This is a genomic window from Fibrisoma montanum, from assembly GCF_003583365.1.
In the GTDB taxonomy this organism is placed as follows: Bacteria; Bacteroidota; Bacteroidia; order Cytophagales; family Spirosomataceae; genus Fibrisoma; species Fibrisoma montanum.
Map to the genome: position 1 here is coordinate 115344 of NZ_QXED01000005.1, position 57671 is coordinate 173014.

Here is a 57671-nt window from a genome sequence, read left to right on the forward strand (position 1 = left end):
GCGGTCCGGTGTGCAGCGTTGCCGACAGCGTCATGCCTGGTACGGCTGCCCACGGATTGCCTGCAAAAAAGCGGGATGCGATGCGCTGCTCATCGTGGTTTTCGAGGAAACGGAGCATGTGGTCGGCAAAATCGCCTGATTCCTGCTGCCAGACCCGGGTGATGTCGTAGCAGGAACCCTGGCCTTCCATCAGCCGGCGAACCGAGTCGTACAGACCAACTTTGTCGTACAGATAATCGAATCCACCTTTGAAAATGAAGGGGCGATACAACCCCGGATCGTAAATCTCGGCAATGAAACTAAGCCGGGGGTGTCGCTTCTTGACGAGACTAATTGCCCACTGCCAGAACTCAAGCGGAATCAGATGGGCCATGTCGCACCGAAACCCGTCGACGCCTTTTTCGGCCCAGAACAGCAGTATGTCGAGCATCTGCTGCCACGTGGCCGGAATCGGATTGAAGTGGGGCCGTCCGCCGTTGAAAATATCGATGCCGTAATTGAGCTTGATGGTTTCGTACCAGTCGTCGATGGAAGGTGCCTCCGTGATTGACCCACTGCCGGTAACCTTGGCGGGGGATTCTGTCCAGGCCGGGCGGCTGCTGACTGAGCCAGTAGCCCCGGATTCGTGTCCGGTCCGAACCCCCTGGGCCTCCGGCGATACGAAGGTTTTGCCGGGGAGGTAGTAAAAATTATTGGACGGAGCGAAGGCTACGGACGTATCGTCCCGTTCGCCCAGGTCGACAACACCCGCCGGTCTGGCGTCGGACCCGTACTGGCGGGCGACGTGGTTGGGCACGAAATCGATAATCACTTTGAGCCCGTGGGCGTGCGTTCGCTGGATGAGGGACTCGAACTCTGCCATACGGTTGCCGACATTGTGGGCCAGGTCGGGGTTGACGTCGTAGTAATCTTTGATGGCGTAGGGCGAACCCGCGCGGCCTTTCACTACGGCCGGATCGTCGGGGCGAATCCCGTAGGCGGAGTAATCGGTTTGTATGGCGTGTTCAATTACGCCGGTAAACCAGACGTGCGACACACCGAACAAACGGAGCTCGCGAAGAGCCGCATCGTTGATGTCGTCAAACTTGCCAACTCCGTTTTCGTCGCGGCTGCCCCAGTGGCGGTTGGTGGTTGTCTGGTTGCCAAATAAACGGGTAAAAATTTGATAGATAACCAGTTTGTCCATGATAGGAACTGCAGCCGCTGTATTCATGTCGTTGACTCGGTACGTGTACGGGGGTGAGTAGTCAATAAACAGCAAAATTATGGTCTTTTTCAGTGATAATCTTGCTCTATTTTTGTCTTTTTGCGAATCGGCAAGAAACCAAACGAACCGCCACATGAAGAAACGCCATTTGCTATGCCTGTTTTTCGGACTGCTTTCCCTCTCACCTTCGCTCGCGCAGAACGCGCAGGTGAAGCGGGTTGACCCCACAAACTGGTGGGTTGGTATGAAGAATCCGAACCTTCAATTGTTACTGTATGGCCCCAACGCCGGTACGTTAACTTACACCATCAATTACCCGGGTGTTAAACTAGTTAAAGCCAATACCGTTGACAACCCGAACTACGTTTTCCTGGACGTAACGATTGCGCCGACAACGAAACCCGGTACGTTGCAGATCGTTGGCAAGAAGGGAGCGCAGACCGTTACGCAGCCCTACGAACTGAAAGCCCGCACCAGTACGCCAAAAGGGCAGGGACTGACGGCCGCCGATTTTATCTACCTGATCATGCCCGACCGCTTCGCAAACGGCGATCCGGCCAACGACAAATTTCCGGATATGCTCGACCCGCAGGCCGATACCAAAAATCCGTACCTGCGGCACGGGGGCGACTTTAAGGGGATAATCGACCACCTCGATTACCTGAGCGATATGGGGGCGACGGCCTTGTGGCTGACGCCGGTAATCGCGAACGACGAAACCCTCAAAAAGGAAGGGCCGGACCGCAACCAGGCCGGATACCACGGCTACCACTTCACGGATCACTACCAGGTTGACAAGCGGTTTGGCGGCAATGCGGGCTACATCGGACTGGCCGATGCCCTGCACAAGCGGGGGATGAAACTGGTGCAGGATGCCGTCTACAACCACGTCAGCGACGATCACTGGTTTTTCAAGGACAAGCCGACGCCCGACTGGTTCAACAACTGGCCGACCTATACGGGGTCGACTCACAAGGAGCAGCCGCTCTACGATCCCTACGGAGCCGAAGCCGACCGCAAAACGCTGCTCGACGGCTGGTTTACGTCTTTCCTGCCCGACCTGAACCAGCGTAATCCGTACGTGGCTAACTACCTGATTCAGCACGCAGTCTGGTCGACGGAGATGTTCAACCTCGACGGCTGGCGGATCGATACGTACAAATACAACGACCCTGCGTTCCTGAATCGCTGCAACCAGGCGCTGATGAATGAATACCCCAACATCCTGCTTTTCGGGGAGTCGGTGGTAAATAACCCGGTTGGGCAGGCTTTTTTTGTGAAGAACACAGTTAGTGGGTTTGATTTCAGGAGCAATCAGCCCAGTACCCTGGATTTTGCCCTGTACAACGCCACCAACGACGCCCTGAATCAGAACTACGACTGGGATACGGGGGTGAACCGGCTGCATCAGGTGCTGGCGCAGGACGTAGTGTATGCCAATCCGATGAAGCTGGTCACGTTTCTGGAAAACCACGACTCCGACCGCTACTTCTCGGTTATCGGCGAGGATGTTAACAAATACAAATTGGGGGTGGCCTTCCTGCTGACCACGCGCGGCATTCCGCAATGGTACTACGGCACCGAAGTGCTGATGAAGGGTACAAAAAACCCGACCGATGCCGAGGTGCGGAAGGACTTTCCGGGTGGTTTTCCCGGTGATAAAGAAAATAAATTTGAAGCCGCCGGCCGGAATGAGCGTGAAAACGACGCGTTTCAGTTCGTTCGGAAACTAGCTACGTATCGGCGGAGCAACCCGGTGCTGCAAACGGGTAAGCTGATGCAGTTCGTGCCCCAGAACGGCGTTTACACGTACTTCCGTTACAATGCCGACAAGACCGTAATGGTTGTCATGAACAGCGATAAGAAAGAAGTCACCCTCGACGGGGCGCGTTTTGCCGAACGCACCAAAGGCTTTTCGTCGGCCCGCAACGTCGTCACCGACGAGACGGTCAGTGATCTGAAAACCCTGAAGGTACCGGGTCAAACGGTCTGGGTACTGGAGTTGGGCAAGTAATTTGACTACTTCGGAATACCCTCTAGTATCATAACCCCAAACCCCTAATGGGGTTTGGGGTGTTTTCGGACGAAGACCTATCGCTCAATAATCAGCTTAAACGTTCGTCTGGTGGCGTCCTGCCGGGCGTTCAGCAGGTACAGCCCGGCGGGTAGGTTCTGAAAATCCAGTTCAAGGGTATTGGCCCCGGCCTGCACCGCTTTGGTTTGCTCGCTGACGGTCCGACCGTTCAGGCCGACGAGGGTAAGCGCCAGTTGCCCCGCCTGGGGCGTATCCCACTGCAATCGGCACAGTCCCGCGCTGGGGTTCGGCGACAGACTCGCGGCCAGTGGTCGCTCCGGAGCGGCCTGCCGGGCTCCCGTCGACGTGCGCAGCGTGAGCTGATCGACGTAGAAGGTGTAGGACTGACCGTTGCGCACACCACGGTCCTGAAAATTAATCCGCTTCACCGTTCCGGGATTACCCAGTTCGTTCCAGCCAACGGTGTACTGCTGCCAGGTGTTGGCCGGGACGTCGAGGGCTTTGGTCGCCGACAGGTTGGTGTTATCGTCGGTATGGACGTAGAGCTGCAGTTTAGCGCCAGTCGGGCCGCCATGAATCCAGAACCGCAGCCCCCCGGGGTACTGTGCCGGGTTGACGGCATTCGCGGACCGCAGCGACAGGGCCGACCAGTCGGTGTTGACCGAAACGGCCAGGGATTGGTTGCCTACCTGAACCGGCGACGTACTGGCGAAGTTAGGCGAACCGCCGGGCAGGCTCCACGACCAGTTTTCCCAACCACTGGCCAGCGCATCGCCGTAGATAACCGCGTCCGGCTGGCTGGTCGGCAGCGTCGTTACGTTGAGCGCATTACTGGCCGACGAGGTGTTACCGGCTGCATCGCGGGCCTTAACCGTCATGGTGTACGTAGTTCCGGCGTTCAGCCCGGTCAGGTTGTAGCTTGTGCCGCTGGTTTCGCCCACCTTTGTGCCGTTGCGGTAAATCTCATAGGCCGTTACGCCCACGTTGTCGGTCGAAGCCGTCCAGCCCAGCGTAAAACTGGTTTGGGTGATCGACGAAGCCACCAGAGTAGCCGGGATTGTTGGGGCCTGGGTGTCGGCCGGTGGTGCGCCGGCGGTCGACAGGCGCAAGTCGTCGATAAACAGGCTGTGTCCTGATCCCACCGCATCCTGAAGATTGATCCGCCTGATCTGCGTCGGGTTGCCCAGATCGGCCCATGATACGGTAAATTGCTTCCAGCTGCTGGCCGGTACGTTGATGGCCACGTGGCGGCTTTCGGCCCCGCTGTCGTCCCGCTGCGTGTAAAGCTGTAATTGATTGCCGGTGCTACCGCCGTAGGCCCAGAACTGAATGCCACCCGGATAATCGGCAGTACGAATGAGGTTATCGCTCCGCAGACTCAGCCCGCCCCACGCGTTGTACATCCGAACCCCCATCGAATAGCTCCCGACTTTCACGACCGCCGTGCCCGAATAGTCGGTTCCGGTGCTCCACGACCAGTTCTGCCAGCTCGCGTTGAGTGCATCGCCATACACCGTCAGGTCACTGGACGTAGCGGCCGGAGTGGTAACCGTCAGGCCATTACTGGCTGTTGAGAGATTCCCGGCGTTGTCGCGGGCACGTACGGTCATGGTGTAGGTTGTACTGGGCGACAATCCCGATACCACGAAAGACGTCGTGCTGCTTTGGCCGATCACGGTGCCGTTCCGCAGGATGTCGTAGCTCGAAACGCCCACGTTATCCGTCGATGCCGACCAGGTAAGCGTAAACTCCTGTTGGGTTACGTTGGAAGCCGCCAGGTTGGTGGGCGCGCTGGGTGCCTGGGTGTCGGGCGTTGATGATGGATTGGTGGTCGGGTCCCAGAAATTACCCGTCATGGCCAGCATATACAGCACCCGCAGCGAATGGCCGAAATACCGTTCGTAGGTCAGGTCCTGATTTTTGACAAACGAGGCAAAGGCATCGACACGGTTCTGGCTTTTGGCCATAGCACCCACGGCAAACGCACCCGTGAAGCAGACACTCGGGAACGTACCGATTACGGAGCCATCCCGGCGATAACCGTCTTTGACGTTTGCAATACCCCCAACCGGCCCGGCGACCCAGTCCGTAACGCGGTCGAGCCAGGTTTTTGCACTGGTGTTGCCGCTCCAGAGGTAATCAATAGCAAAACGCCACGGGGTGCGGCAGGCATCGTAGAGATAATCGACCCCGCCATTCCGAAAACCGTACTGCGTGCAGCCCCCACCCGGCGTGCCGTTGCTGTGCTGCCAGTCCGACACCAGGCCCGTTGAGGGGTGCGCATTGGCGTTGAGCATGACGTAGGCATCGCGGGCCATGTTGGTCCAGTAGGCGGCATCGGCCGGAACGTGCTGCGCAAACGCCCGGTAGTAAGCCGGTGATGCATACGACTGGTTCATGCAGTCTTCACCCCCGAATGTATCGCCGGGTTTCAGAACGTGCAGACCGCTGCCGGTTACGACCGTCTCGTGCTGCTTCATTTTGTTGATCAGGTACGTAGCGTCGGCCTGGTAGTTATGGGGAGCGGTGGTGCCGGGCCATTGCTGATTGGCAATGATAAGCGCCATCGCTACGTCGAGTTCGCCGTCGGTAGCCGAATTCTGGCCGAGGATGCCGCCCGCGCAGCCGCCAATCTTCCAGTGCATGAGCCCGTTGGCATCCCGAAAGTTCTTGTGGTACTGCCACAGCCCGTCGAATAGGGTCTTGTCACCGAAATAGGCCGTCAGGAGCATGCCGTAGCCAATGCCTTCGGAGACGGTTTCGTTGGGGGTATCGTATTTCACCCGGTAGACACCGTTCCCGCAGTTGTCTACGTAGTTCGCTTTCCAGTACGCATAAGCCGCCTGCACATCGGCGCTGGATACGGTCGTTGGCTTAAAGCCCTGAGCATACGTAACCTGCTGTGGAAACGGTCGTTGTGGCGTCTGCGCCCAGCCATTGAGGGATAGCATGAGGATGAAAAACAAGGCACACGTAGAGAGTTGTTTCATAGCTGGACGGGGGTTTTCAGAATGCTATGAAAGGTAAATGAAATTTTAAATTTTTGTACTCTGTTGCGTATTTTTTTAACTTGATAGAGACTTGCTGGTCTGTTATAAATGAGCATATCTTGCCTCCGCCCGCTACGGATATGGCCCAGCCCTGGTGTTTTTAAAGCCTGCTCTGACCCCGAACCGGGTAGTTATCTGAAATTGAAAAACAGTTTATGCTACTTGTAGTGCTCAGACGACGGTTAGAAAAAAGGTCAGCCTTATATAAAGCTGACCTTTTTTGATTTGATTTCAACGCTCTGATAAGTCTGAGAACCATGGCATATTCCCTGTACTCATGAAAACCAGTACCAGCTTATTCGTCTTGATGACGGCCTTGTCATCGCGTGAGCACGATTCAATCTCCGACGACGGCTCGCCCGTGGGCCGGTTTTGCGTACCGATCGAACCTGTTTGGTAAACTTCCTTACATGAGCATACGTACTAACCGGGTTCAGGCCAGTAGCCGTTCAATGGCGGCCTGGGCTCGGTCGGCCCCAAAACCTGCGAGTGCATCGGTCATGGCCTGCTGAATCAGGTCATTGCCCAGGTTGCCGATACTGCCTTCGTGCGTATGGTGCAACTCGCGGGGCGCTTGCGGGCCGTCGGTGTGGTCCGTCTGTTCCGCAATTTCCTTGCCAATCTGCCGGTACGCTTCCCGGAACGGTACGCCCTGCAGCACCAGTTCATTCACCCGTTCAACGCTGAACAAGAGGTCGTACTTTGGATCATCGAGCAGATTAGACTTCACCTGGAGCCGTTCGAGCATGAAGTCCGTGATACTGAGGCAATCAAGCAGCTCATCAAAAGCAGGCATAAGCACCTCCTTCAGAATCTGCATATCCCGGTGATAGCCGGACGGCAGGTTACTGAGAACCAGCGTTACCTCCATCGGCAGGGCCTTCAGGCGATTGGTTTTGGCCCGCAGCAATTCCGCTACGTCGGGGTTTTTCTTATGCGGCATGATGCTGCTGCCCGTCGTCAGGGCATCGGGCAGAGTCAGGAAGCCGAAGTTCTGGCTGTTGTACAGGCAGATGTCCATCGCCATCCGCGACAGGGTGGCGGCTACAGCCGCCAGGGCGTTGAGCGCCGTCTGTTCGGTTTTGCCACGGGTCATCTGCGCGTACACGACATTGACGTTCATGCCCTCAAAGCCGAGTAGTTCGGTCGTCAGCGTACGGTTCAGCGGAAAGGAGGAGCCGTAGCCCGCGCCCGAGCCGAGCGGGTTCCGGTTGGCCAGCCGGTAAGCCGTTTGCAGCGTCAGCATATCGTCGGCGAGGGCTTCGGCGTACGCACCGAACCACAGGCCAAACGAAGACGGCATGGCTATCTGGAGGTGCGTGTAGCCCGGTAGCAGGTCGGCTTTGTGCTGCTCTGAGCGGTCAATCAACCGGGTGAACACACGCTGTACTGCCCCGGCGACCTGCCAGAGCCGGTCGCGGGTGAATAGTTTGAGATCCACCAGCACCTGGTCATTGCGCGAACGGCCCGAGTGAATTTTCTTGCCCGTATCGCCCAGTTGCCGGGTCAGCATCAGTTCAACCTGCGAGTGTACATCTTCAACACCGTCTTCAATCACAAACTGACCGGCCTGGATCTGCTGGAAAATAGCCTTCAGTTCGGTTTTCAGGGCCGAAAGTTCATCGGAGGTAAGCAGTCCGATGGTTTCGAGCATGTGGGCGTGGGCGAGGTTGCCCAGTACGTCGAAGGGCGCGAGGTACTGGTCCATCTCGCGGTCGCGGCCGACGGTAAAGCGTTCAATCTGGGCGTCGGTGACGGTCGATTCTTTTTGCCAGAGTTTCAAGGGGCAGATGAATTGAATGAATACAGCAAGGACAAGGCCGCTGGACAAATTACCAGCCGATTGGTCTTGTTGATGGCGGCAAAGTTCGGAAACTAACGCCAGTTACCTCACCCACCTCCCTGTTTTATTCAGGCGTCGAGGGTAAAAAAAACGGCTTTGGAATCCAAAGCCGCATCGTAAACGAACTAGGTCGCTCAGCCGAACCGTAAGGCCCGGACCGATGGGAATTCCGGCATAATCATTTCCCGGGTAACTTCCCTTGGTCGGGACTCGGTCTCGCGGGGTTTGACGGCCAACACGGGCACGGTGGCCCGGTTAATGATCTGCTTGAAAAACGGTCCGCTGAGCAGGTTCCGGAGGCCGGTGGTGGTATCGGCCGTAACGACAATCAGATCGGCATGGCGCTCGTCGGCTTGCTGGAGCACGGTTCTGGCGGCCGAGTTTGTTTCCGACACGAACACATCCGCGTCGAGGGCATCGGCCGACAAACGCTCATTGAGCGACGCCATGGCCGTAGTCAGCGAGTCGTTCGAGGCCGATTCTTCCTGACTCAGCAGGGCCAGTACCGTCAGGTGAGCGCTGTTTTTTCGGGCAATGCTGCGCGTGAGGTCATATTTGTTCAGTGTTCCCGGCACCGGCCGGAGCGGGAACAGAATTTGCCGGAAATCGCTCACGGCTGCGCCTTCGGGAACGGTCAGCACCGGGCAGGGGGCCTGTTTGATAACATGGTATGCTTCCGCACCCAGTACGTAATTCAGCAAACCCTCCGGCCGCTGCGAACCCATTACGATCAGGTCGGCTCCGATTTCATGAGCTGCCTCAACGAGTCGGTCAGTACGGGTGCCGGTCCGGCACTCTACTGAATACGGCATCGGATGGTCGTTCAGTACGTCGTTGGCCCATTGGTGCAGTTGCTGTACATCGGCTTCGATAACCTCGGCACGGGGTACAGATACCAGCAGGTTGTCGGCTGCCGTCAACGGGTACTCCTCCGGTGTAATGACGTGCAGCAGCCGCAGTTCGGCCTGGTGACGTCGACTCATGGCTTTGGCTACGTTCAGCACAGCTTTGGAAGCATCGCTCAGGTCGACGGAAACGAGTATACGGTTAATCGGTGATTGTCTCATGGCTCAAAAAGCGTTTATGTGTTGGTTGACGATCGGTCTGACTGACCGAACAAACTTCCCACTCAAGCAACGTAGCGTACTCCCGCGATTCCAGATCGCCCCGCAGGTAACGGGGTAAAATCTGTTTTACGCAAAAACCATTAGCCAACTGAAAACTGAGCGTTGGATCGTAGATCTCTTTCAGTTTCACCCGGTCAATGTATTCCTGGGGCGTCAGGTTGCTATGCAGATGATAGGCGGGAATGCGTCCACCCGCCAGGATTCCGCGCAGGTTCAGTTGTCGGCAGCAGGTTTTACGGGCTTCGTAGAGCCGCCGTCCGAGCTGCAAACCCCGGTAGCCCGGTTGCACGAATACCTCAACACCATAGAGGACATCACCGGCAGGATCGTGCGTGTCGAACGTGTACTGCCCTGTCACCTGTTCGTAGGTATGCTGCCGACCAAAGTCGGCCGAATGGACGATGATCGACAGGGCGCAGGCAACGAGCTGCCCATCCGCCACAACGCAGAACTGGCCTTTCGGAAACAGGTGAAGCAGGGTTTCAATACGTTCCTTACGCCAGTAGGGCCCGCCCAGACCGCTGTACGACGCAATCATGGCTGCTTTTAGCTGCTCGTAATCATCTATCCGTAAATTTCTGGTAATCAAATGCATGTGTAGGTTGTTGATGGTGTTGTAAGATACAGACGCGGTCTTAAGGACCCCTTAGGATTAGCTTAGAATTCCATAAGAAGCGGTCGGCAGGAGACACTACGTATACGCCGGGTCGTGTTGATCAACCGGAATTGGTAGCCAAAACTGGTAGTGGAAGCACGTTGATGAGACCGATAACCGTCCACGGTGGTCGGTCCGAAAATCAGGGTTTGCCAACGTAGTTAAGCCAGGGTACGCTGACGGTCGGTCTTTTGATCCGCAGGTACACCGACCAGGGTTCATAGGCAACCAGGAGTGGGGTAGGCAGGCCTTTTACGTACGTCGAGGTTTGAGTTGAGGGAGGTAGGTTAAACATACCTGTAGAAGAAGGTTTCTACAAGGTACGTACATAATTCGGGCTTCTGGCGACGTATAGTCTCAATAAATTTTCATAAACGCCCTTTTTTTATCCTAACGCTCCACAAAAGCTCCCCTGGAGACAGGAACCTGGCCTCACTCTGTCGAACTGGACAGCAACAGGCAAAGGCAACCGGCCATTCCGCTGCCGCTGAAAGGCGTAAGGAAACTGGATGCCATTAGCACCACGAATCAGATCGAATTAGTACTGTAACCCGTGTAGGTCAGGTCCTCGTAGTAGAACATGCACTTAAGGAACTGTTCAGTTTTGCGGCCGAGCCGACCGCTGGATATGATGAGGCTACAGTATGAGCCAACCCGGCCCGAAAGGCCTTCAACCTCAATGCGCTGCGACCCTTCGTACAACAGTACATGCTCACCGTTGTCATGAACAAGCCCCCCGGTTATCCGGGTAGAAGGTAGCCGCATGTCAACCGTTTCGAGGTATTCGCCGTTCAGATCGTAGAAGTTGAACCGCAGCGTCAGCGGATTCAGATCGCGACGCTCAGTCCAGAAGAAATCGTAGAGGTGTATGAACTGACCTTGCTGGTTCAGTAATCGTTTGGTGCTGATGTGCTGGATCGTAAGGAGGTCATTCATAGTTTGCTGACTGGTTGGATAAACGGAAACTTACTTTTTTGTATCAGTACGCCGGCAAAACAGCGCTGCATTCATAAAGGAGGACAAACGGCGGGCTAATGTTAACAAAATAGCCACTTGTTAAAGACAAATGGCTATTAGATAAAGCACCGGGTAGCGGGCTTGTCCAACCTTAAACACACTAAAACAATTATCTCTACTATACGCAGGTAGGGTCAAACGTCACAGTATGTTGTGCAAAGGTCGCTGTTCAATCCTTAGAGTAGCCACAAAATAGCATTAGAAAAATATTAGATTTTATTTATTAACTACCAGACCCTGAAGCAGGAACAAGATTTTGATAAGTTGTGATGGACGGTAGCTGAACAGGCGATGGAGAAAATCCTACGAATCAACTACGTTGGAAAAGCCAATGGTGAAGTTTTGCAGTTGCAACGGGATGTTGCAGAACGTAGTAGGGATACGTATGGGGGGAGCAAGTACCTGAAAATTCGCGTGAATGAGCCGGACAGGAGGGCTCGCTACACCGTAAGGGGCTTAATGGGATCCATGAAGCTTCACGTATGTGTAGCGAGGCCGTTAGCATCAAACGAAGAAATTCAGCCAGGATTGAGCCTGGGCTAATGCTTCGTCGTAAGGCAGGTCCGGAAACAGCAGCATTAACTGAACAGCTACCTGCACCAGACGGTTGGTTGGTTCGTGTTCCTGCGTTTTTTTGGGTTCAGATGGTTCCATGGCTCCTAATGATTTGCAACGATGACGGCATCGAACAGGTAAAACGATAGGGGATGAACGACAATGCTCCAACACGGGGTGTCAGAGCATTGCTGAAATGATCCTAAATTGTCTTGAAGCAAAAGCTTGATATAAATGTAGCCTCAGGCACCAACACGCACATTAAGTCGAAATTAATCCTTCATTAAAATGCGGGGCGTCCAACGCAGAACAGCCTGCCAATCGGTCATTGACTGGCAGGCTGTTGAACCGGTCCTGAATCAACAGATCAACTCATTGAACTTTGGCCAACCACAGCGATGCGTTGAGGTGCAGGGCCGGATGCGAGGTGTAGCCCGAGGGTGCATCGCCCGACCAGCCATTAAACAATTGATCGCCCGTGTCGCCGGTGCCGTCGTCGGCCGGTGAGCTGTCGCCGATGAAGACGATCCGACCGCTGCCATAGGTCGACAGCAGAGCCATGACACCGATGCTGCTGCCAACGGTGCTGCTCATACGCCAGAACAGTCCCTGCACAGTAGCGTTGTTTGATGGATAAAGCGTTGCGGATGCGCCTGCGTAAAAAGCCAGCTTAGATGCCGTTCCGGCCATTCCATTCAGTACCTTCTGTGCATTTGAATTGGTACCAGTGTACACTTTTGTCGTCGGCTTTTCGTCGATGTCAATGTAGTCGACCAAAAATCCAAAAGGTTTATTGTTATTGATGCCGTTGTTGGTCATCAGGTCATTCCACACCCGGGGCGAATCGTAACCATCGCCGTCGCGGTCAGACGGCAGGTAGCCGTTCGGGTCGGTGCCGGTAAGTGACGGAGCCGTATGGTCGGCAATCATCATCAACCCCCCGCCGTTGTTGACAAAATTCATGATGGCCGTCTTTTCCGAGGTCGTAAAGGGCCGGTTTGGCTCAACTACCACAAATACGTCGTAGTTACTTAAATCCTGAGCATTCGTGGAGTTGCCATACGTAATGGCGGTACCGTTGGGTAGTGATTCGACCTGATTGCCGCGCTTGACCAGTTCGACCGCCCAGGCCGACATGCCCCCTTTCCAGTAGGTTTCGGGTGTGGTAGACGTGATGCCGGTATACGACGGGGTAGGATACCGCTGGGCTTTGGTTTCGGTGGTCGTACCGCCCGTGTACGTTGGAACGCTTTCGGTGCCGTCGGCGTCGATCTGCCAGTCAGCATTACCGGCGTTTTCGCGTTTACTGGCATCGAACAGGAATTTCTTACCGGTTGGGGTGGGGGTGCCACCACCGCCCGCATTATCGTTGATGACAATGTCGTCAATGTTAATACGGTTCGTTGAGCCGGATACCTTCCGAATCTCAATCCGCACTGATCCCGACTGATTCAGCGTGAATGTCTGGGTCTGTAACGAATTGGTCGTCGTTACGTTCGAACCGGCCTGAGTCCAGCTGCTACCACCGTTGGTTGAATACCAGAGTCCCCACTGGCTTGCAGCATCAGAGCCATAAGTGCCGTGCTTAACCGTAACGGTGCTGATTCCGGTCGTTACGTCGAACAGCATAGTAATCTTACCCGTGTTGCGGATACGGGCCGACCAGGACCCGGCTTTCAGATCGCCACTGAGATTGCCGATCAGTGCGTCGTACAGATTCCAGGATTTGCCCTGCAAGGTTAGGTTGTCACCACTGGCCGAGCCGGTAGGCGAAACGTCGTAGGCTGTTTTGGGACTGGCCGATCCCACTTCGAAGCCTTCGGACAGAGACACGGCCAGCGTCCGGGCGGAGCGTAGCACAGGCGCGTCAAAAGAGGCAGGGAGTACAGGATCAACGGGCTGGCAACCGACTGCGAATGCCAGCAGGACAGCACTAACGTAGAGCGCTTTCAAGCGGATTGACTGAAACATGAGAGATGGTTTTGACAGGCGCAAAAAATGCCCACAAAGATCTTAAAAGGAGATGAAACGGGTAGGTTTGGTGTATTATAAGTATATTATTTTAGGATAATGTGAAGTAAAGAGGCATTACTAACCGGCTTCCGAACCATCGTACAATATTTTACCCGGTTCTCCGACTACCCTGTTACCAACTGATACCAGGAAAACCATTCGCAAACAGCGCCCTACAGTTGGAATAGTCACGTTTAACAAACAAGTGTATGTATCATTCACAATTTGGCCACGGACAGTTGCGTACTGTCGGCCACAGGAAAGGGGAGGGGCGGTACTACGGTGGCCATCCCCGACAGATTGGCGGGCCATTCGGGCAGCGGGCTGGACACGGTCCGTTTCGGGTACCGATCAACATTGAGGAAACCGCCACAACGTTTGAGGTCTACGTAGCCGCACCGGGGCGGTCGAAAAACGACTTTTCGGTGCAGGTCAAAGACGACGTATTGACCATCGCCTACCAGCAACCCCAGGTGGAAGGGGAGGTAAAAACACCAAACTGGCGGCATCAGGAGTTTGCCCGTGGGGAGTTCAGCCGGAGCTTTCAGTTAAACGGTAAGGTCGAAACTGCCGGCATCAGCGCGGGATATCATGACGGTATTCTGCAGGTCACACTGCCGAAATCGCCCAAAGCCAACGAACCGGCGCAGGACGTAGTGATTGCCTGATCATTGATGTAAACCAAACAGCCTGCCGGGAAAGCAGGCTGTTTGGTTTTATTTTTTATTAAGCACTTCCTGTAGCAACCGCTCCAGTTGGGCCTGTTTCTGTTTCATAGCCCGGAGATCGTCTGCCTGTTGCTGCTTAACCTTCTTCAATTCGTTTTCCAACTGAATTGAATACAGGGTCAACTCTTCGATCTTCTCCAGCAGCTTGGCGTCCATCTGGCCTACATCTACGCCCTGCTTGACCACTTCCTCGGCCGAGGGGACGCCCGGCAGGTGCTGATGGGTTTGGATGAACTGCTCGACCTCCGCCAGCGGACGAAGCTTGTAGCTGGGGGCAAAGACTTTGTCACTCCAATCCGCCGTGTTCTTGATAGCTACTTTTACTTTTTCAGTCAGGATGCCATCCTGCACGTAGAGTCGATAGCCTACTGGCGTCTTGCTTACGTTGGAGCCAATGATTACCGCGTTGTCATCTTTGCTGGTCAGATAGCGGCCATTGCGCTGCCACAGGCTCTCGACAGCCGCTTCGCGTCCTCCGCTGGTGGTGCTGGCCAGAATGACGTTCCCTGAGCCATCCACCGAGAGGAACTTGGTTTGGTTGGTGGCGCTGGCCGGTGAGTTGCTCGTCAGGTTGCCAAAGCGCAGCCCGGCTGAGTTTTCTACGCCTGATACCAGGTGAAGTTTAGCGGCTGGGGATGAGGTGCCGATGCCCACGTTGGCGGCTTCACCCAGCACAACCGCGTTGCTGACACTGACCCTGGCGTTGTTGCCGATGGCCGTGGCGTTCTGTAAGCCGTTGGCTCCCGCATCCGCCCGGAAGCCCAGAAAGGTGTTGTTGATGCCCGCTACGTTGGCTCGTCCGGCTTCAAAGCCGATGGCCAGGTTGTTACTACCATTCACACCCGCACCGTTGCCGGCGTTAGCGCCCAGGTAGACGTTGAAGCTGCCGCCGGTGTTGCCCCCTCCGGCGTTATCACCCAGAAAAAAGTTAGCTGTGCCGGTGGTGTTGGCCGAACCGGCGTTCGTACCCATCATGAAGTTAGAGTTTCCGGTGGTGTTGCTTTGACCGGCTTGTACCCCAACAAACGTATTAAACTGACCGGACGAGTTGTTGTATCCGGCTGAATAGCCTATAAACGTATTAGAGTTACTTATAGTGGAAAACCCTGCATTATAACCAACAAACGTATTCTCAATTCCTTCGACATTTCTTGTGCCTGCATTTCCGCCTATGAACGTATTGTAATTGCTGTCTCTGTTACCAAAACCCGCTCTGAACCCAATAAAAACATTGTAATCACCATTGTAATTACTAAAGCCCGCTTGACGACCTAAAAAAACATTAGCCTCACCTTGGTTAATTCTATAGCCGGTTTCGAAGCCCACAAAAACATTGTCACCGCCTCCGTTGTTACTGTATCCTGCTTGGTAGCCTATATATGTATTAGCGAAATTAAACGCACTTTTAGAACCAACTTGGTAGCCAACAAAGGTATTTCCATTTCCGGTTTGATGTAAAGCACCTGCCTGAGCGCCAATGAATGTGTTAGATTCTCCTCCGGAACCTGCTGCGTTACCGACACTGGTGTTATCATTGCTAAAACCACTAAATCTGCCCGCAAAAGCACCGAGGTAAGTATTTCGACTGCCTTCGGTGTTTCCAGTACCGGCTCGGTAGCCAAAAAAGGCATTGGAAACGCCGGTTGTAATGCTGGTTCCGGAGATAGGACCAACTACTACATTATTCTCACCGGGCGTAGTAGAGTTAGGCGTATTAACTACATAGTTTGTTTGCGCCCATGACGGAATCACGCTTACCAGCACCAAGCAAATCGAGCAGAGGAAAAGGTAGTTTTTAAACATGATAGTATAATTAAAGTGTAGTTTCAATATTACAATGGCCTGCAAAAGGTAGCATCTATGTTAAGTACGAAGGTCAAGTTCAACAGATTGAATACTCTTATTTCCGTCTGAGAACCTCCTGCAGGAGCTGTTTCATTTCAGCTTGCTCTTTCTTCAAAGCCTTTAATTCTTCGGCTTGCTGGTGGTTTATCTGCTGTTGCTGCTGGTTTTCTTTTTGGAGCTGAATCGAATACAGCGTCAGTTCTTCAACCTTCTCCAGCAGCTTGGCGTCCATCTGGCCTACATCTACGCCCTGCTTGACCACTTCCTCGGCCGAGGGGACGCCCGGCAGGTGCTGATGGGTTTGGATGAACTGCTCGACCTCCGCCAGCGGACGAAGCTTGTAGCTGGGGGCAAAGACTTTGTCACTCCAATCCGCCGTGTTCTTGATAGCTACTTTTACTTTTTCAGTCAGGATGCCATCCTGCACGTAGAGTCGATAGCCCACTGGCGTCTTGCTTACGTTGGAGCCAATGATTACCGCGTTGTCATCTTTGCTGGTCAGATAGCGGCCATTGCGCTGCCACAGGCTCTCACTGGCGGCTTCACGGCCTCCGCTGGTGGTGCTGGCCAGAATGACGTTCCCTGAGCCATCCACCGAGAGGAACTTGGTCTGGTTAGTCGCGCTGGCGGGTGAGCCACTCGTCAGGTTACCAAAGCGCAGCCCGGCTGAGTTTTCTACGCCTGATACCAGGTGAAGTTTAGCAGCCGGGGCCGAGGTACCGATGCCCACGTTGGCGGCTTCACCCAGCACAACCGCGTTGCTGACACTGACCCTGGCGTTGTTGCCGATGGCCGTGGCGTTCTGTAAGCCGTTGGCTCCCGCATCCGCCCGGAAACCCAGAAAGGTGTTGTTGATGCCCGCTACGTTGGCCCGACCAGCCTCAAAGCCGATGGCCAGGTTGTTACTACCATTCACACCCGCACCGTTGCCGGCGTTAGCGCCCAGGTAGACGTTGAAGCCACCAGTGATGTTGCTTCCTCCAGCGTTATCACCCAGGAAAAAGTTAGCTGTGCCGGTGGTGTTGGCCGAACCGGCGTTCGTACCCATCATGAAGTTAGAGTTTCCGGTGGTGTTGCTTTGACCGGCTTGTACCCCAACAAACGTATTGAACTGACCAGTGTCGTTAGCCCGGCCCGCTGAAAAGCCTATAAACGTATTAGAGTTACTTATAGTGGAAAATCCTGCATTATAACCAATAAACGTATTCTCAATCCCTTCAATATTTCTTGTGCCTGCATTAGCACCTATAAACGTATTGTAATTGCTATTTCTGTTAGCGTTGCCAGCTCTATGACCAATAAATACGTTGTAGCTACCGTCGTAATTAGAATATCCAGCCGTCCATCCTAAAAAGACATTAGCTTCCCCTTTATTAATTGAATAACCAGCCGAATTACCCACGAAAACATTGTCAAAGCCGCCATTGTTACTGTACCCGGCTTTGTAGCCAATGTATGTGTTGTACTTGTTCATTACATTTTTATAGCCAGCTTGATAACCGACAAAGGTGTTTTGATCTCCGGATACATTTGAAGCGCCTGCCTGAGCGCCAATGAATGTGTTAGATTCTCCTCCGGAACCTGCTGCGTTACCGACACTGGTGTTATCATTGCCAAAAAAACTTTTGGTGCCCGCAAAAGCCCCGAGGTAAGTATTTCGACTGCCTTCGGTGTTTCCAGTACCGGCTCGGTAGCCAAAAAAGGCATTGGAAACGCCGGTTGTAATGCTGGTTCCGGAGATAGGACCAACTACTACATTATTCTCACCGGGCGTAGTAGAGTTAGGTGTATTGACTACATAGTTTGTTTGCGCCAGTACTGGAATCACGCTTACCAGCACCAAGCAAATCGAGCAGAGGAAAAGGTAGTTTTTAAACATGATAGTGTTGTAGTGTTGTATTTTCTACACTATAGTGACTTACAAAAACGGCATCTATTAGTCATTAACATACGAAGATTAAGAGGTCGAGTTCAACAGATTGAATACTCTTATTTCCGTCTGAGAACCTCCTGCAGGAGCTGTTTCATTTCAGCTTGCTCTTTCTTCAAAGTCTTTAATTCTTCGGCTTGCTGCTGGTTTTCTTTTTGGAGCTGAATTGAATACAGGGTCAACTCTTCGATCTTCTCTAGCAGCTTGGCGTCCATCTGGCCTACATCTACGCCCTGCTTGACCACTTCCTCGGCCGAGGGGACACCCGGCAAATGCTGATGGGTTTGGATGAACTGCTCGACCTCCGCCAGCGACTGCAAGCGGTAGGTAGGGGCAAAGACCTTGTCACTCCAATCCGCCGTGTTCTTAATCGCTACTTTGACCTTCTCCGTCAGGATGCCATCGGCCACAAAGAGCTTATAACCAGTTGGCATCTTACTGACGTTCTGGCCGATCACAATAGCTTCATCTTTCATGCTTTGAAGATAGCTGCCCTTCCGCTGCCAGAATACATCCGTGTTATCTGTTGCACCCTGGCGACCGCCACCAGCGTAGTTAGCCAGCACTACGTTCCCCGATGCGTCGACCGTCAGGAATTTGCTGGAGTTAATCGGAGCGGGTGAAGCGGCAGTCAGGTTCTGGAGCCGTATACCAGATTGGTTCGTAATGCCACTGGCTACGTGCAGCCGCGCGGTAGGAGCCGAAACGCCGATGCCTACGTTGGCTTCGTTACCTAGTACGACAGCATTGGAAGCCAGTACCCGGGCGTTGTTGCCAATGGCCGTGGCGTTCTGCAGGCCGGGCGCTCCAGCATCGGCCCGGAAGCCCACAAAGGTGTTGTTGATTCCACCGCTGTTGGCCCGGCCGCTCTCGAACCCGATTGATACGTTATTCGATCCGTTTACATCGGTACCATTCCCGGCGTTGGCACCCAGATAGACATTGAACCCACCAGTGATATTACTCCCCCCTGCATTGTCGCCCAGGAAAAAATTGGCAGTCCCAGAAATGTTATTTAGCCCGGCATTTGTTCCCATAATGAAGTTGGAATTACCGGTTGTGTTGTTCAGACCGGCCTGTACGCCGACGAACGTATTGAACTGGCCGGAAGTGTTGGCGCGGCCGGCCGAGAAGCCAATAAAGGTATTGGCTTCTGCATTGGAATTAAGCCCCGCGGCTGTTCCCAAGAACGTGTTATTGCGTGCGCCGGTCGTAACACGTCCTGCCTGCAAACCAAGAAACAGGTTGCCCTGCGTGGCTGAGGTGGTTTTCAGAACGATTGTGTCGGCCACTCGCAACGACTTGTTTGCATTCAGGCTGACATCCTCCGTAATCGTCAACGACTGACCGGGAATTGGCTCAATGACCTGCGCCTGGACGGTGTTGATAGCCAAAACGGCAAGTAAAACACCGCCCCAAAGTTGAGTTGTAGATAGTTTCATGACTTTATTGTTGATATGATACGTTAATAGGTTGATTACAAAATCATTGCGTACTACTGATTGAGCTTAAGTCGGCTGTTGGCTCCGTACTGCAACCGCTGACCCGGATCATAGCTCACCTGCCGGGCCTGCCCCTGGTAGCCCGCCGGCAGACTCACGACGTGCTTAAGCCGTACTCTATCACCGGCTGTGGGCACGCGGTTCTCCGACCACACACCAGGGTCGTTCCAGGCCCCCGCCTTGACCGAGTACATGCCCGTGTTGACCAGCACCAGCGCGTTGGTTGAGCGCACGCTGTTGCAACTGCCCATCACCACCACGTAGTAGGTGCCCGCATCTGAAGGGCTCAGCGGACTGATTGTCAGCGTAGAGGTGGTGGCCGAGGGCTGGTTGGTCAGGGCCGTGTTGTCCTTGTACCACTGGTAGGCGGTGACCGAGCCGGTGGTGGAAACGGAAGTGGTGAGCGTACCGCCCTGGGGGATGCTGAAGACGGGGTTGGGGGGCTGGGTGATGGCCGCCAGCGCGAGGGGAGTGCCCTGGAACTCGTAGGCCCCCAGGTCGATGCTGCGTACCAGGCGGAGGGTACCCACCACATCAGTGGTGGTGGTGTTAGCCTGGTTGTCGCCTTTGTCGATGGCGGGCGAGCAGGCTCTCAGCCGCAGGTTATCACCGGGGACATCGACAAACAGGGGGTCCAGCGAGAAGTTGCCCGTGCCGGGGGTGTTGTCCTGCGTATCGGTGTAGGTCAGCGTGGTAGATGCACCGGTGTTGTTGGTGATGCCGTTAGGCGTATTGCCCCAGATGATGCAGTTGATCAGGACGGGTGAACCGCCCTGCACATACATTGCTCCGCCGGGATCACAGGTATTGTTGGCAAAACTGCAGTTAATGAACTGAGGATTGCCCCTTTGATTATAAATTGCTCCACCACCTGCTCTCACTCGTCCGCCGGCGAAATTGTTGCTGAAGCTGCAGTTGGTAAATGTTGTGCTTTGACTTTCACTATAAATGGCTCCACCAAAACCTTGCGAGTTTCCGGCTCCGCCAAACCCAGTCGCCTGGTTTCCTCGAAAAGTACAATTGGTTAAAGTTGAATTGCCGGTAATGTATAATGCACCGCCAAACCCAGCAACTCCATTACCACTGAACACACAATTGGTTATGATAGATCCTTCACCAATTCGTGCTACGCCACCAGCTCCCCCACTATTTGACGGTGAAGTTGTATTATTACTGAGTATGCAGTTGTTCATAGTCACTGCACCACCCGTAATAGATGGCCCAAATCCAGAACCACGGTTGGTTGTAAAGGTACAGTGAATCAAGGTTAAACTAGTTTCACTTGAGATAGCGGCACTAGAAGCCGAGTTGCCATCAAACGTACAATTGGTTAAAGCCACCTTACTATTGGCGTCGTTGTACATTCCGCCACCAGTTGTACCAAATTCGCCATAGTTATTTGTAAAGAAACAGTTACGAACGGTAGGAGTGCTGTTCAAATTACGCATGCCTCCTCCGTTTCGATCCAGGTCATTAGGAACACTAACAAGATTAGCTGCAGTAATAACAAAGCCATCAAGTATAGCTGTGTTATCCAAGTTGGTGTTGGAGATAATATGTCGACTGTTGTCAGCACGATCACTGGGTATACCCAGATCACCACTGAGGATGCTGGTCGATGGCTGGGCCTGGGTGACCGACGCTGGGCGTTCGCTTAGAGCAGTTTCGGTACCCTCGAAGCCGCCGTAGAGCGCTACGCCGTTCTTCATCGAGAAGCTGATGGTACGGTCAGTGTTGGCGTTGCCTCCCGGCTTGTAGGTGCCGGCCGCGACCCAGACCTGATCGCCCGCGTTGGATGCATTGATGATAGCCTGCAGGTCGGCCGAAGCGTTGCTCCAGCTGCTGCCATCGCCGGTGCCGCTGGCTACAGGCTTGACAAAACGGATGCTCTGGGCTTTACTCGGCGTTAAGGAAGCTATGGAAAGTGTTAATACGAAGCCATATAGCGCACTAAACAGGATATAGCGCCCGTATCGACCCACGCAGGAGGGATAGTACATGATGTGATAAAGGGTAGGAGGTGAACAGGCGTAATGTAAACAGTTTCTCGTGAATAGTTAGTTAACTTTTTGTGAATATGATTTACTGGACATACTTTGTTAAGGAATTGATGTTCCAGCCGGAATAATTTGTAGCAAAAAGCCCGGACAATACATTGTCCGGGCTGCTCAGATTGTAACGTTCACGTAAAGCCAGTAGTGTAGAGTAACTAAAAGAGTCGCCTGCAATAGGGTATATAGTCACTACCTGTAACAAGCCAACAGATTGGCGATTGCCTTACTTTGACAACGCAGCCATTAACTGTCGGCGGACACGCTCGGCGGTTTGTAAGTCTTTCAGGCTAATCTTGGTCCGGTCCCGTAGGGCCGGGCTGTTCTGTAGTTGTTCAATGCCCATTTTCAGCAAAAAAGCCATCGTTTCAAGGCCCGGCTCGGTTGCTTCAATTGGGACGATCAGCTTCTTCATGGTATGTAAATGTCTACATATCAGTAACAAAATCTTGGTCATTTTCTATCCATATTTACTGTATTTTATTAGCGTACTACGGTGACCATCAGCGTCTTTCAGTGTTACTAAGAATTTAGCTGACCTCAAAAAAAAGCCCTCCTACAGAGGGCTTCCGGTAATAAGATTCAACGCCAATCTTACAGATAATCGATAATCCGGCGACCACCAATTACGGTCTGGAACTCCCGGCGCATGACGGCCATCCGACGGCGGGGATGCGTGCTGATGTAAACGACGCGCATCTTCAAAAGGAAGCTCGATAACATATACAGCATGAACAGCCCGCCCAGAATCATCAGCGATTCGGTATTGGAAATGTTGCGGTGCAGCGCAAAAAACAGGATTGTATTCAACAGCGACGTACCACAAAGCACCGCCGTAGCCGCTATGTGCGACAGACCGTTGTCCAGCAGAATATGATGCATATGGTTCCGATCGGCGGAGAAAGGCGAACGTCCCGCCAGAATCCTGACAAGGAAAACCCGCAGCGTATCAAAAATCGGCACGATCAGAATCACGATCGCGATGATGGGGGCATTGAAGAACGACGTCGGATCGAATCGATACGATGCATTCAGCGCCACGAACCGCACGGCGAAAAACGACAGCATGAAACCGATGATCAGCGAGCCGGTATTGCCCATGAAAATCTTGCTCGTCTTGGAAAAATTAAACCGCAAAAAACCGACCAGCGCACCCGCCATCGTGAAGGCCAGACAGGCCATGGCGAAGTGATTGGTCAGCAGGAACCACGCGCCGAACGTTCCACTGGCAATGGTAGCAATGCCCCCAGCCAGCCCATCGATCCCGTCGATCAGGTTCATGGCGTTGGTCAGCGCAATGAAAATAAAGCAGGTGAGTAGTACGCTGATCAAGTCTTCAACGTGGTGAAAACCCATAATGCCGTACAGGTAATCAACTTTCAGATCGCCGAAGAAAATCAGGATCAGGGCGGGCAGCACCTGAAACAGGATTTTTTTGTTAGGGTCAATACCCACCAGATCGTCTTTGATACCGATGAAGAACAGGATGGTCATACCGACAATCGACAGGTTGGTGCGGTACACATCGGTCTGGTCAATGCTTGGCCGCAGGAAATAGGCAATCAGGACGGCCGCGAAAATGGCAATACCGCCGAAGGTGGGTGTGGGTACCTTGTGGGCTCGCCGGTCGCCTGGCTTTTCCATCAGTGATTTCAACTCCGAAATCTTGATAACGACCGGTATGGATATGACGGCAACAAAACAGGCGACCAGAAAAGACAATATGCATTGGTACAAGCCCAGCATGAAGAGGTCGTCTTCCAGTTTATGTTGCAAAAAGGCAATCAGTAAATTGAAGTTCATAAAATTTGCTGTCTTGACTACTTAAGTGTTCCGGTAGGGTCAAGTGTGGGTATAAAAGCTTGTAAAAATCCAATTTTTCCTCAAAGATACAAGCGAAATCTGATTGACCGGTTTGTTGAACTTAAGTACATTGACTATGTAGATATAGGTGGTTTACGTAGGTACTGGCTGATTTTGCGCAACGGTTTCAGCCAGAGGGTAAAGAAATAAGGCTGTATTCCGTTTACTTTCCAGGCCAGCCGATCTTCCCGATTGGCCCGGAGCCGGTTGCCGAGGCTGCTGTTACTAATGCCGCCGGCACGCATGACAATCGTTACTTCGTCCATATACGCCAGCCTAAGCTTATGCTTATGAATGAACCGCAGCATAAGCTCATAATCGGCCGCGCTTTTCATATCCAGCCGGAACAAACCATACTGTTCATACGCCCAGCGCTTTGCGAAAAAAGACAGATGCCCCGGCATCCATCCCCACAGAAAATCGCCTTCCCGGTACCAGCCCGACCGCCAGTAGCGTTTCAGCTGCTTAGGGTCGTTGCGGTCAACGTAGAGCATATCGCCATAGACGCCATCGCTTCCGGTCCGCTTGAATGTCGCGACCATGTTTTCGATAACGCGGTTATGGCGGTAAAAATCGTCGGCGTTCAGCATGCCCACTACCTCGCCGGTAGCCAGCCCAACGCCTTTGTTCATCGCGTCGTATAAACCTTTGTCGGATTCCGAAACGAATCTGGCAACGCGGGATCCATACGACCGCACAATATCGACAGTACCGTCGGTCGACTGCCCGTCAACAATGATGTATTCAATGTCGGGATACGTTTGGCCCAGCACCGATTCGATGCAGTCCCGGATGTGTTCAGCGCCGTTGAAGACGACCGTAATGATGGATACTTTCACGTACGTTGATAAAACAGCCGTGGCTTGTTATTCGAATGAGCTTTGCTGATCTCATCGCGCCACAACAAAAAAATTGGCTGATACCTGATTCAGTTCATGTTGTTCTAATCTCGCGCTTACGGACCCATACCGCCGGATTTCCCTGGTAAATGCCATAGGCTTCCAGCGGGCGGGTTGCGACCGATCCCACGGCCAGCACCGCGTGCGAATGGCACCGGATGCCCGGGCATACCACCGACTGAGCACCGATCCAGACACCCTCGTCGAGCGTGATGGGCCGGGTTGTCAGGTCGAACGTTGGCAGCCGGTAGTCGTGGTTGCCGGTGAGCAGCATAGCCCCCTGCGACAGACAGACGTTGTCGCCGATGGTCACTTCGCTGAGGTTGTCGATCCAGACCTTCTCACCAATCCAGACGTAGTTTCCCACCACAAGTAACCAGGGGTATTTGATGTTCACGGCCGGCTTGATCATCACGCCCTTGCCGATTTTAGCCCCGAATACCCGCAGGATGAACGCCTTGACGGCCACCGGAATCGGCAGATAGTTATTCAGAAACACCGTGTTGGCCAAAAACCAGAGCAGCACTTTCCAGCGTGGTCCGGGATTGTACCAGCTGTTGTTAAAGCGCGACAGGTCGGTCCGGCCGGCCGGTGTTCCTGCCATCGACGGGTCCTGGGGCAGCGGCTCGTTCCCGGCCGGGACGAAGGTCTTTGCCATATTCTGTTCGAAAAAAATCAATGATCGCCTGCTTGTCGCGCCCGGCGTGGAAGTACACTTCCATCAGCTTGGCGTCGACCAGGAAACGGTACCACAAGCCCTGCAAAAAGTGCCAGACCAGCCCTTTTTGCCCATCCAGAAACCCCAGCCGTATGATGTACCGATACAAAAAATACAAAAAAGGCCGGGTGAACAACGGCAGCGACGCGTATTGTATTTTGAAGAAACGGGTCCGTTGTTCCTGCGAGCCGAACAGCCGGGGCTCAACGCGTTCCGTGTTATCAAAATTATACTTGATATTCAACAGATCAATCACTTCGCGGATAGCATAATTATTATGTTTTTGTGTCCACCACGTTAAGTTATTGAGGTTGTGATCTACCAGATCGTGCTGAAAGTTAATGGGTTGGCCCTTCACGAGTTTGATGTGCTCGTCCATCCAGGTTTCTTCGCAGATGCCCTGATCCCGGCGCCAGAGCCGCATCAGCCAGATAGGGTAGTAGGTGCCGTGTTTGATCCAGCGGTTAAAGAAAAGCACCCGGCGCTTTACGTACACACCCGATACGTGCTCGGGCAGCGCCGGCAGCCGCTGGTTGATTTCCTGGGCCAGTTCCGGCAGCACGTATTCGTCGGCGTCCATCCGCATCAGCCAGCTGGTCTTAAACGGCGTGTGCGTAATGCCAAAATTGAACTGGGTAGCATAATTGACCCAGGGATTCTGCACCACCACAGCCCCTAACGAACGGGCAATCTCAACGGTGCGGTCCGTAGAAAACGAGTCAACAATGAAAATCTTGTCCGTAAAAGGGTGCAGGCTCTGCACACACCGGGCAATGTGTTTTTCTTCGTTGTAGGTCAGAATAATGACTGATACGTCGGCCATGCCCTGTTAACTACGTTTCCCGAATTACTTTATATTTGCTTAGTTGTAACCAAAGCGCGGTCCGGCAACGGGAAACACTGCACGTCTTGATATTTACTGCAATACTATTACTTTTTTTATACGAACGAAAGCCAATGAAGCTACTTTACGCAAGTGTCTTATTGTTTTTATTCAATTTTCCAGCGAAAGGCCAGGTTACGTTCGAGAACTTGCCCCGGGACCTGCAACTCTATCCACGCGATGCTTCCAATCAGGCCGCAGTGATTGTAAACGGAAAAGTAACCGCTGCCGGCTTCCAGAAGATTGGGATGCAGGTGTTCCGGGAAGGGGTGCTGTCGGGCGTGATGAGCCAGACGCTGTCGCCCACGGCCGTCAACGCTGACTTCCGGCTGACGACCACCATCAAGGCCGAGCGCGCGCAGTATGGGTTCAAGGTATTTTTATACAAAGGTGCCGATTCAACGCTGGTGGCCGAGCGCAACCGGGTTGTATGCGGGGATGTGATTTTGCTGCATGGCCAGTCGAATGCGCTGGCGCTGGCGGGGCTGGATGAGGCTTACAGTTTTAACTTCGATGATACGTACCTGCGGAACTGCACGTATCCCTACGGCTCACTGAATATTCCGGGGGAGATGATGTGGTACTCCGCCAAAAACCCGTATGCCAGTGTCGGTGGCTTTGGCCTGACGCTGCAAAAGCTGATTCTGGATACGTATGGCATCCCGACCTGCATTATCAGCGAAGCCATTGGCGGCACGGGCATCGACGTACTGACGTTCCGCAACCCGGCCAACCATGCTGACCTTCAGACGGCCTACGGTCGATTGCTGTACCGGGCGCGCTGGGCCAACGCCGAGAAACAGATCAAGGCGATTATCTGGAAGCAGGGCGAAAACGAAGCCGGTAATAGGCCGGATAACTACCCGACCCTGTTCAAAACGTTCTACGATCAGCTTCGCGAGGATTACAACGACGCCAAAATCTACGTCGGCCAGATCAATATCCTGGCCGACCGGGTCGATGCCGCGGCCGGGCTCCGGGATTTTCAGCGCCGGACGGGCCAGTTATTCAAAAACGTTGAAGCCGTTGCGACGGTCGGCACCATGAACATGGGCAACGACGGCATCCACTTCGGCGTGCAGGGCCATCAGCAGCTGGCGTTTGAGCAGTTCCGGTTGCTGGCGCGGGATGTGTATGGGTCGAAAGACACGGCGCAGGTTAGCTCGCCGGATATCAGAAAGGTGTTCTACAACGCCCGGAAAGATTCGATTACGCTGGTTTTCAATGAAGGTATGCAGATGGTCTGGCCGCAGGATACGGCGTTTTATAACTTCGCCACGCAAACGAAGGTCTATAGCCGCAGCCTGAAGGATTATATATATCTGGACGGCAAGGCAGGCGACGTAACGGGCGGTGTTGCGGCCGGAAACCGCGTGACGCTCAGTCTGAAGCAGCCTGCATCGGCCAAAGCCATTCGGTACCTGCCGGCTTACTTCTCGGACCAGTACTCAAACTTTTACGACGGCCCAACGCTGCGAAACGCGCGGGGCATGCGGGCGCTGACGTTCGACAACGTAGCCATCGCAGATCTGATTTCGGCTGTGTCGACCCTGGCGGCCAAACCCGTTTCTGAGAAGCAGATTCAGCTGAACTGGACGGCTCCGGCCGGTGCGCAGCGAATCGTACTGGAGCGCTCCAACGGATCGCCGAACTCATTTACGACCATTGCCACCCTGAGCGGGACAACGGCCACCTACGCCGATGCGAACCTGCCCGATCCGCTGGGGACGTACTATTACCGGCTGCGGGCCTTCAGCGACGTATCGGAGTCGCCGTACAGCAACGTAATCAGTGCGCGGCCCCTGGTGCTTGGCGTGGAACCGATGGCGCCGGTGGTTCGGCTGTATCCAAACCCGCTGGTTGCCGATCGTACGCTCCGCATCGAGGCCGACCAGACAATGTTCACCAGTCTGACCATCCGCGACGAACTGGGCCGGGCCGTCAAAGTCTGGAATGGCCGGGCCGCCAACTCGCTGACGGTCACACTCGATGAGCTGGAAGCCGGGTTCTACATTGCCGATTTGCAGACCAGCGATCAGCGGACGCTTCGTCGGAAGGTGGTGGTTCGATAAGAAACACGGCTTGGCTTTGCGCCGGACTTTGTAATTTTACGGCGCAACCAGTCTCATCTACCCTGTTTATGCGTTTGGTCATCTTAACTCAGGACGATCCGTTTTACCTCGCCCGCAACATTGATTATTTCCTGAAAAAACTACCGCCCTACGCCGAAGTCGTCGCTACGGTCGTGTTCGACGTATCGCCTTTCGGTAAGCGCGAACGGTTTACGGATAAAATGAAGAAGACCTACGAAATCTTCGGATTGCCCTTTTTCGTTCGGTATGGGTTTAAATTCCTGAGCTCAAAACTGGACAGCCGCAACAACGTGCGCAAAGTGCTGGCCGCCCGGGGCATACCGTTCATTGAGATCGAAGGGAACATCAACAAAGACGAAAATCTGGAGAAAATCCGGTCGTACAAACCCGACCTGCTGGTGTCCATAGCGGGCAATCAGATCTTCAAACGCAAACTGCTGGACGTAGCAACTCACGGCTGTATTAACCTCCATACGGCCCTGCTGCCGAAATACCGGGGACTGATGCCGTCGTTCTGGGTGCTGAAAAACGGCGAAACCCATACCGGGGTATCGGTATTTTTTGTAGACGAAGGCATTGACAGTGGCCCGATTTTGGTGCAGAAAAAAGTAGAGATCGGTGGCCGCTCGCAGGAGCAGCTGATTAAAGACACGAAGCTGATCGGTATGGACGCAATCGTCGAATCAATTGAAAAAATCCATTCGGGTAACTACGAGCTGATCGAGAACGATGCGTCGCAGATGACGTACTTCTCGTTCCCGACGCGCGAGGATGTAAAAGCGTTTCAGGCGGCCGGAAAACGGTTCTATTAATCCGCCGGGAAGCGCACCATCAGCGGGTTGAGGGCAGGCCTGGTTCAGGGCCGGCTTTTCAGCCGGCTACTTGTCCAACTAAAAAACATGAATATTCTCACGTTCGATATAGAGGAGTGGTTTCATATTCTGGATAACGCGTCGACGCGGACCGAAGCCGAATGGAGCCGGTACGAAACGCGTATTTACGCCAATATGGACCGGATTTTCCAGCTGCTGGATGAAACCAACAGCCGGGCTACGTTCTTTTGCCTGGGCTGGGTGGCCGATAAGCACCCCGACGTGATCCGGCGGATCGACGCGGCCGGGTATGAGGTAGCTACGCACTCGTACGCTCATCAACTGGCGTATGAACAGACGCCCCAGGAGTTTCAGGCGGATCTGGAGCGGTCGATTAAACACCTGCAGGATATCACCGGCAAAAAAGTACGTTCGTACCGCGCTCCCGGTTTTTCGGTGAAGGAATTTAACCGCTGGGTGTTCCCAATCCTGCTTGAACAGGGTATTGAGATTGACTGTTCCGTGTTTTCGGCTCCCCGCGCCCACGGGGGAGACGCCACTCTGGGCGTTGTGAAACCCAGTTATCTGAACGTGAAAGGGGCGCTGCTGAAGGAGTTTCCGATCAACACGGCCAGCGTGCTGGGACAGCATTTTATCTTTTCTGGCGGAGGGTATTTTCGCCTGTTGCCCTACGGAGCCATCAGGCAGTTCATGCGGCAGTCGGACTACGTCATGACGTATTTCCATCCCCGTGATTTTGATGCTGAGCAGCCTATGATCCCGGGCCTGAGCCGGATGCGGCAGTTCAAGTCCTACTACGGTCTGAAAGGCTGCTGGCCCAAACTGCGGCAGTTGTTAACCGAATTCACGTTCGTGGACGTAGCCGACGCCGAAAAGCAGGTCGACTGGTCGACTGTCCGGACCCGAACCATCGCGTAGCCCTTACGGTTTCTTCACCACTTTCGTGTACGCATCGAGTAGTCGTTTGGCCACTACGTCGATGTCGTACTGGGCCCGCAGCAGGGCCGTTGCATTCTGGCTGATCCGGTGCCGCAGGGCGTCGTCGGCGAGTATGCGTTCCAGACCGGCCCGAACGCCGTCGGGCGTTAACTCAACCAGTTGGGCGGCCTCGTGCTGGCGGATGGTTTCGCCAAACCCTACCCGGTCTGAAACGAGCGTAGGGGTTCCGGCGGCCATCGCTTCGAGTACGGCCATCGAAAAACCCTCCGAATAGGACGGCAGCGTAAACAGGTCGGCATCGGCAAGGGCCGCTTTCTTATCATCGCCGGTCAGCATACCAACCAGCCGCATCGACTCGCCCAGATTATGCTGCTCAATGAACTGGCGGGTGGCTTCGCCATACCCATCGTCGGAGCCGGCCAGAGCCAGCACGGTATCGGGGTGCTGGCGCACGTAATCGCGGAAAGCCGGCAAGAGTAAATCAAGGCCCTTTTTGCTGTTCAGCCGACTCATGAACAGCACCAGTTTGCGATCGGTGGGCAGGCCGAATTTTGCCCGGAACAGACCTTTCGGCGGTAGCTGAGCAAAGTCGCTCAGCTTTACCCCGTTTGGTATAATCACTACGTTCGGGTGCTGAAAACCAAAATACCGAAGCAGGTCCTGCTGCTCGTCGGTGTTGTTGATGTGTACAACGTCGGCCCGGCGTAAAAAGGCTTTCTGCGCCAAACCGTCGATCAGCTTCTTTTTCCACTGGTTATGCGCATAGACCCAGCGATCGAGTACGCCGTGGATAGTCACTACCTTGGCTACCTGCTTATCCACCATGAACGGAGCCAGCGTACCGAAATGCCATAGGCCGTGGCAATGAATGACATCGTATTCGTGAACGTGTTTGCGGAGGTAGTCAAACAGTTCGCCCGATACCTCCCGAAAGAAACGGCTGATGACCGGTGTTCGCCGGCACAAAATCAGTCGGGCACCCTCAGGAACGGGATACGGTTTTTCGCCGGGCGAGTAGGGACTCAGTATATCGACCGAGTGGCCGTAGCGAAGGACAACCTGAGTGTGATCGAAGATAATTTTAGGCGGGCCCCCGGCTTCCCAGGTGTAGGCGCAGATGTTCAGAATTCGCATGAGCCGCGAAATAATCAGGTGCGTACCGTTTTTACAAATCCATCGAGCATTTCCCGCGCAACGGCCTCGGGCGCGTAGGGGGCAATCGTCTGCCGGGCGGCTTCGCCCATCCGCGTTTCGCTGACCGTACCGTTCATGAACTCGACCAGGTGGCGCGTCAGTTCCTCAGGCTGATCGGGGTTAAATACCAGGCCGTTCTCGCCGTGACGCAACAAATCCCGCACGCAGCCGCAGCGGTCGGAAACCAGCACGGGCAGGCCGCACACCATTGCTTCGTTAACAACCAGTCCCCACGGCTCCGACCGGCTGGGCAGGACCAATACGTTCGCCAGGGCCAGCACCTCGGGCACCTGATACCAGGGGCGGCCGGGCAGAAGCGTAACAAAGTTAGCTAGTCCCAGTGCGTTGATCTGCTGCTCAAGTACGTCGTGTTCAGGGCCATCGCCGAGCAGGATCAACCCCCAGGCTCCGGCCCGAAACGATTGCCGCTGCGCATCGGCGAAGGCGGTTAGCAGGGCCGGCAGGTTTTTGAACCCAATCAGCCGCCCAACAAAGATAAAGTTATTCGGGCGCAGGCCGAGCGTCTGCTGCTGCGCCGACCGCCTGGGAAGAGCACGTTGATGGGCGGCCAGTAATGCGTCGTTATCGACCGCGTTTTTCCGGACAAGTACGCGTCCCGGCGCTACGCCAAGGCCAATAAGGTAATCGGCCGACTGACTGCCGAAACAAAAGAAACCGTCGCACTGGCCAATGATCCAGCGTTTCAGGCGTTCTTTCCACCCCCCGCGCTGGTGGTCGGCGGCCGTGCTTTCGTTCTGCATCACCACCCGAATGCCGCGTCGTTTAGCCCAGAGCAGCAGGGCCAGCTGCGCCGGATCGTAGTACCCTGTCAGGTTGATGACATCGGGGCGATAAGCCTTGGCTTCCCGCAGGAGCGCCTGCGTCCGTTCCAGTACGCTCACATCTTCCAGAAAGCGATCAAATAGGAGTGTATAGGTGTACGCGTACGTCGGCGCTGAGGGCTGACCGGCCGACGTACCGGCAGCGGCTTCCAGGCCGGCCCGGGAGCGCTCATTGCGGGCGATCTGCAACACCCGAAGGTCAACGTCGGGCTGGGCGTCGACCAGCCGCTGCAGCGCCTGAAAGACACTGGATTTATAATGCGCCCAGAGAATGTTGTGAACGATCAGGATTCTCATCGGGTCGGCTGCCCGTTTGCGACCACCTGGTATTGCTCTTCATTGAGAAGGGGCGGTCGGTTGGACAGATAGGCCGGAAATAAATGTTCAACGCCCATAAATCGAATCATCATAGCGAGCGGAAACCAGAAGGATATTTCATACGGTCGGCCGTTGGTAAACAACTGTACCATCAGCAGGGTGAAGAAATACGCCAGGAACGTATTGAGCGGATTGGGGTTCGTACGCATGACCCGAACTGAATAATAAACGGCCATGGCATTCAGGCCACCGAAGAGAATAAAGCCTAGTATGCCCTGATTCGTCAGGGCTTCGATCACCGGTATGTCGAGGTACAGGTACTTATAGCCGTAGCCCAGAATGAGCTTGTACTGGTGCCCGACGAGAACATTATTAAGAAACGTGGCACTGACGGATCGGTTGGCCGCCGACCCATCCAGCACGGCTTTATAATCGGCTCCTTTCGCTTTCATGCCCAGCAGGGCGTACACGTTCTCCATATTTCGTTCAATGAAAGCCACCACGTACCCGTACAGGACGGCGTAGGCATCGTAATACTTGCGAAAGAAGAACATAAGCCCGATAATGCCCAGGCAGACGGTAATGATCGGTAAGGGCTTGAACAGCCCTTTGACTACCGTCCGGATCTGGGCCGGCCGCACGTTAAACCACAGGAAAAACGTAATGGCAATAATGAGCGCTACAACGCTCGACCGGGTCTGGGTCAGGACCAGGATGGCCAGACTGAAAACACCCGAGAAAAAGCAGAACAGCCGAATCAGGAAGTTGGTCTGCGGGCGAACCATCCAGATCGCACACGCCACAATGCTCATAAAGGCATTGCGCGAAAACGCATGTGGGTTGCCCGAGGCTTCGTCGCCCTCGCCCAAAACGATGGTGGCCCGCATCCCGATTACCCAGTTCGGGTTTGTCAGCAGGGCATACACCAGGGCCAGGTTGGATACGAGCGTGAACAGGATCACAACCGGAATGAAGACCCGAATGATGTCGTTCGGGATGCTGATGAGCAGAAACAGGAAAATGATCACGTAAGCGAAGTAGATCATATCCTTAGTGAAGTCCGTAACCTGCGGATACGGGTTGAACAGGTACATGTACGCGATGCAGAACAGCAGGAACGTGATCCCCATCCAGAACATGGTGATGTTGGGCCGGTACAGCCGGCGCAGTATGGTGAACGGTACCATCAGCACCAGCCCCATGGCCAGGGCTACGGCCGTAAACATGGTGCTACCGGGGGCTAATCGCAGCTCGTCGCGAAAGAAAAAGATCAGCGGGTAACCATCCAGCAGGATGCAGATACCCAGGACCATTCGCATGTAGTCGAGCGTCTGCAAAAAATATAGGAGTTTTCTCATGAATCAGTCCGTTTCCAAACGCTGCCTGTATAACGAATGAGTTTGTACTTTTCGTAGAAAACAGGCCCGCAAAAATACACTTTGTGCCGCTAAAACCAAGATGGCACTGGCTGAACTGAGCCTGTGACCTACCGGATCACCGGCAGGGGGACCTTGTCGACAAAGTCGGTAACCGCCCGCAGCGACTGCACCGTTATTCGTCGCCACCCACGGATTATCATTGGCTCCGGGCGCTGACCGAAAGCGGGCCGGATGCCCGAAAAGCGAACGCCATCCGAAGCCGCGACCTGCCGTTGGTAGTCGGCCAGCAGGGTTTGCACGTCGGGGCGATCGGCCGGCCGCAGGCGGGTCTGGTACGGAAACAGCCCGTCGTCGGGGTTGCTCAGCCCTTTAAAGTTGACAAAGAAAAGCCGCTGACCGTCCGCTGATTGCGTCGGATCGCTCACCAGCCAGTGGTCGTTCTGCCGGGTAAGCCGCCGTTGGGGCAGATTCCAGACGGCTACGTGCCACGACGGGTCTTTGACAACGGATACGCCCCGGAAAAACACCGGTACGTGCATGAGCCAGATCTGGTCGAGGCACGAGCCGTTGCAGAAGTTGATGTGCGCGCGATCGGTAGCCCGGTCCTGCCACCAGAGCAGCAGCCGGTCGGTTTCCGCCGAGCGCCGGAGGGCCAGAAAGTCACCGCTGTAGAGGCCTACGTTCTGGAAGTATTTCTCATCGGGCTGAAAGGCATCGGCCGGTGCCCGGGTGATGTGGGGAGTAAGCAGCGTATTAGCCTGCTCCAATCGGTCTTTGATGGGGGTTAGCGGCCCATAAAACCAGCAGTTCGGGTCGGCATAGACCACCACATCGTCGGACGTACGGGCCATGGCAGCCTGAATCAGGTGGGGTTTGCAGGCAGCCGCGAACTCCGTAGGCGTGTACATGGCCGACAACGCCGACAACCGTTCAGGGGGCAAAACGTCCGTTATGGGCAGGATGGGATGCGGAATCGCTACGTCGGCGGGTAGGCGGGACGGATCGTCGGCCAGGCCGATCAGAAAGGCATCGGCCGGTGCATCGGGTTGGTGCTGACGAAAACTGGCCCCCAGCGCCAAAGCCTGGGGTAACTGGCGGATTGTACAGACGGTTACTAACACAGGCTGCAAAACTAACTCATTCGAGTATATCGCCCAAAACCGCCAGATAAGGCGCGTACCAGTTTGCGGCCGCGTCGGCGTATCGGCTGTAATTGCCCTGCCGCAGGCTGCGCAGTACCGGATGAACCCGGTTGATACGGTTGACGGGCAGTGAACTCCGCATCGTAAAATGTTCCAGTCGGCGCCGGAGCAGCTCCATACCCGGAGCATCGGGCGCAACCCGTTCGGTCAGGAGTCGGTTGATCGTAGCGAGCTGAGTTTGTTTCTTTTGCAGAGGAGCCAGTTTAAGAGCTCGCTGGCGTCTGAACCGATCCCGCAGCCGAATGCGTTTGCCGGGTTTCGGCTGGCGAATACCTACCTGCTGGCGGACGTGCGTCCGGTAGAGCTGCAGCGGTTGATCGATGAACTGAATGGCGTTATAGGCCGCCCCGATCAGGCCAATCCAGCCGTCGTAGATGTAGCCAGGAATGTCGCTGGGAATAGGCAGAACTTTCTCCAGAAAAGACCGGCGGATCACCGTAGCGCAGCCCATGACCCGGTTGCCGTCGAGCATCACTTCCATCATTTCGCCCTCCGACCACCGGGTTTGAGCTTCCGTGTCGAACCGGACCCAGTTCCAGAACCGCTGCTGGCGTTCTTTCAGGTCCTCATCCGTCACCCAGGCATCGCAGAAAGCCAGCTGGGCATCCGGGTGCTGGTTGATATAGGTTTCCATCGTACCGATTTTTTCAGGGAACCAGTAGTCGTCCTGATCGCAGATGAAAATCAGATCGCCGGAGCACAGGGACAGGACTTTTTCGAAATTCTTGTTGAATCCCAGTTGTTTGGGATTCACGGAGATACGTACCGGAAAGGGGGATTCGGCCGCCAGCTGATGAAGCAGATCAACGGTCCCATCGGTAGAGCAGTCGTCGCTGACAATGACTTCATCGGGCAGGCGCGTCTGGTCGATCAGGCTTTGCCATTGAGCCGGCAGGTAGGCCGCCCCATTATACGTACAAAGTGCAACGGATATAGTCTGTTGATCGTGGGTAGTCATGCGTTTGGTTATATCTGGTACCCATAACGGGCGAAAATTGGTCGCCAGTAGTCCGTACCGTGAATATCCCAGGCGTGGCAGCCGAACGGCAGCTTTCCCTGGTTATACTGTTCAACGGCCCGCTGCGGATAGAACTCAACGGCAAAACGTAGTGCCGTCCGGTAGTCTGGAATACGCAGCAGGGGGAGATACCGATTTACTTCAATTCCCCAGAATACATCTTCATTATACTGATGGGCGCTGATGCGCTGGTACCGCTCAATCTTCCGCCGGAAAAACCGCAGCCACCGCAGCATGGACGGCACCCGCCGGAGCGACAGGCCACCATTGCCGACGCTGTTCAGGCTGACGATCTCACGGGGCGTTACGCCGTCGGGTTTTTTAAGGTCCAGTACCGTTGCCACCTTCTTTTTAACGGAAAACCAGGCTTCATCGCGCCAGCCCGTGAAGTCACGGTCGCGCAGCCACGGCGCTCCAATGTAGTCGTAACCGAGCGCACACCAGTCGGCCAGTTCGTCCTGAAACACAAAGGCGTCCAGTTGATGGATCAGGATGTACTCAGCATCTACGAACGCCTGGTAGAATTCGGACGACAACATTAATTGGTTATAAGACTGAATATCAGTGAAATATGAGTCGTCAAATCGACGAGCCTGCAAAATTGGGTATAAATCCTGGTAATACGAAGTATCGAGCGATTGCGGAGCGGCTAAAAGAATGCGAAACTTATTTAATGTCCGCATGCACTGCGTCAGGGCGATACGCTCGTAGTCGGTGAGGGTAGGTTTATAAACGGGAATTACGACACTGACATTTCCGGAAGCCGTAGCCTTCATACAAGTTTGGGTTGACCCAGCCGTTGCTGCACGGCTCGCTGCACCCAACTGTAGGGAAGTTCGGCGCAGGGGTGATCAAAATTATTCAAAATACTAACACCTTCCCCTCGCTTGTAGCGACCGGAATAGGGCAGGTAGTTCACAAAATTGAACAGCCGCCCGAGCAGAATGACACCCTGGGTGCCAACCGCGTTGGCCATGTGCGCCGGACCACTGTCGATGCCGATGAACAGGTGCGCCCGCTGGATCACTTCGGCCGTTTCGAGCAGGCTGAGTTGCCCGCAAAAGCTACGAAACCGGGGGTGTTCGAGGGTAACGACCGGATTAATTCCGACTTCGACTACCGGGTAGGGGTGCGTTTCGAGCAGCCATGTTACCAGCTCATGCCAGTGACTGGCAGGCCAGTCGCGTGGGGCGTAGCTGGACTGGCAGTGAATGACAATGGGGCCACTACCGTCCGGTGCCATCGGAACCGGGAGCGCATCGACCCGCTCGCGTACCGATTCGGGAATGTACATCTTCGGGTCGTCGGTCATGGGCGGCAGACCGGCTACCTGCGAAAAGGCGTATAGCAAATCCCCCCGGTCGTAATAATTATCGAAATGCATGCCGATCCGTTCAGCATTCGGGTTAACGGGATCGTCCGGGCAGTACTTGCACTTCCGGTGGGAGAGGTGCAGGTTATAGATATGGTCGAACACCCCCGAATAAATCAGTTGCTCGCGGTGACCAGGGCAGAGTTCAATGAGGTAGCCATCCAGGTCCGGATGATGGGCCACCAGCTCGATGTAGGGCCGCCGAACAAACCAGAGTATGTGCCCGTCGGGGTGACGCCGTCGGACTTCGCGGGCCACTGGTTCGCACGCAATAATATCGCCCATCTGCTCCGACAGGATGATGGCCACCAATGGGCGTTTGCCCAGTGTTAGTTTTAGTTGACGTAAGCGAAGCAGGTCCAGCGTCGCCCACCAGTGCCGGTCGATGAGGTGACCGTACTTGCTGTGGCGATGGAGCCATATTTCTTTAGTTCGAGCCCATGATGGCATACGGTTACGTGGCTAAAAGCTCAATTACTTTATTAAACGGCGCATTGACCGCTTTTCGCACCCGTCGGTACCGCAGCACCCTGGGCGGTTTAATGTATATGCAGGGGTAGTGCCGGTACTGGTCGTTATGGTTCGCCAGGAGCCGGTTTCGGTACAGGTCGAACAAAGGCCACGCATCGGGCCGGTCCGTAAACGTGTAGCGCGTCTGGTACTTCGACACCTCGTCCGGCTTGTAGGGACTGTAACCGCTGTAGTGAAAAAACTGCACCGGATCAGTTTCGTTTACGAGCCATTGGCCCCCGGCGCCCTGCGACAACTGCCGTTCGTGCAGATTCCAGTAGGCGACGTTATAGCCGGTATGACGTTCAATCAGGACGTTGTCGTAATACACCGGGGCAAAGTTCACCCAGTGCTGATCGACGAACAACCCGTTGCATAAATCGAGCCGGCATTCGTAAAGGAGCCGCTGTTTCCACCAATCGACAAAATGCCGGGCCGTTGGGTCGTTGCGCAGACCGATGAAGCCCAGGTTGAACACCCCTGTATTGAGGTGATGCTGTTCGTTCGGGCGTTCCCAGTCGGGCGTGGGCGAACAGGTGTGGGGCGTCAGTACGAGGCTGTACGTCGACAGGTCCCGCTTCAGCTTGTCGAGTCGCTGAAAGACAATGATGTCGGGGTCGAAGTAGATGACTTCCGTTACGTCCGGAAAGTGCTTATAAAAGTAGTCGATGTAAAACGGTTTAACGGCCGTGTTCAGTTCGGTAATGTCGTAGCGCTTACCCATGCCCTCAAAATCCGGGATGCCGATCTGGTCAACCTCCAGCATCTCGTAGCCGGGGGCGAGCGAGTCGGGGAGGTTGGCCACGCTGAGTTTATCGACCAGACCGATAACGTACCGGAAGTCCGGATTGGTTTGCCGCAAGGAATCGCCCAGCGTACGGGCCTGTGCCAGGTAATTAACCGAACAGATGGTAAAAGCCAGAGTCATGCGTACTGTTAAGAATGGGGGGCTGATCGGTGGGTTGGATCAGCTTATTTGTCGTTGTAAGAGAAATAACGCTTTAACCCGTTGATGGGTTTCTCGAAAGCATACCACGATGCCGACGCGACGGCAATCAGCACGGCCAGGCTGAACAGCCGGTGCGACCAGTAGCCCAGCGTGGGATGAATACCAAACCGCCCGGCAACTCGCAGCGCGAAGGGTACAAAATACCCCGGAACCAGCATGTGGAATACGTAAATGCCATAGCTGATCCGGCCAACGTACTGTAGGGCGCCGTTGTCGAGTACCCGGCCGGCGGGTCCCCGAATACCCAGACTGGCGTTGGCGACCAGATACAGCGACAGGACCGAAATCAGCAGCCGCTGAAACAGAACCACCAGCACATCGTCGCCGGGGAGGAGTAACAGGCAGATAAAGCCCACCAGAGCCAGGCCGGCCGCCAGCGACAGACGCTTCAGAAACGTATTGGCCTGCTCCGGCTCTTCTGTAATCACATACGCCCAGAGCGCTCCCAGGCCAAAGGCATCCAGGCTCGCCGGCATCAATACTCCGTCGAGGTCGCCCCGCAGATAGCCGATACCCCTTGACACAACCCCGATCACAATCAGCCCGATAATGGCCAGGCGGGTCGACGAACGGGAGGTCAGAAACACGACCCAGGGCCAGATCAGGTATAACTGTTCTTCAACCCCCAGCGTCCAGAACGGCGACAGCAGGTCGGACCAGTTGCCGGTCTGATGCAAAAGGATGTTGTAGCCGTAGAGGTAATAATACAGCGGATGCTCGTCAATGTCGGACGCCTGTGGCAGGGCGATCAGCACGAACGTAATGACCAGGTAATACAACGGAAAAATGCGCAGGGCCCGCCGGACAAAAAAGTTGCGGTACGTATCGCCCAGCTGCGCCGAGCCCGCCAGAATCCGGTTGCGGTTCTGGAGCAGAATCCGGCTGATCAGAAACCCACTGATGACAAAAAAGATCATCACCCCAATGGTTCCGTTCGGCAGGCGGTTGATCCCTTCGCCGGTAGGAAACCAGTGGTACACGACCACCAGCATAACGGCCAGCGTTCGCAGGGCATCCAGCTGGGGCATGTGTGTCAGCCGCGACAGGTCGGGGAGGGCCTGCGCTGATCCGGCCGGATCAGATGCTACCGTGAAGGTATTCCGCTTAGGCATGCGAAGGATTGGTCAGTTGCGCAAACAAAGTTAGCAGGGTTTCGACACTCTGGCGGGCCGGGTGCCGCTCCTGAATCTTCTGGCTCAGCCGCCGACCGAGCGAATGGCGCAGGTCCGGCTGCTCGATCAGCTCCACAACCCGGCTGCTCATGGCGTCGAGGTCGAGGTAGGGAACAACAAATCCGCCATCGGCTTCCACCAGTTCGGGCGAGCCTCCGGCCTTGTCGAAGCATACGACCGGCAGGTTGCACAAGCCTGCTTCGAGGACTACGAGCGGATAAGGGTCTTCGCGTGAACACAGCACAAACACGTCGAACCGACACATGTAGCGGAGGACTTCGGGCGTTTGCGGAATCAGATGAACGCGGTCTTCCAGATCTGCTTTCTGAATATCCAGCAACAGATCATCCCGCAGCGTACCGGGCTGCATACCCACCCACACAAAATGCACATCGCGGGCGGCCATTCGTCCCGTCACCATCCTGGCCATCGAAAGGAAGAGATCGTTGCCTTTCCGCCACTCGGCGTTGCCGCAGCCACCAACTACCACCGCGTTGTCGCCGATGCCGAGCGACTCCAGAATTCCCGGCTGCTGCTGGGCTTCCCGAACGTTCCGGATCAGGGCGGGCGTATCGATCAGGGTAAACAGCGTGATGCGGGCCGGATCGAAGCCATGTTCCTGTTCGTAGTACCGGGCGGTGGCCCGTGAGACGGCCAGCAGGTGGGACGTCCGATTGAGCAGATAGGCCAGCTCGTCGGGCTGGGTGTATATGCGCACCGACAGCAGCAGTTCATGGACGAACGTAACGACCGGCACCGTGGGCGGTATGGGCAGATGACTCAGCCAGCGGCCACTCGTGACGGTGTTGACCAGTACCAGATCAACGGAGTCGAGGGCCAGTTCGGTACGGAGCATGTGCTGGTGCTGTTCCAGCTTCTGCTGATACACCTGTTGCCAGAGGCCCAATTTGCCCAGGAGCTTGTCGGCTACGCCACCCATCACATGGGCCTCAGGTTCGGGCCAGAGCACAACGGGGCAAATCTGTTGGTATTCATCCAGCAACGCGCCCCCCGCCCCGAGCAGCAGCCGCATGTGAATGCCTTCCTGTTTAAGCAGGCGCATGAGCTGGAGCAGGACTAACTGAGCGCCGGCGCGGTTGGCGTCGTGGCCGATGAGGAGAACGGTTTTCAAGCAAGTAAAGGAGGAAGGGAGGAAAGGAGGAATGAAAAAAGGAGAGTGCAAATACCTTTCTCCTTTACTCCCTTCCTCCTCTTCTCCCCTTAGTTAATACGTTTCATGACTGGGTTTGGGGAGTTTTTTGGCCGGATTGCCGATGTAAACACCCCATTCTTCCGTGTCTTTGTAAATAGCCGACGCCATGCCCAGCAGCGTGCCGGTTGCTACGTGCAGATAATCACGAATTGTACTATTAACACCGAAAAAGCAATACGGTTCAATCACGCAGTGGCCCGACATTACCACGTGCGATGTGAAGAAAACGTGGTCCTTAATCTGGCCGTGGTGTCCGATGTGGTTGCCGCTCCAGAGCACTACGTTGTTGCCGATGGTCGTAAACGGCTGGATGGTGTTGTCTTCCAGAATAAAGCAGTTTTCGCCAATCTGGTTGCCGAACGTAGTGGCTTTGGAGCTGATGTACGAAATGAACTCGTACCCTTTGGCTTTGGCCGCGAGGTAGATCCGTTCCCGGTTCTTGTTCATGCCCCGCCCCGTCATCGGCGCGAAAAACTTAAATTCCTGCGGGGGATACAGCGTGTCAACCTCCTCAAACGCCACCACAGGCAGTCCACGAAATTCGGTTTCTTTCAGATACTCGCGGGTGAGGGTAAAAGCCACCACCTCGTGTTCCGAGTCGTGCGTGAGGTAGAAATGCGCTAATTCGGCCGTATCCATCACGCCGAAAATGACCACTTTTGCCATGTTGGTAATGAGTGAAAGAGTTAATAAACGAACGAGTGAACAGGTCACGAATCGAATCGCTCGTTCACTCGGTCGCTCGTTTGCAATTACATCAGATCATATTCGTCGAGCATGGTCCGAATGCTGGCCGGATCGTTGAACATCAGGATGTCCAGAATGGATAACCAGGGAATAAAATCGGCCTGATTCCGGCTGAACTGCTGGTATTCGACGCGCCGGGCCTTGATAAAAAACAACTCGATACCGGCTTCCGCAAACGTGGGTTTGTCGTACAGCTCCATGCCCCCGACCGGATTGATGTATCGGGTGGCGTTTTCCTGCCTGCAGATATCAAGTATTCGTTCCTGCGCTTTCAACGGCGTGTTGTTGTACGTGGTCGAGGTTGGTACCAGCGTAGTCGATAAGCCAAGGTACTGGTTCAGCTCGACCAGGCTGTTGTGAATCAGCCCGGCAATGGAATCGGTGTCAAAATTGATGATTTTTTCAGTGATCGGCAGTACCGTTCCGTAATAGGGCGCTTTTCGGTACCCTTGTTCAATGGTTTTCAGGAGTTTGCTCCGCCACTTGGGATCGTCGGCCAGTCTGACCTCATTGATCCGCTTGTTCTGGCTGGCGTCCTTCAGCGGTACCGTAAACATATACTCCTGGCCGTTGATCAGCAGTTTGTTCCGGTTAATCCACCCCCGATTGATGAACGATACGTCGTCGTACAGTACGAACGTATCGACAGCGTTCATCAACTGCATATACCCAATGTAGGGGAGGAAGTACGGTTGCATGATGGCGAGCGTCATGGCGGAACAAGGGGGTGTAAGGGTCAATGTTTCAGGTTGAAATTTCCGGTTTGACATGGGGACCCGCCCAACCGTTGAACCTTAAGCACATTGACCATGAAACGTTAAACTTATTTCAGTTTGCGTAAGTAGTAATCTTCGCCCGGTACGATCAGGTCTTTCATGGTCGTGTCGGTACCTAACCGCAGGTCGCCGGGGCGGGGCGTTATCACACTTTTATCAAAAAACAGGTAATCGGCTTCCTTGGGAATGGGACGAAGGCCCTGCTCAAAGGGGTTAATCGGAATCAGCCGACGCGACAGTTCCGGACCGTAGAGGGGGTATTCGTAATCGTCGTTGATCGTACCCAGTGCAACGGTAGCGTTGGTCGGTACCAGCTCATCAAAGCGTTTGTAGGGTTGATAGATGTCGGGGCGGCCGAGGGTCATTTGCCGGATCCGGTCCGAGTTGAACGCCGAGGGGTAGTCGATACCCGTAGGGCCCTGCCATGCGAACGGCAGCGCGCGGATGTTCAGGAAAACGCACAGCAGCGCCGACAGGCAACCCAGGCCCGTAATCAGCCCGACGTACGTTTTCCAGACTGTTCGGCCGGGTCGGTCAATAGCCAGGGCCGGTTTCAGAAACAGTAAGGCCAGAAACGTCACCCCGAACAAACCGGTTTCGATGAAATAACGTCCTTTAAAGGGGTCGTAGGGGGCCGAATAGGAGAGGGCGGCAAAATGGAGCGCCAGCGCCAGCCCCAGATAAATGTGGGGCGTTGAGCGAACAAGGCCGGTCAGCACCAGAACGAGCAGCGGAAAAATCAGGCCAAAGCCAAAAACGCCCCAGTAGGGGTTGGCATTGTAGAACACAAACCGCCGGTCAAACGCAAACGGCACAATCGAGAAGTCGGTTTCTTCGTCGAGCCGCAGGCGGAGCTTATCTTCCAGCACGACCGCCGGGACGCGCATGAGGTGGTTGAGCTGGGCACCGGCTTCGAGATTCCGGATGCCGTCGAGGTTAAAATGGTCGTATGCGTAGCGCACGACGTTCCGGCTGCCCTGCTCCAGCAGGTTGGCCAGCGAACCGGCCCGCTCCACCGACTGGTGCCGGAGGGCGGTTGGTGGACCAATCGGGTGGCCGAACACCTCAATGTTTTTCAGGTAGCCCGTCGGCAGCATCCAGAGGCAAACCCCCACGATAATCGCTGCGGCCAGCCGTCCGGTACGGGCCAGCGTCGTTTTCCAGGATGGGGCCAGAAACACCGTATACAGCATGATAACGAATACCGAGGGCTGTAACAGGGCGAAGGTAATCTTGTGGCCAAAGGCAATGCCGTATACCATGCCGGCCAGCCACAGGTAGCGGTTGTCGCGGGTCTGGCGGAACGTAAAGAGCATGTACAGCAGTACGCTCAGGTAAGCCGTCAGCACAATGTCGGTTTCGGTGGTGATGGCCTGCATCAGAAAGTCGGGCAGCAGGGCATAAGCCAGCGCACAAAGAAAACTGGCCGACAAGCGGTTGCCGATACGTTGCACGATGCCGAAAACGGATAGAATGGCGGTCCAGTAACTCAGGTGGTGAATGAATTTGAACGCATTCTCAAACCGGCCCGTCATCAGGAACGAATAGATCTGAAGCGTGCAGACACTCTTCGGATACGTGTCCATGTTCCAGTTTGTACCGCCAAAGTGCCGCATCGTACCCCGCTGAATGTACTGCATGACCCGATTGAGGTGACCCGTCATGCTGTCCCACTCGTTTGGAACGGTAAACAGGACGAGCAGCAGGTTCGTCACGGCGATAATCGCCAGTGTACTGAACAGGGCGGCAAACAGAAGTTTGGGGAATGTCGGCAGCGCACCAAACCAGTCGCGGGCTGTCTGCCACCGCCCGCTGATCAACTGACCGAGCGAAAAGGAAGCGGGCTGGTCCGTGACGGGTTTAAGCCGGTGCAGAACCCAGCCAAGCAGGGTTGCGGTGATGAACACGGAACCGGCCCAGGCGAGGGTGCTGGCCGTCAGGTACAGCGCCGAAAGAATGAAGCCGGTCAGGATAACGGAGCCGGCACCCAGTAAAAAGGAAGTTAAATACCACTCGGTCAGCGACGGACGGATGATGCGGGTTGCCAGCCAGCCCACGTACACCAGAAACCCGAAAAGAGCAATCAGAGACAAGACGGTCATACAAGATAATCGAATGATGAAAAGCGAACAGATGTCCGAAGGCCGGTTTGGTCAGACGGGGGCTGTTATCACTGTTCAATACTCGCTACGTTGGCCGATACGGTTTCATTGACGATCTGGCAGATCCGGTCGACATCCGACTCCGGCAGATCCGGATAAAGCGGCAGCGCCAAAACCCGCAGGGCTACGTCTTCCGACACGGGACAGGGCTGGGCCAGGTGCGCCAGGAAGGGCAACGTATTCAAGGACGGGTAAAAATAGCGCCGGGGGGTTATCTCATTGCGTTTCAGCGCATCGACCACCTGCAGCAGCTTGGCTTCCGACTCAAAGACAACCGGGTAGTAGGCGTAGTTATAGTCAACCCCCGGGGCCAGCGTCGGGCGGGTCACGTTGTCGAAGTCGAGCCGGGCGTCGTACCAGGCAAATACCTGCTTGCGGGCGGCAATCAGATCGGGCACTTTGGGCAGGTTGCACAGGCCCATAGCCGCGTGAAACTCTGAGTTTTTAGCGTTGATGCCGATGCTGTAGTAGTCGTCGTTGCGGTGGCCGAATGAGCGGTAGAAATGAAGCTTGTGCGCCAGTTCGTCGCTGTCGGTCACAATGCACCCGCCCTCAACGGTATGAAACACCTTCGTTGCGTGGAAGCTGCACGTACTCAGATCGCCGTAGCTCAGAATGGAGCGGCCGTTGTACGTGGCTCCGAACGTGTGAGCCGCGTCGTAGATCACCTTCAGGCCGTACTTGTCGGCAATGGCCTGAATCTGGTCAACGCGGCAGGCATTGCCGTACACGTGCGTGGCCATGATGGCCTGCGTATGTTCGGTAATCAGCGGCTCGATCTTGTCGGGGTCGATGCAGTAATCATCCGGCCGGATGTCGGCGAAAACTGGCGTACACCCTTCCCACAGGATGGCGTTGGTTGTAGCGACGTAGGAAAAGGGCGTCGTGATAACTTCCTTGGTAATATCCAGCGCTTTGAGGGCCATCTGAAGCACAATGGTGCCGTTGGTGCAGAACTTCAGGTGCCGCACACCCAGGTACTCTTTGAGCTGACTCTCCAGTTCGCGCAGCAGGGGGCCGTCGTTGGTCAGGTGCACTCGTTCCCAGATGCCTTCCAGGTAACGGGTGTATTCTTCCAGATCCGGCAGGTATGATTTTGTGACGTTGATCATAGTCAGTTTGCGGTTCACGGTTTACAGTTTTAAGTCCTTCAACCGAAAACTGCAACCGGCGACCTTATTTTGCGGGTACTTCTTCCAGGGCTTCCATCTCAAACCGGAACTGCGGACGGACGTAGCCCGGCCACTTACCGTACCAGGCCACCCCTTCGCGGTAATCTTCGACATCGAACGTAATACCTTCTTCCAGTTGGAACAAAGGCGTGACGGTGTCCTTAACGACCATCACCGAGATGGTATACGACCCATCGTTGAGGAAATAGCCGGGAATCAGGCATTCGCCCGCGATCAACCCTTTGCCGTAGGGCAGCGACTGCGTACCAACGTTGAAGATGCACTCACCCGTCAGGGAGTTCAGGTGCAGGCTCAGATTCAGGTTGGCCCGCTCCATCATGTTCCAGAATTCGAACCGCACCCGCATGGGCGTCCGGACGTCGATGTGCGTCGTATTGTCGGGGTATTCGGGGATGAGTTCAACCCGGCGGATACGTACCAGATCGTTGCCGGGCGCTTCCTCCGGCGTGTCCCACTGGCGGACCAGCCGGGTTTTGGATACCTTGCTCAGGTACGACTGGATAACCTGGTTGGTTTCGCCTTGCTCTACCAGGCGCCCTTTCTCGAAAAACAGGGTCTTGTTGCAGAGCGCCTGCACGGCCGTCAGGTTGTGGCTGACGAACAGGATCGTCCGGCCACTCGTCGATACGTCGCGCATTTTGCCCAGACTTTTCTTCTGAAACTCGGCGTCGCCCACGGCCAGTACCTCGTCCACGATCATGATTTCGGGGTCGAGGTGGGCCGCAATGGCAAAACCCAGCCGCACGTACATACCCGATGAGTACCGTTTTACGGGCGTATCGAGAAACTTTTCAACGCCGGCAAAGGCAACAATTTCGTCGAAGTGTTTCCGGATTTCGCTGCGGGTCATACCCAGCAGCGAGCCGTTGAGGTAAATATTTTCGCGGCCGGTCAGTTCGGGGTGGAAACCCGTTCCGACTTCGAGCAGGCTGGCTACCCGCCCCCGAATGCGCACGGAACCGGTGGTCGGTTCGATGATCTTACTCAGAATTTTCAGCAGTGTGGATTTGCCGGCCCCGTTATGGCCCACAATGCCCACCCGGTCGCCCTGCTCGATGGCGAAACTAACATCACGCAGAGCCCAGAACTCCTCCCGTGTCAACCCCGACTCTACCTGTTTACCCCGCCCAAACCACTGCCGGAAGTTTTCGGCCACCACATCGCGCAGGGTGTTGACGCCCTTGCCGCGCTGGTGATCAATGATGTACTGCTTGCTAATATTTTCGACGGTAATGACAGACATGGTGACTGCTGGTGAGTTGGTCAATCGATCAACGGATTAACGGACCGATTGGTTAAATGTCATCAACAAAGGTATTCTCGCGCTTCCGGAAAAAATAAACCGAGGCTGCCAGACAAACCGCAACCATCAGCACGGATACCAAAATACTTTGCGGGTTGAAAAACGCCTTCTCGCCGAGCAGCGCCCAGCGGAAACCGTCGATAATACCAACCAGCGGATTCAGAATATAGAACTTATAAAACCATTTGTCGGACACGATCCGGCTGCTGTAGGCAATAGGGCAAACGTAAAAGCCTACCTGCACCAGAAACGGAATCAACTGACCAATATCACGGAATCGTACGTTGATCACCGCAAAAAATAGGCCGAAGGCAAATGCGGCCAGCAGAGCCAGCAGCATGAACACCGGCAGAAACAGAATGTGCCAGTCGGGTACGAACCGGTACCAGGCCGCTATCAGAATGAATAACCCGAGCGACACCAAAAAGTCTAAAAAGCTGACGGCCACCGCGCTGAGGGGCATGATAAGCCGCGGGAAATACACCTTTGTGACGAGGTTGGCGTTCAGGGTCACGCTGTTGCTGACCTGCGTGAAGGCATTGGCAAAAAACGTCCAGACGGTAATGCCGGCCAGCACCATGAGCGGATAGGGTATGCCCGGTTCGGCCGGTAGTTTGGCAATGACGCTGAAGACCAGCACCATAATGAGCATGGTCGTCAGCGGACGAATGACACTCCAGGCTGTGCCGAGGGCCGTCTGTTTGTACCGAACCGAAATGTCGCGCATGGACAAGATGAACAACAGTTCACGGTTCCGCCACAGATCGCGCCAGTAATGCCGCTCAGCGCGACCAGGTTGAATAACTACTTCGTGTGTTTTCATTAACGGATGTCAGGCAGGGCAGCCGGGTGGCGACCCTTCGCTTCGGCTTATTCTTCCCGCATGATGGAGCGGAAGGTCTCGCGCAAAAATACGATGATTACACTTAGCAACAGACCCAGCGCAACGCCAATCTGGAACCCGACGGGTTTGATGATCTCTTTATACAGCGGAAAAACCACCGGTTCAATCACCGTAAACAGCGGAGCCTCCCGGATCAGAGAGAGCCGCATATTATCGGCGTTTTGCAGGGCCTGGTAGTACAGCGTGGTCAGGAAGGTCGAGTTCCGGCTCAGCTTGGTTTCCTGAATCCGGCCCTGAGCAACGACTACCTGCTGGTTCTGGTCAATATACCGGGCCAGCTTACTTTCCGTACCGGTAAGCAGGTCGTACAGTGAATCGGCCCGGCTTTCCAGCAGTTCCGACATCTCCTTGGTTTTCTTAGTCTGCTTCTCCCGGTAATCCTGCTCGATAGTTTTCAGGTGGTTGTCGACGAAGGCGGCTGCCAGTTGCTCATCCTGCATACTGCCCCGTAGCTCCATGAACGATGACTTCCGCTCGGGCTGCGTTACGTTGAATTCCGTATCGATACGGCCGTAGATCTGGGCCATCGCAATAGCTTCCTGCTTGGTATATTCCTTCGGCGTTTTGGCCCGGGCAAACGAGAAAGCGCGCAACGTATCGCTTTTTTCCCACTCTTCGTCCCGGATGCCGCTGTGCTGGATGTAGTAGTTCACCAGCAGGGTATCCTTGCCGTTGATGTTGACAGTTTTCATCAGCGTTTTTTCAACGACCGGCCGCGATTTGGCGTAGATCAGAAAGTTGTCGCCGACAAAGATGCTCGCGTCCGGAGCCGCCTGGCTCAACCCAAAGGCACTGGCCAGCTGACCCAGTTCTCCAAAGGCGCTGGCACTGCTACCACCGCCCAGGTTAAATTTCATGGTGGCGGTATAGACCGGCTTCTTCTCGTGCGTGAAGTCATAGATAAAGCCGATGGCAGCACCGATGCCCGTCAGAATAACCAGCAGCAGCCAGTTGCGCCGAACCACATTCTTGAGCTGATACACGCGCAGCACAACCGCCTTGGGCGAAATCTGGTCGGGGGGCAGCGGCCGCGTGACTAAGTTGTTTGTATCCGTTGATGAGTTGGTATTCATACAGTTTCTTTCTTCAGGTTAGTTGGCAACCCGGCTCAGGGCGATGACCAGGCCAATGACAGAAAGGAGCGACGAAATGGTACCCGCCGTTGAGCTCAGGATTTGCTGAGGGGTTAACGGCGTAGAGGTCTGTTTCGGTACAATTACTTCCGAACCGGGTTCCACACGCGGATAGATGTTGAAGAACATGAACTTCCGGGTGCGGTCTACCGAACCATTGGCATACACAACAAACGATTTCCGGCGCTGTGACTTTGACGTAAAACCACCCGCCTGGCTGATGTAATCCTGGAACGTCTGCCCACCCCGGAATTTCACCGTTGTCGGCATCAGCACCTCACCCTGGACACGTACCGTTTCCAGCAGTTTCGGGATGCGCAGCAGGTCGCCCTCCTGCACCAGAATGTCCTCCGATGAGCCGGGTTTCTCCAGGATTTTCCGGAGATTGATGCCAATCGATTCTTCCTGGTCGGGAGCAAGCTGGTCGGTTTCTACCACCGCTTTGTTGCCGGCCGCATCGGCAATGTCCGTAACCGACTGGTTCCGGCGGGCAACTTCATCCGCGCTTAGTTTTATACGCCGGATCAGCGTAGCACCGGCCGGATAAGCCTGGGGGGTTAAGCCACCAGCCAGCCCGATCAGGTCCGACACCTTCTGGTCTTTACTGCGAATCGGATACTCACCCGGAACGATCACCTCACCTTCAATCCGGGCGTACGTCTGGATCAGGTAGTTGGGCGACCGGCGAACGATAATCTGGTCGAACGGTTCCAGCACAAACTTGTTGTCATCGGTGTTCATCGACAGGTCCCGGTTCACGTTGAAGCGGTAAATATCGGCAATCTGAGCCGAAGCCGACCGGGGGTCAACGTCTTTTTTCCGACGTACCACTTCCACCTGCGAAGCCGCTGCCGACTCCTTCAGGCCGCCTACGCGCAGCAGGGCATCGTTAAGCGTCATGTTCGCCATGTACGGAATACCCTCGTTTGGAATGTTCACCTCGCCCTGCACGGATATATTCGCCTGCTCAGCCAGGTCAAACTTCGAGGTAATGATTATCTGGTCTTCGCGCTGGAGCGGAACATCCGGCTGCGTACCGTTCAGGATTTCGGACAGGTTGACCGTAATGTTTTCAATGGCCAGGTCTTCGCGCGTCCGGATGATATTGATCCGGCCAACAAACGCGTCTCCTCGCAGCCCTTCGGCAGACTGTATGAGTTGTTTCAAGGTCTTGTTCTGATCGAGCGAGTATTGACCCGGGCGGAACACGGCCCCCTCGATGGTGATCTGGTTTTCGAAGCGATCCAGCAACTGCTCCACCGTTACGAGGTCGCCATCCTGCATATCAAACTGAGCGAACTGGTCGGCCGTTACGTCGATCACCTTGCGTTCGCGGTCGGTCAGGCGGGTTACCTTGATACGGCCTTTGTAGGCATTGGCGGCAAAGCCACCGGCGTAATAGAGCAGCCGGTCGAGGGATTCCTCTGGCAGCAGTTCGAAGATGTTGTTCCGTTTCACCGTACCCGTGATTTCGACCCGCGACACGAACGTGCTGAACCGGATCACGTCGTTGTCGCGCAGGGGCAAATCGTTCCGTTGCGTACCCGTCAGCAGGTAATCGTATAGATCAAGCGTTGCAACGGCTTTGTTGTTGCGAATGAGCTGTACTTTACGGAATGAACCCAGTTCGTTTGGACCACCGGCCTGATAAATGGCGTTCATAACCGTCGAGAGCGACGAAAGGGTATAGGTGCCGGGACGGACCGCTTCGCCAAGTACCGATACGCGGATGCTGCGGATGTTGCCCAGCGTGATTTCGAGGAACGTATTGGCCGGGCCGTACGACGACGAGCGCAGACCGACGTAGCGTTTCGACAGGCGGCCGACGATGCGTGCTTTGGCCTGCTCGATGGTCAGACCGGCCACGTAGACCGGTCCGATGCCGGTAGCCTGCCCGAAGTATACGTTACCTTCCGGCGAAACGGTCTGGCTGAAATCCGTTTCCGAGTAGCCGTACATCTGGATATTAAGCTGATCGCCTGGCCCGACGACGTAGTTGCGGGGCGTGGCAATGTTCAGATTCGGCTGAAACGTAGTGGCCAGGTTCGGGTCGTTGAACAGGCTATACCCGAAGAGTTTCTGGCGGGTTTCTTCGCGCTCACGACGACGGGCCGCTTCGTAGCCGTCTTCCAGGGCTTCCTGCGTTGTCGCTGGCTGTGGGTTCAGCGAATCGGGAAACTGCTCGTTCGCCTGGTTAGGCTGCCCGTTGCCAGGCTGGCTGACCTGCCCGTTTACCTGCCGGCCAATCTGCTGGTTCACACCCGGCTGCCCGGTGCGACCGTTCGGCTGGCTATTAGGATTCAGGGCTCCATTGGTGCGGTTGCCCGGTACATTTACGTTATTCGGTACGGTAACCGGTCCCCGGCCGGGAACGTTGACGGTTGTGCCCGGTTGGAGCGTACCCGTTCCGCCCCGCGACGGCACAGCGCCGGGTTGGGTAGCACCAGGCTGGGTAGTGACCCCACCGGGTAAGCTTGGTGTAATCTGAGCGTGAACGGTCAGGCTGCCGATCATCAGCAGAAAAGCGGGTAGCCAAGAGCTGAGTCGACGGTTAGACGAAAAAAATGTGGAAGATGACGAAATTAGCCTGAAGTTGTGGTTAATTCGGGATTTTTGCATATTTTTAAGATGTCGAAACCCCCTGGCTAACCAACGATGAGGGTTTGTATGTAACGACACAAACGTAGCCATAGTACGCACTACGGTTCAGTCGGCAAAATAAGTGAACTTTTTTGTTTTTTCAGCAAGTTTCCTATTCAGCGGAAGGTTTTCATTGTCTTATTCGAATGCGTATAATTTTTCTAATGTTCAGAATTGACAAATATTGTTACCTACCGAAGTTTTAGGCTATTTTCACATCAAAACCCTTTATGGCAGATTCGATAAATCAGAACGTACAGTATAACGAAGACAGTATTCGATCCCTCGACTGGCGCGAACATATTCGCCTGCGGCCCGGTATGTACATCGGTAAACTCGGCGACGGATCGGCCGCCGACGATGGTATTTACGTACTGCTGAAAGAAACCATCGATAACTGCATCGATGAGCACGTAATGGGCCATGGGAAAATCATTGAGGTACGCGTGAGTGATCACCGCGTGGAAGTGCGTGACTTCGGCCGGGGCATCCCCCTGGGCAAAGTCGTTGAGGTGGTTTCCAAGATTAACACCGGTGGTAAATACGATTCCGGCGCGTTTCAGAAGTCGGTTGGTCTCAACGGCGTCGGTACCAAAGCCGTTAACGCCCTGTCGACGTACTTCCGGGTGCAGTCGTTCCGGGATGGACGGACCGTCTGGGCTGAGTTTGAGCGGGGTGAACTGAAGCACAAAGGCGAAGAGGTCACCTCCGAGCGGAACGGGACACTCATTGTGTTCGAGCCGGACGATACGGTGTTCAAAAATTTCCATTTCATCCCGCAGTTTCTGGAGAAGATGATCTGGAACTACTGCTACCTGAACGCCGGCCTGACCATTGTTTTCAATAAGCAGAAATACATTTCGCAGAACGGCCTGCTCGACCTCCTGCGCAACAATACCGACGAGGAGGCTCTGCGCTACCCGATCATTCATCTGAAAGGACACGATATTGAGATTGCGCTTTCGCACGGCAATGCCTACGGCGAAGAATACTATTCGTTCGTCAATGGTCAGAATACGACTCAGCATGGTACGCACCTCAACGCGCTGAAAGAAGCGCTTGTGGAAACGGTGCGGAAGCACTTTGATAAAAACTACGAAACCACCGACATCCGGGCCAGCATCATCGCGGCCATCAGCATCCGGGTGCAGGAGCCGGTGTTTGAATCGCAGACCAAGACCAAGCTGGGCTCCATCAACATGTCGCCCGAGCCGAACGCGCAGTCGGTAAACTCGTTCGTAAAAGATTTCGTGAAAGAGCGGCTGGACGACTACCTGCACATGAATCCGGCCGTGAAGGATGCCCTGAAGAAGCGGATCGAGCAGTCGGAGCGGGAACGTAAGGAACTGGCCGGTATCAAGAAACTGGCCAATGACCGCGCCAAAAAGGCCAGTCTGCACAACAAAAAACTACGCGACTGCCGGGTTCACCTACCCGACGTTAAAGCGGACGACCGCTACCAGACCACCCTGTTCATCACGGAAGGGGATTCGGCCAGCGGCTCCATCACCAAGTCGCGGAACGTTCAGTTACAGGCGGTGTTCAGTCTGCGCGGTAAACCACTGAACTGCTTCGGGCTGACTAAAAAGGTGGTGTATGAGAACGAAGAGTTTAACCTTCTTCAGCACGCCCTCGATATCGAAGATGGGCTGGATGGCCTGCGCTATAACCGCATTGTGATCGCTACCGACGCCGACGTTGATGGAATGCACATCCGGCTGCTGATGCTGACCTTTTTCCTGCAGTTCTTCCCTGATCTGGTTCGGAATGGTCACCTGTACATTCTGGAAACGCCCCTGTTCCGCGTTCGCAATCCGAAGAATCACAAGGAAACGACGTACTGTTATTCGGAGGAGGAGAAGCAGAAGGCCATTGATAAACTGACCAAAGGCGGCAAGAAAGTCGAAATCACCCGCTTTAAAGGTCTGGGTGAGATTTCGCCGGAGGAGTTCGGGCTGTTCATCGGCGAGAACATGCGCCTGGAACCCGTTATCATGGAAAAGGAAACGTCGGTTCCGAAACTGCTCAGCTATTACATGGGCAAAAATACCCCCGACCGCCAGCGGTTTATCATCGATAACCTGCGGATCGAGAAGGATGTGGAAGATGCCGCCCTGGTCTGATTGCAGTCAAGGGTATAGTTCTGAAAACGCCAGGGGCCGACAGTGATGTCGGCCCCTGGCGTTTTCAGTTGCTCATCTGGATAACCGGCGGTTACTTCGGTAACAGCACGCGGTCGATGACGTGAACGACTCCGTTGGTGGTCACCTGGTCGGCCAGGGTCACGTTGGCCGCGCTGGTACCATTGCCTTTGCCCAGAATAGTTACCTTACCGTCGGCATTCGTGATCCGGATGCTGCCGCCCTGAGCCGTCACAAGTTCTGCCCCGTTCGGCAGCGTCTGCGAGAAGGCCCGGGTAGTCAGTACGTGGTAGTTTAGCAGATCGGCCAGTGCTTTCGGATCGGCCGCCCGAACAGCCGCTTCGTCGGCATAGCCCGCAGCCCGGAAGGCTGCGTTGGTCGGCGCGAACACCGTAAAGCCATTCTCCGGACTGCTCGCGAGGGTATTCTGCACCCCGGCCCGGTCGATAGCGGCTACCAGGAGCGTTAGGTCCTGATTCCCTTTGGCAAGATCAACTACTGTCAGTGTCGGCGGAGTCAAAACGCGGTTGATAATGTGAACAGCCGCGTTGGTAGCCGGGATATCGGCCTGGGTAATCAACGCGTTATTGACGGTAACAACACCCGCCTGCGTCTTGAATACAGACAATCGGGCGTTGGGCAACAGCGTCTGATACGACGTATTGACCGCCGTCGGGAAGGCCGATTTGTCGATCCGCGATCCGATCACGTGGTATTGCAGAATCCGTTTCAGATCGGCCGGCTGGGCTGCGTTTACGGCTGCTACGTTAGCGAAACCAGCCGCGCGGAATGCCTCATCCGATGGGGCAAAAACCGTAAGCAGGCCCTGGCTGAGGTCGGCCCCCAGACCGGCGCGGTTGATCGCGGCTGCTAAAAATGTGAGGTTTGCATTACCGTTGACTGTTGCGGTCAGCGATGTCACAACGACGCCCGGTGTGGTAGCCGTTGTTGACGAACCCGGGGTTGTAGCTGTGGTCGACGAGCCGGGCGTTGTTGTTGATGAACCGGGATTTGTTGTACCCGTAGTCGGGGGCTGAGGATCTGGGGTAGTTTCCTGACAGCCGACCAGGATTAGTCCTGAGAACAGAAAGAGAGCGATCAGCAATTTGAGGGTTTCGCTCAGATTTGTTGTCTTTTTCATACGTTGATGTTGGGTTAAATGAATACTCACTACCTGGATGAAACATCCGTGACGGAGCAACTGAACTGGTTTCAGGGTAAAACGGCATATATACTGACTTGTTGCCCGGCCGGTTAATCGCCCGGCTGGATGTAACCTCGGTGCCACCTTACAAAAAATACGCTGTTGGCAGTGTAGGGCGAATAGAACCGTTATTTTTGCCGCTCGAAAGGATACTACAAAAAATTATTTAACCGCCGACACCGGACGCCCCGTGAACATAACCCTTGAATCGCTCCGTAACGACATCGATGCCCTTGACGACCAACTGCTGACGCTCCTGAACCGACGGATGGATCTGGTGCGGCAGGTGGGCGATCTGAAGCGCTCCAGTAATGCCATCATCTACCGGCCCGAGCGCGAAAAGCAGATTCTGGACCGGCTGCATCGGCAAAACAATGGCCTGCTGAACCGGTCGGCGATTGAGGCTATTTTCCTGGAAATTTTTGCCGTTTCCCGGAATCTTGAATTGCCCGAACGGGTGGCGTTTCTGGGGCCGGAGGGAAGCTTTACGCATCAGGCCGCCGAGAGCCGCTTCGGAGCAATGAGCGCCTACATGGCCCTGCCGACGATTCGTTCGGTGTTTGAGGGGGTTGAAACAGGTCGGGTGAGGTTTGGGGTAGTGCCGATTGAAAATAATCAGGAAGGCGTAGTGAATGAAACGATTGACCTGCTGCTGGAGAAGGATTTGCGGATCGCGGCCGAGGCTCAGATTCCGGTGCACTTTACGTTTGCGACCCAGACCGAAAACCTGCGCGACATCACGCACATCTATTCCAAAGACATCGCGTTCCGGCAGTGCAGCAAGTTCCTGAACGATTCGTTTGAAGGCCTGCAGGCCGAGCTGGTACCGGTCGAATCGACGTCCAAAGCGGCTAAACTGGCGGCTCAGCAACCCCATACGGCGGCTATCTGTTCGCATATCGCGGCCAAGCTGTTCGACGTACCGGTGCTGTTCGACAACATCGAAGACAGTGACCTGAACCGGACCCGATTCCTGATTCTGGCCAAAGAGTTTACGAACCAGCCCAGCGGCAACGACAAAACGACGCTGATTGCCCGCCTGCCCAATACGGAGTCGCCGGGGGTACTGGCCGAATTTCTGCAGGAGTTCAACGCCCGACGTATCAACCTGACCAAGATCGAAAGCCGCCCGCTGCGCGAAGGCGCTACGTTCCGCTACTGGTTTCTGCTCGAATGCGAAGGGCACGCGGATGAGCCCGCACTAAAAGATATTCTGAACCTCTACCGGGGAGATGTGAAATCGGTCGGCAGCTACGTGCGGGTGGCGTAACGTCGCTAGGCGGATGGTGGTTGAGGGAGCAGTATGCCCTCTGTTTCGGCGTAAATTGTTGCCGTGGGAATAGTCAGGCCGATGGTTGCTAATTCGATTGTCTGACCAATCGCATCGGCTTCGGAAGCCAGAAACCAATACCCTTCTGCGTGTTTACGAAAGACTTCCACCCTGATTTTCTCCGAATCCACCAGTAAGTATTCCGAGAAGGTAGGCGAGTGGCGATACAGCGCAAACTTGTCACCCCGATCGTAACCGGCCGTTCCCGGCGACAGCACCTCGACAATCAGCATCGGGTTCGTGAGCGTATCGTGCAGCTCGTCGTGGTATTGATTAGGACCACAAACGACCACAATATCGGGGTAGGCGTAGAGCGAGTCAGTTGGTACGTTGACCCGCTGGTCACTGGAAAAACTGCGGCAACCTTTGCCACGTAGATGAATGTAGAGCTCACCTACAAGATTGTCTTTGATGCGGTTGTGGTTAGTAGATGCGCCTGCCTTTGGGATGATTTCGCCTGCAACGTATTCGCTCTTAACGGTAGCTTCCCGTTCAAGACGCAGATAGACGTCCGGTGTGATTTGTATTTTCTCGGCTACCATAACGCCCATTTTTTGATTGCGCAAAACTAGATATTTCAATTTACAGTTTATCCAGCAGAAAGGCAATACGGGCGAAGTTACGTTCGTAAATTCAACCTTGTACGGCTGTGTCGTCTGTGGTTCGGATAAACCAGCTCCTGCTATGGAAACCAACGAAAAATTTGATAAGATTGTCGAGGCCCGCATGAAGCTCAAACGTCGGTTTGAGGAAAAAATGGCCCAGACGCCCTCCCTGGCCGACGGTAGTGATGGTCAATTGAAACCGCGTGGGTCTGGTCCCCAGAATCGCCACGGCATGCCGACGGTTCCCGTTGGGCAGACCATCACGACAAAGTGGCCCGTGCTGGATCTTGGCTATCAGCCCAGCATTCCCCTCGACAAATGGCAGCTTAACATCGACGGTGAGGTGAACAATCCCATCCGCCTGAAGTGGCAGGATTTCATGGATTTACCCCAGGTGGAAGACACGAGCGATTTTCACTGCGTCACAACCTGGTCGCGGCTGAATATTCCCTGGGTGGGGGTGCGGTTTATGGATCTGGCGGCCCTGGTGGACCCAAAAGAAACGGCTACGCATGTGA

49 protein-coding genes (2 of these 49 cut by a window edge) are annotated in these 57671 nt (G+C 54.9%); 9 read left to right on the forward strand and 40 right to left on the reverse strand.

Translation table 11 applies throughout. From position 1 onward, the window contains the following. Positions 1–1213: the 5' portion of an alpha-amylase family protein gene (locus DYU11_RS17470; RefSeq protein WP_119669439.1), read on the reverse strand. 545 nt of this gene lie to the left of the window's left edge; the window shows 1213 of its 1758 coding nt (coding positions 1–1213); it begins with the start codon at positions 1211–1213; the stop codon falls past the left edge of the window. 127 nt (positions 1214–1340) lie between these two features. On the opposite strand from DYU11_RS17470, the gene DYU11_RS17475 reads away from it, so the two are divergent. After that, positions 1341–3221 carry a glycoside hydrolase family 13 protein gene (locus tag DYU11_RS17475; protein WP_199736739.1) on the forward strand — a complete coding sequence of 627 codons (1881 nt, stop codon included), beginning with the start codon at positions 1341–1343 and terminating at the stop codon, positions 3219–3221. A 77-nt stretch (positions 3222–3298) separates the two neighbouring features. On the opposite strand, the gene DYU11_RS33910 is transcribed toward DYU11_RS17475, so the two are convergent. Next, the gene (locus tag DYU11_RS33910) at positions 3299–6232 is read right to left on the reverse strand and encodes a glycosyl hydrolase family 8 (RefSeq protein WP_119669005.1); all 2934 of its coding nucleotides are present in this window, start codon (positions 6230–6232) and stop codon (positions 3299–3301) included. A gap of 337 nt (positions 6233–6569) precedes the next feature. On the opposite strand from DYU11_RS33910, the gene DYU11_RS33825 reads away from it, so the two are divergent. Beyond that, on the forward strand, positions 6570–6692 hold the full coding sequence (locus DYU11_RS33825) for a hypothetical protein (RefSeq protein WP_262697117.1): 123 nt from the start codon (positions 6570–6572) through the stop codon (positions 6690–6692). A 33-nt stretch (positions 6693–6725) separates the two neighbouring features. Here DYU11_RS33825 and argH read toward each other — a convergent pair whose 3' ends face one another. The 7 genes from argH to DYU11_RS17505 form a co-directional block, all read right to left on the reverse strand. Then, on the reverse strand, positions 6726–8075 hold the full coding sequence (gene argH / locus DYU11_RS17485) for an argininosuccinate lyase (RefSeq protein WP_119669440.1): 1350 nt from the start codon (positions 8073–8075) through the stop codon (positions 6726–6728). 194 nt (positions 8076–8269) lie between these two features. Beyond that, positions 8270–9202 carry a universal stress protein gene (locus tag DYU11_RS17490; protein ID WP_119669006.1) on the reverse strand — a complete coding sequence of 311 codons (933 nt, stop codon included), beginning with the start codon at positions 9200–9202 and terminating at the stop codon, positions 8270–8272. Continuing rightward, on the reverse strand, positions 9183–9857 hold the full coding sequence (locus DYU11_RS17495) for a GNAT family N-acetyltransferase (protein WP_119669007.1): 675 nt from the start codon (positions 9855–9857) through the stop codon (positions 9183–9185). Before DYU11_RS17495 ends, DYU11_RS17490 begins: the two co-directional genes overlap by 20 nt. Positions 9858–10059: 202 nt before the next feature. Continuing rightward, positions 10060–10212, reverse strand: coding sequence for a hypothetical protein (locus DYU11_RS33245; protein WP_158600302.1), 153 nt, complete (start codon positions 10210–10212; stop codon positions 10060–10062). A 233-nt stretch (positions 10213–10445) separates the two neighbouring features. After that, on the reverse strand, positions 10446–10853 hold the full coding sequence (locus tag DYU11_RS17500; protein ID WP_119669008.1) for a hypothetical protein: 408 nt from the start codon (positions 10851–10853) through the stop codon (positions 10446–10448). Between the two features lie 585 nt (positions 10854–11438). Then, positions 11439–11588, reverse strand: coding sequence for a hypothetical protein (locus DYU11_RS33490; protein ID WP_199736740.1), 150 nt, complete (start codon positions 11586–11588; stop codon positions 11439–11441). Positions 11589–11861: 273 nt separating this feature from the next. Then, complete coding sequence (locus tag DYU11_RS17505) at positions 11862–13460, reverse strand: hydrolase (protein ID WP_119669009.1); 1599 nt, start codon at positions 13458–13460, stop codon at positions 11862–11864. A gap of 251 nt (positions 13461–13711) precedes the next feature. Here DYU11_RS17505 and DYU11_RS17510 point away from each other — a divergent pair, with 251 nt between their 5' ends. Then, the gene (locus tag DYU11_RS17510; RefSeq protein ID WP_119669010.1) at positions 13712–14170 is read left to right on the forward strand and encodes an Hsp20/alpha crystallin family protein; all 459 of its coding nucleotides are present in this window, start codon (positions 13712–13714) and stop codon (positions 14168–14170) included. Between the two features lie 48 nt (positions 14171–14218). On the opposite strand, the gene DYU11_RS17515 is transcribed toward DYU11_RS17510, so the two are convergent. From DYU11_RS17515 to DYU11_RS17560, 11 genes are all read right to left on the reverse strand, one after another. After that, entirely contained in the window at positions 14219–15205 is a 987-nt protein-coding gene (locus tag DYU11_RS17515) for a bZIP transcription factor (RefSeq protein ID WP_199736741.1), read from the reverse strand. A 398-nt stretch (positions 15206–15603) separates the two neighbouring features. Continuing rightward, positions 15604–15861, reverse strand: coding sequence for a hypothetical protein (locus DYU11_RS17520; RefSeq protein WP_119669011.1), 258 nt, complete (start codon positions 15859–15861; stop codon positions 15604–15606). A 269-nt stretch (positions 15862–16130) separates the two neighbouring features. Beyond that, positions 16131–17126, reverse strand: a complete 996-nt coding sequence (locus tag DYU11_RS33680; protein WP_229365892.1) for a bZIP transcription factor — start codon at positions 17124–17126, stop codon at positions 16131–16133. Positions 17127–17548: 422 nt separating this feature from the next. Continuing rightward, positions 17549–17782, reverse strand: coding sequence for a hypothetical protein (locus tag DYU11_RS33685; protein WP_229365893.1), 234 nt, complete (start codon positions 17780–17782; stop codon positions 17549–17551). 282 nt (positions 17783–18064) lie between these two features. Further along, positions 18065–19447, reverse strand: coding sequence for a bZIP transcription factor (locus DYU11_RS17530; protein ID WP_119669013.1), 1383 nt, complete (start codon positions 19445–19447; stop codon positions 18065–18067). A gap of 53 nt (positions 19448–19500) precedes the next feature. Then, entirely contained in the window at positions 19501–21507 is a 2007-nt protein-coding gene (locus DYU11_RS17535) for a right-handed parallel beta-helix repeat-containing protein (RefSeq protein WP_119669014.1), read from the reverse strand. A 277-nt stretch (positions 21508–21784) separates the two neighbouring features. Continuing rightward, positions 21785–21973, reverse strand: coding sequence for a hypothetical protein (locus DYU11_RS17540; protein ID WP_119669015.1), 189 nt, complete (start codon positions 21971–21973; stop codon positions 21785–21787). 179 nt (positions 21974–22152) lie between these two features. Beyond that, on the reverse strand, positions 22153–23361 hold the full coding sequence (locus DYU11_RS17545) for a glycosyltransferase family 4 protein (protein ID WP_119669016.1): 1209 nt from the start codon (positions 23359–23361) through the stop codon (positions 22153–22155). A 134-nt stretch (positions 23362–23495) separates the two neighbouring features. Next, on the reverse strand, positions 23496–24260 hold the full coding sequence (locus tag DYU11_RS17550; protein WP_119669017.1) for a glycosyltransferase family 2 protein: 765 nt from the start codon (positions 24258–24260) through the stop codon (positions 23496–23498). 94 nt (positions 24261–24354) lie between these two features. After that, the gene (locus DYU11_RS17555) at positions 24355–24924 is read right to left on the reverse strand and encodes a WcaF family extracellular polysaccharide biosynthesis acetyltransferase (protein WP_119669018.1); all 570 of its coding nucleotides are present in this window, start codon (positions 24922–24924) and stop codon (positions 24355–24357) included. After that, the gene (locus DYU11_RS17560) at positions 24881–25861 is read right to left on the reverse strand and encodes a glycosyltransferase family 2 protein (RefSeq protein WP_119669019.1); all 981 of its coding nucleotides are present in this window, start codon (positions 25859–25861) and stop codon (positions 24881–24883) included. The genes DYU11_RS17555 and DYU11_RS17560 overlap by 44 nt, the downstream gene beginning before the upstream one ends. Before the next feature lie 134 nt (positions 25862–25995). Between DYU11_RS17560 and DYU11_RS17565 the strand changes: the two genes are divergently transcribed. From DYU11_RS17565 to DYU11_RS17575, 3 genes are all read left to right on the forward strand, one after another. Next, positions 25996–27993, forward strand: coding sequence for a sialate O-acetylesterase (locus tag DYU11_RS17565; RefSeq protein WP_119669020.1), 1998 nt, complete (start codon positions 25996–25998; stop codon positions 27991–27993). 68 nt (positions 27994–28061) lie between these two features. Next, positions 28062–28826 carry a methionyl-tRNA formyltransferase gene (locus DYU11_RS17570; RefSeq protein ID WP_119669021.1) on the forward strand — a complete coding sequence of 255 codons (765 nt, stop codon included), beginning with the start codon at positions 28062–28064 and terminating at the stop codon, positions 28824–28826. A gap of 87 nt (positions 28827–28913) precedes the next feature. Beyond that, a complete protein-coding gene (locus DYU11_RS17575) occupies positions 28914–29765 on the forward strand; it encodes a polysaccharide deacetylase family protein (protein ID WP_119669022.1) in 852 nt (283 codons plus the stop codon). 3 nt (positions 29766–29768) lie between these two features. Here the strand turns inward: DYU11_RS17575 and DYU11_RS17580 are convergent, their stop codons facing one another. From DYU11_RS17580 to DYU11_RS17665, 18 genes are all read right to left on the reverse strand, one after another. Further along, the gene (locus tag DYU11_RS17580; protein WP_119669023.1) at positions 29769–30920 is read right to left on the reverse strand and encodes a glycosyltransferase; all 1152 of its coding nucleotides are present in this window, start codon (positions 30918–30920) and stop codon (positions 29769–29771) included. Between the two features lie 14 nt (positions 30921–30934). Beyond that, a complete protein-coding gene (locus DYU11_RS17585; protein ID WP_119669024.1) occupies positions 30935–32119 on the reverse strand; it encodes a glycosyltransferase family 4 protein in 1185 nt (394 codons plus the stop codon). Beyond that, complete coding sequence (locus DYU11_RS17590) at positions 32116–33498, reverse strand: O-antigen ligase family protein (protein ID WP_119669025.1); 1383 nt, start codon at positions 33496–33498, stop codon at positions 32116–32118. The genes DYU11_RS17585 and DYU11_RS17590 overlap by 4 nt, the downstream gene beginning before the upstream one ends. 128 nt (positions 33499–33626) lie before the next feature. Then, positions 33627–34640, reverse strand: coding sequence for a hypothetical protein (locus tag DYU11_RS17595; protein ID WP_119669441.1), 1014 nt, complete (start codon positions 34638–34640; stop codon positions 33627–33629). 16 nt (positions 34641–34656) lie between these two features. Beyond that, positions 34657–35679, reverse strand: coding sequence for a glycosyltransferase family 2 protein (locus DYU11_RS17600; protein WP_119669026.1), 1023 nt, complete (start codon positions 35677–35679; stop codon positions 34657–34659). Positions 35680–35687: 8 nt separating this feature from the next. After that, positions 35688–36515, reverse strand: coding sequence for a DUF5672 family protein (locus DYU11_RS17605; RefSeq protein WP_119669027.1), 828 nt, complete (start codon positions 36513–36515; stop codon positions 35688–35690). Next, on the reverse strand, positions 36512–37561 hold the full coding sequence (locus tag DYU11_RS17610; protein WP_119669028.1) for a glycosyltransferase family 9 protein: 1050 nt from the start codon (positions 37559–37561) through the stop codon (positions 36512–36514). The genes DYU11_RS17605 and DYU11_RS17610 overlap by 4 nt, the downstream gene beginning before the upstream one ends. 4 nt (positions 37562–37565) lie before the next feature. Further along, a complete protein-coding gene (locus DYU11_RS17615; protein WP_119669029.1) occupies positions 37566–38549 on the reverse strand; it encodes a glycosyltransferase family protein in 984 nt (327 codons plus the stop codon). A gap of 44 nt (positions 38550–38593) precedes the next feature. Then, entirely contained in the window at positions 38594–39742 is a 1149-nt protein-coding gene (locus DYU11_RS17620) for an acyltransferase family protein (protein ID WP_119669030.1), read from the reverse strand. Further along, on the reverse strand, positions 39735–40934 hold the full coding sequence (locus DYU11_RS17625; protein ID WP_119669031.1) for a glycosyltransferase family 4 protein: 1200 nt from the start codon (positions 40932–40934) through the stop codon (positions 39735–39737). The genes DYU11_RS17620 and DYU11_RS17625 overlap by 8 nt, the downstream gene beginning before the upstream one ends. Positions 40935–41027: 93 nt before the next feature. Continuing rightward, the gene (locus DYU11_RS17630) at positions 41028–41681 is read right to left on the reverse strand and encodes an acetyltransferase (RefSeq protein ID WP_119669032.1); all 654 of its coding nucleotides are present in this window, start codon (positions 41679–41681) and stop codon (positions 41028–41030) included. An 86-nt stretch (positions 41682–41767) separates the two neighbouring features. Continuing rightward, positions 41768–42475 (reverse strand): WbqC family protein, encoded by a 708-nt coding sequence (locus DYU11_RS17635; RefSeq protein ID WP_119669033.1) that lies wholly within the window; start codon positions 42473–42475, stop codon positions 41768–41770. A 110-nt stretch (positions 42476–42585) separates the two neighbouring features. Beyond that, positions 42586–44640 carry an ArnT family glycosyltransferase gene (locus DYU11_RS17640; protein ID WP_119669034.1) on the reverse strand — a complete coding sequence of 685 codons (2055 nt, stop codon included), beginning with the start codon at positions 44638–44640 and terminating at the stop codon, positions 42586–42588. Between the two features lie 68 nt (positions 44641–44708). Then, the gene (locus DYU11_RS17645) at positions 44709–45812 is read right to left on the reverse strand and encodes a DegT/DnrJ/EryC1/StrS family aminotransferase (RefSeq protein ID WP_119669035.1); all 1104 of its coding nucleotides are present in this window, start codon (positions 45810–45812) and stop codon (positions 44709–44711) included. A gap of 64 nt (positions 45813–45876) precedes the next feature. After that, on the reverse strand, positions 45877–47136 hold the full coding sequence (locus DYU11_RS17650) for an ABC transporter ATP-binding protein (protein WP_119669036.1): 1260 nt from the start codon (positions 47134–47136) through the stop codon (positions 45877–45879). 52 nt (positions 47137–47188) lie between these two features. Next, positions 47189–48019 carry an ABC transporter permease gene (locus DYU11_RS17655; protein ID WP_119669037.1) on the reverse strand — a complete coding sequence of 277 codons (831 nt, stop codon included), beginning with the start codon at positions 48017–48019 and terminating at the stop codon, positions 47189–47191. A 47-nt stretch (positions 48020–48066) separates the two neighbouring features. Continuing rightward, complete coding sequence (locus DYU11_RS17660; RefSeq protein ID WP_119669038.1) at positions 48067–49173, reverse strand: GumC domain-containing protein; 1107 nt, start codon at positions 49171–49173, stop codon at positions 48067–48069. A gap of 18 nt (positions 49174–49191) precedes the next feature. Further along, a complete protein-coding gene (locus DYU11_RS17665) occupies positions 49192–51852 on the reverse strand; it encodes a polysaccharide biosynthesis/export family protein (RefSeq protein WP_229365894.1) in 2661 nt (886 codons plus the stop codon). 251 nt (positions 51853–52103) lie between these two features. Here DYU11_RS17665 and DYU11_RS17670 point away from each other — a divergent pair, with 251 nt between their 5' ends. Further along, positions 52104–53996, forward strand: a complete 1893-nt coding sequence (locus DYU11_RS17670) for a DNA topoisomerase IV subunit B (protein ID WP_119669040.1) — start codon at positions 52104–52106, stop codon at positions 53994–53996. 91 nt (positions 53997–54087) lie between these two features. On the opposite strand, the gene DYU11_RS17675 is transcribed toward DYU11_RS17670, so the two are convergent. Then, complete coding sequence (locus tag DYU11_RS17675) at positions 54088–55155, reverse strand: fasciclin domain-containing protein (protein WP_119669041.1); 1068 nt, start codon at positions 55153–55155, stop codon at positions 54088–54090. A 259-nt stretch (positions 55156–55414) separates the two neighbouring features. Between DYU11_RS17675 and pheA the strand changes: the two genes are divergently transcribed. Then, positions 55415–56488: a prephenate dehydratase gene (gene pheA / locus DYU11_RS17680; RefSeq protein ID WP_119669442.1), complete on the forward strand. Its 1074-nt coding sequence runs from the start codon at positions 55415–55417 to the stop codon at positions 56486–56488. A gap of 5 nt (positions 56489–56493) precedes the next feature. Here pheA and DYU11_RS17685 read toward each other — a convergent pair whose 3' ends face one another. Next, the gene (locus DYU11_RS17685; RefSeq protein WP_229365896.1) at positions 56494–57114 is read right to left on the reverse strand and encodes a Uma2 family endonuclease; all 621 of its coding nucleotides are present in this window, start codon (positions 57112–57114) and stop codon (positions 56494–56496) included. Between the two features lie 118 nt (positions 57115–57232). On the opposite strand from DYU11_RS17685, the gene DYU11_RS17690 reads away from it, so the two are divergent. Next, a protein-coding gene (locus DYU11_RS17690; RefSeq protein ID WP_119669042.1) for a sulfite oxidase-like oxidoreductase crosses the window boundary here: on the forward strand, positions 57233–57671 show its 5' portion. The gene runs 269 nt beyond the window's last position; the window shows 439 of its 708 coding nt (coding positions 1–439); it begins with the start codon at positions 57233–57235; its stop codon lies off the right edge, out of view.

Bases quoted from the DNA above. Each gene is read 5' to 3' on its own strand.
- DYU11_RS17655 (WP_119669037.1), bottom strand. From the start codon at position 48,019: ATGAAAACACACGAAGTAGTTATTCAACCTGGTCGCGCTGAGCGGCAT.
- DYU11_RS17575 (WP_119669022.1), top strand. From the start codon at position 28,914: ATGAATATTCTCACGTTCGATATAGAGGAGTGGTTTCATATTCTGGAT.
- DYU11_RS17590 (WP_119669025.1), bottom strand. From the start codon at position 33,498: ATGAGAAAACTCCTATATTTTTTGCAGACGCTCGACTACATGCGAATG.
- DYU11_RS17620 (WP_119669030.1), bottom strand. From the start codon at position 39,742: ATGCCTAAGCGGAATACCTTCACGGTAGCATCTGATCCGGCCGGATCA.
- DYU11_RS17495 (WP_119669007.1), bottom strand. From the start codon at position 9,857: ATGCATTTGATTACCAGAAATTTACGGATAGATGATTACGAGCAGCTA.
- DYU11_RS17530 (WP_119669013.1), bottom strand. From the start codon at position 19,447: ATGAAACTATCTACAACTCAACTTTGGGGCGGTGTTTTACTTGCCGTT.
- DYU11_RS17585 (WP_119669024.1), bottom strand. From the start codon at position 32,119: ATGAGAATCCTGATCGTTCACAACATTCTCTGGGCGCATTATAAATCC.
- DYU11_RS17660 (WP_119669038.1), bottom strand. From the start codon at position 49,173: ATGAATACCAACTCATCAACGGATACAAACAACTTAGTCACGCGGCCG.
- DYU11_RS17540 (WP_119669015.1), bottom strand. From the start codon at position 21,973: ATGAAGAAGCTGATCGTCCCAATTGAAGCAACCGAGCCGGGCCTTGAA.
- DYU11_RS17475 (WP_199736739.1), top strand. From the start codon at position 1,341: ATGAAGAAACGCCATTTGCTATGCCTGTTTTTCGGACTGCTTTCCCTC.
- DYU11_RS17635 (WP_119669033.1), bottom strand. From the start codon at position 42,475: ATGACGCTCGCCATCATGCAACCGTACTTCCTCCCCTACATTGGGTAT.
- DYU11_RS17630 (WP_119669032.1), bottom strand. From the start codon at position 41,681: ATGGCAAAAGTGGTCATTTTCGGCGTGATGGATACGGCCGAATTAGCG.
- DYU11_RS17555 (WP_119669018.1), bottom strand. From the start codon at position 24,924: ATGGCAGGAACACCGGCCGGCCGGACCGACCTGTCGCGCTTTAACAAC.
- DYU11_RS17560 (WP_119669019.1), bottom strand. From the start codon at position 25,861: ATGGCCGACGTATCAGTCATTATTCTGACCTACAACGAAGAAAAACAC.
- DYU11_RS17640 (WP_119669034.1), bottom strand. From the start codon at position 44,640: ATGACCGTCTTGTCTCTGATTGCTCTTTTCGGGTTTCTGGTGTACGTG.
- DYU11_RS33825 (WP_262697117.1), top strand. From the start codon at position 6,570: ATGAAAACCAGTACCAGCTTATTCGTCTTGATGACGGCCTTGTCATCG.
- DYU11_RS17650 (WP_119669036.1), bottom strand. From the start codon at position 47,136: ATGTCTGTCATTACCGTCGAAAATATTAGCAAGCAGTACATCATTGAT.
- DYU11_RS17515 (WP_199736741.1), bottom strand. From the start codon at position 15,205: ATGATGGGTACGAACGCCGGTTCGGCCAACACCACCGGCACAGCTAAC.
- DYU11_RS33680 (WP_229365892.1), bottom strand. From the start codon at position 17,126: ATGATGGGTACGAACGCCGGTTCGGCCAACACCACCGGCACAGCTAAC.
- DYU11_RS17605 (WP_119669027.1), bottom strand. From the start codon at position 36,515: ATGAAGGCTACGGCTTCCGGAAATGTCAGTGTCGTAATTCCCGTTTAT.
- DYU11_RS17505 (WP_119669009.1), bottom strand. From the start codon at position 13,460: ATGTTTCAGTCAATCCGCTTGAAAGCGCTCTACGTTAGTGCTGTCCTG.
- DYU11_RS17600 (WP_119669026.1), bottom strand. From the start codon at position 35,679: ATGACTACCCACGATCAACAGACTATATCCGTTGCACTTTGTACGTAT.
- DYU11_RS33245 (WP_158600302.1), bottom strand. From the start codon at position 10,212: ATGTTTAACCTACCTCCCTCAACTCAAACCTCGACGTACGTAAAAGGC.
- DYU11_RS17500 (WP_119669008.1), bottom strand. From the start codon at position 10,853: ATGAATGACCTCCTTACGATCCAGCACATCAGCACCAAACGATTACTG.
- DYU11_RS17545 (WP_119669016.1), bottom strand. From the start codon at position 23,361: ATGAACTTCAATTTACTGATTGCCTTTTTGCAACATAAACTGGAAGAC.
- DYU11_RS17490 (WP_119669006.1), bottom strand. From the start codon at position 9,202: ATGAGACAATCACCGATTAACCGTATACTCGTTTCCGTCGACCTGAGC.
- DYU11_RS33910 (WP_119669005.1), bottom strand. From the start codon at position 6,232: ATGAAACAACTCTCTACGTGTGCCTTGTTTTTCATCCTCATGCTATCC.
- DYU11_RS17675 (WP_119669041.1), bottom strand. From the start codon at position 55,155: ATGAAAAAGACAACAAATCTGAGCGAAACCCTCAAATTGCTGATCGCT.
- DYU11_RS17580 (WP_119669023.1), bottom strand. From the start codon at position 30,920: ATGCGAATTCTGAACATCTGCGCCTACACCTGGGAAGCCGGGGGCCCG.
- DYU11_RS17670 (WP_119669040.1), top strand. From the start codon at position 52,104: ATGGCAGATTCGATAAATCAGAACGTACAGTATAACGAAGACAGTATT.
- DYU11_RS17615 (WP_119669029.1), bottom strand. From the start codon at position 38,549: ATGACTCTGGCTTTTACCATCTGTTCGGTTAATTACCTGGCACAGGCC.
- DYU11_RS33490 (WP_199736740.1), bottom strand. From the start codon at position 11,588: ATGGAACCATCTGAACCCAAAAAAACGCAGGAACACGAACCAACCAAC.
- DYU11_RS17535 (WP_119669014.1), bottom strand. From the start codon at position 21,507: ATGTACTATCCCTCCTGCGTGGGTCGATACGGGCGCTATATCCTGTTT.
- DYU11_RS17565 (WP_119669020.1), top strand. From the start codon at position 25,996: ATGAAGCTACTTTACGCAAGTGTCTTATTGTTTTTATTCAATTTTCCA.
- DYU11_RS17520 (WP_119669011.1), bottom strand. From the start codon at position 15,861: ATGCCTTTTTTGGCTACCGAGCCGGTACTGGAAACACCGAAGGCAGTC.
- DYU11_RS17610 (WP_119669028.1), bottom strand. From the start codon at position 37,561: ATGCCATCATGGGCTCGAACTAAAGAAATATGGCTCCATCGCCACAGC.
- DYU11_RS17665 (WP_229365894.1), bottom strand. From the start codon at position 51,852: ATGCAAAAATCCCGAATTAACCACAACTTCAGGCTAATTTCGTCATCT.
- DYU11_RS17570 (WP_119669021.1), top strand. From the start codon at position 28,062: ATGCGTTTGGTCATCTTAACTCAGGACGATCCGTTTTACCTCGCCCGC.
- DYU11_RS17645 (WP_119669035.1), bottom strand. From the start codon at position 45,812: ATGATCAACGTCACAAAATCATACCTGCCGGATCTGGAAGAATACACC.
- DYU11_RS17510 (WP_119669010.1), top strand. From the start codon at position 13,712: ATGTATCATTCACAATTTGGCCACGGACAGTTGCGTACTGTCGGCCAC.
- DYU11_RS33685 (WP_229365893.1), bottom strand. From the start codon at position 17,782: ATGCCTTTTTTGGCTACCGAGCCGGTACTGGAAACACCGAAGGCAGTC.